We start from the raw sequence: 55,385 nt of genomic DNA, 5'->3' as shown, positions 1-55,385 counted from the left end.
TCACCGATGAACATGTCGACCGCGGCCACCAGGTAGGCGTCCAGCTCCTCCGGGCGCACCTGACGCACCTCGGGGTCGAGGTCACACATCGGGTGTTTGGCCAGCGCCATCAGCGGTTGGCGTTCGCGCACGTCACGCGCCGGACCCCAGGCCGTCTCGAGCCGCTCCCACATCGGCAGGACCAGGCTGGCCCGCCCGACCAGCGAGGAACAGCGCCGCGTGCCGCTCATCGCCTCGTCGGCAAAAGCGTTCAGGTCGGCCGGCAGCCCGCGCAACGGGATCAGGTTGGCACCGGCAAAACACAGCGACTCGTCCGCGCCGCGGCGGGTCCACAGCTCCCCGCCGATCGCGCCGGGGTCGATGCCGTGATCGGCGACGCGGGAGGCGACCATGCAGGACCCGATCGGATCTTCGTCGAATACGCGCCACACCGCGGCGGCGTCGCGCACCACGGACACCCGTCTGTCGCCGACCAGGCGAAACAGGGGCGGAGCCGACATCTGGCGAACTCTCTGTGGTGCGAACGACAGGATCAGTAAGAGAGAACTGGTCTTATCAGCTTACGGTGACAACCGGCGTCCCGCTGGCTGTTGTGCCAGGACCGTTATCACTAGCCATATCCGAAGCCAACCGCATCGCCTCTTCGATCAGTGTCTCGACGATCTGAGCTTCGGGAACGGTCTTGATCACCTCGCCGCGAACGAATATCTGGCCCTTGCCGTTTCCGGAGGCAACGCCGAGATCGGCCTCGCGGGCCTCCCCCGGACCGTTGACGACACAGCCCATCACGGCGACCCGCAGCGGCACGTCGAGCCCGTCCAGGCCCGCGGACACCGCGTTGGCCAGGGTGTAGACGTCGACCTGCGCACGGCCGCACGACGGGCAGGACACGATCTCGAGCCCGCGCGGGCGCAGGTTCAGCGATTCGAGAATCTGAATGCCGACCTTGACTTCCTCGACCGGTGGCGCCGACAGGGACACCCGGATGGTGTCGCCGATGCCGCGGGACAGCAGCGCGCCGAAGGCCACCGCCGACTTGATGGTGCCCTGGAAGGCCGGCCCGGCCTCGGTCACACCGAGGTGCAGCGGATAGTCGCACGCCGCGGCCAGCTGCTCGTAGGCGGCGACCATCACGACTGGGTCGTTGTGCTTGACGCTGATCTTGATGTCGCCGAAGCCGTGCTCCTCGAACAGCGAGGCCTCCCACAGCGCCGACTCGACCAGCGCCTCGGGGGTGGCCTTGCCATACTTCTCCATGAACCGCTTGTCCAGCGAGCCGGCGTTGACGCCGATGCGGATCGGGATGCCGGCCGCGGCGGCCGCCTTGGCGACCTCACCGACCCGGCCGTCGAACTCCTTGATGTTGCCCGGATTGACCCGCACCGCGGCACACCCGGCGTCGATCGCGGCGAAGATGTACTTCGGCTGGAAGTGGATGTCGGCGATCACCGGGATCTGGCTGTGCCGGGCGATCTCGGCCAGCGCGTCGGCATCCTCCTGACGCGGGCACGCCACCCGGACGATGTCGCAGCCCGCGGCGGTCAGCTCGGCGATCTGCTGCAGCGTCGTATTGACGTCGTGCGTCTTGGTGGTGCACATCGACTGCACCGAAATCGGGGAATCGCTGCCGACCCCGACGTCGCGAACCATCAATTGGCGCGTTCTACGCCGGGGCGCAAGCGTAGGCGCCGGTGCTTCCGGCATGCCCAGGCCAATGCCCGTCATTGGAAGAGCCTGATCGGGTTGACCAGATCGGCGGTCACGGTCAGCAGCATGTAGCCGACCACGAATACCAGGACCACATAGGTCGCCGGCATCAGCTTGAGGTAGTTGACCGGGGCGGCCGCGACCATGCCACGCGCGGACCGGACCAGGTTGCGGATCTTTTCGAAGACCGCGACGGCGATGTGGCCGCCGTCGAACGGCAGCAGCGGCAACAGGTTGATCGCGCCCAGGATCAGGTTCAGCTGGGCCAGGAAGAACCAGAACGCCACCCACAGCCCGTGGTCGACGGTGTCACCGCCGATGATGCTGGCCCCGACGACGCTCATCGGCGTCTGCGGGTCACGCTGCCCGCCACCGATCGCGTGCACCAGCGCGCCGACCTTGCCGGGGATCGCGACCAGCGCCTTGCCCACCTCGGCCGTCAGTTCGCCGGTGAAGGCGAACGTCGCGGGGATGGCGCCGAGCACGCCGTAGTGCGTGGGCGACTGTTTGACGCCACCGACGCCCATGGCGCCGACCGTTGCGGCGGCGGGCTTGCCGTCCTGTCCGTTGCCCACGTATCGCTGGGTCTGCGTGATGTCGACGTAGGCGGTGATCGGGGTGCCGTTACGTTCGACGACGACCGGGACGGTGCCGTGCAGCTTGCGGATCGCGGCGGCCATGTCGTCGAAGGTGGACACCTTGGTGTCGCCGACCTTGACCACCACGTCGCCGGGGCGGATGCCGGCCTGCGCGGCCGGCCCGGGACCGGTGCACTCGCCAAGCTTGCCCGGCGCGACTTCTGGTGCGATGCAAGCGGTTTCGCCGACAATTGCCTGGGTGGGCGGGTGCAGGTTGGGCAGCCCCCAGATCAGCGCGATCACGTAGATCAGGACCAAGCAGATGATGAAGTTCATGCCCGGGCCGGCGAACAGCACCGCGACCCGCTTCCACGTTTTCTGCTTGTACATGGCCCGGTCCGTCTCGTCGGGCGCCAGGTCCTCGACCGGGGTCATCCCGGCGATGTCGCAGAAGCCGCCCAGCGGAACGGCCTTGACGCCGTACTCGGTCTCGCCGCGCCGAGTCGACCACAGCGTGGGGCCGAAGCCGACGAAATAGCGGCGCACCTTCATCCCGGTGGCGCGCGCGACCCACATGTGGCCGCATTCGTGCAGGGCCACCGAGATCAGGATGGCCAGCGCGAACAGCACAATGCCGATTGCGAACATCATCAGCCGCTAGGACCTTTCTAAGACCATTCCCGGCACTTTGGCGGGGCTTGTAGTTGCGACCGCGCGCTGCGCTCGCTCCCGCGCCCAGCGCTGCGCGTCTAGTACCTCATCCACGTTAGCCGGTAAAACGGCCCATTGGTCGGCGGCGCTCAGCACGTCGGCGATTGTTCTGACGATGGCCGGAAAGCTGATGCGGCCGTCCAGGAAGGCCGCCGCGGCCTCCTCGTTGGCGGCGTTGTAGACCGCGGTCATGCAGCCGCCGATCTCGCCGGCCTGTCGGGCCAGCTCGACGGCCGGGAAAACTTCGCTGTCCAACGGCTCGAACTCCCAGGTAGACGCGGTGGTGAAGTCGCAATACGCGGCCGCACCGGGCACCCGCCGCGGCCAGCCCAGCGCCAGCGCGATGGGCAGCTTCATGTCCGGCGGGCTGGCCTGGGCGATCGTCGAGCCGTCGATGAACGTGACCATTGAATGAACAATCGACTGGGGGTGCACGACGACCTCGATGCGGTCGTACGCAACGTCGAACAGCAGGTGGGTTTCGATGAGCTCGAGTCCCTTGTTCACCAGCGACGCCGAGTTCAGCGTGTTCATCGGGCCCATCGACCAGGTCGGATGGGCGCCGGCCTGCTCGGGGGTGACGGCCTCGAGGTCGGCGACGGCCCAGCCGCGAAACGGGCCGCCCGACGCGGTCAGCACCAGCTTGGCGACCTCGTCGGGCTCGCCGCCGCGCAGGCACTGGGCCAGCGCGGAGTGCTCGGAGTCCACCGGCACGATCTGCCCCGGTCGCGCCGCCTTGAGGACCAGCGGACCGCCGGCGATCAGCGATTCCTTGTTGGCCAGCGCCAGTCGGGCACCCGAGTGCAGCGCCGCCAGCGTCGGTCGCAGGCCCAACGCCCCGACCAGGGCATTGAGCACGACGTCGGCCTCGGTTTCCTCGACCAGCCGGGTGACCGCGTCGGGGCCGTGAAACGCGACGTCGCCGAGCGTCGCGGCGGCTTGCTCGTCGGCGACGGCGATATTGGTCACCCCGGTCTCGGCCCGCTGGCGCGCCAAGGTGTCCGGATTTGAGCCCCCCGCCGCCAGCCCGACCACCTCGAAGCGGTCCGGGTTGGCGGCGATGACCTGCAGCGCCTGGGTACCGATGGAGCCGGTGCTGCCCAGCACGAGTACGCGGATCGGCCCATCGGCCTGCGCATCGGTCCTCGGGTTGCCCACCCACCCATTGTGCCGCCGGTAGGTCATGCGGGCTATGCCGGCTCGAGTGCGCGCTCAGGGCGTTGAGCGTGCGTCCAGGGTGCGATTTCGGCGATTTTTGCGCCCTGAACGCACACTCGACGCGGCGCCCGCATCGAACCTGGTGACTTTCGCCCCATCCGTGACCGCTGTCACTCCGAATCACCGGAGTCAACGGAGATGGCGGCCGCGGCCGCCGAAACAAAGGAATCGAAACGCAATGACGAATGTTCAGGCCAAGACAGTCGCGGCGGCCAGCCTGGCTGCGATCGCGATAGTGGGTTTCTCGGGGTGTTCGAGCAACAAACCCGCAGCTCAAAGCTCGACCAGCTCGAGCGTTGCGACCAGCAGCATGGCGGCGCCGGTGACCACGTCCGCCTCGGCCGACCCGGCGGCGGACCTGATCGGGCCCGGGTGCTCGGCATATGCCTCGCAGAACCCCAGCGGCCCCGGATCGGTTGCGGGGATGGCGCAGGATCCCGTCGCGACGGCGGCGTCGAACAACCCGATGCTGAGCACCCTGACCTCGGCGCTGTCCGGCAAGCTCAACCCACAGGTGAACCTGGTCGAGACCCTCAACAACGGCCAGTACACGGTGTTCGCTCCCACTAACGCCGCGTTCGACAAGCTTCCGGCGGCCACTCTCGACAAGCTCAAGACCGACGCCGCCCTGCTCAAAAGCATCCTGACCTACCACGTGGTGCAGGGTCAGCTGAGTCCGGCAAAAGTCGATGGCGCCCACGCGACGCTGCAGGGCGCTAACGCGACGGTGACCGGCCAAGGAAACGACCTGAAGGTGAACGACGCGGGCCTGGTGTGCGGCGGGGTGCACACCGCCAACGCGACCGTGTACATGATCGACACGGTGCTGATGCCGCCGAATCAGTAGCCTTCTGACGCGGTAATGGCTAGGCAGTCGGGCTCGTGGGCTGCCTAGCCATTCGCGTGTCGTCAGGACGGCGAAAATGCTTGGCGGCCAAACCGATCCAGCACGGTGGTGGCAACGAATACCGAGCATGTTGACGCTCGCGCTGGTTGGCCTCCTCGGCGGTCTCATCACCGGAATATCACCGTGCATCCTGCCGGTGCTTCCGGTGATCTTCTTCTCGGGAACGCAAACCTCCACCGAGCAGCCGCCGGAAACCGAAGGCGCCGTGGCGGTCAAGGCGAAGCGGACTCTGTCAGCGACGTTGCGTCCCTACCGGGTGATCGGCGGCCTGGTGCTGAGTTTCAGCGTGGTCACATTGCTGGGTTCGGCATTGTTGTCGGCGCTGCACCTGCCGCTGGACACCATCCGCTGGGTGGCCCTGGCCGCCCTGGTGGCGATCGGCGTCGGCCTGATCTCTCCCCGATTCGAACAGCTGCTGGAGCGACCGTTCTCCCGCCTCCCCCAGAAGCAAATAGTCACTCGGGGAAGAGGTTTCGGGCTAGGGCTGGCGCTGGGCGTGTTGTACGTCCCCTGTGCCGGTCCGGTCCTCGCCGCGATCGTGGTGGCCGGCGCCACTGCGACTATCGGCGTGGCGACGATAGTGCTGACCGGCGCATTCGCGCTGGGCGCCGCCCTGCCGCTGCTGTTCTTCGCGCTGGCCGGCCAACGGGTGGCCGAGCGGGTAAAGGCCTTCCGAAGCCGGCAGCGCGAGATCCGCATCGCCGCAGGCATTGTGACGATCCTGCTCGCGGTGGCGTTGGTGTTCGATCTGCCGGCCGTGCTGCAGCGGGCGATTCCCGATTACGCCGGGTCGCTGCAGCAGAAAATCGGCGGCTCCGAGCAGATACGGGAAAAGCTGAATCTCGGCGGCATCGTCACCGACCAGAACGCCCAACTGTCGAACTGCAGCAACGGCGGCACTACGCTCGAGAACTGCGGTCCCGCGCCCGATCTCAAAGGGATAACCGGCTGGCTGAACACACCCGGCGGTGCGCCGATCGCCCTGGATTCGTTGCGCGGCAAAGTCGTGCTGGTCGACTTCTGGGCGTATTCCTGCATCAATTGCCAACGCGCCATCCCCTATGTCGTCGGCTGGTACCGGGCATACCAGGACAGCGGTTTGGTGGTCCTCGGCGTGCACACCCCCGAGTACGCGTTCGAGAGGGTCCCGGACAACGTCACCAAAGGCGCGGCGGATCTGGGCATCACGTACCCGGTCGCGCTGGACAACGGCTACTCCACCTGGACGAACTACCGCAACCGGTACTGGCCGGCCGAATACCTGATCGACGCCCACGGCACCGTGCGGCACATCAAGTTCGGCGAGGGCGACTACGACGTCACCGAGGGCCTGATCAGGCAGTTGCTCACCGATGCCGATCCCGGCGTCAAGCTGCCCAAACCTGTGGACGCCGCCGACACCACCCCGAAGGCCAGGCTGACCCCGGAGACGTACTTCGCGGTCGGCAAGGTCGTCAACTACGGCGGCGCCGGCGGGTACGACGAAGGGGCGGCGACCTTCGATTACCCGCCGACCCTGGCGGCCGACAAGTTCGCCTTAAGGGGCCCGTGGTCGCTCGACTATCAGGGCGCGACGGCAGACGGCGACAACTCGGCCGTCAAACTCAACTACCACGCCAAAAACGTCTACATCGTCGTCGGCGGCACCGGGAACCTCACGGTGGTGCGCGACGGAAAAGCCGCGACGTTGCCGATCAGCGGGCCGCCGACCGCCCACCAGATTGTCGGCGGTGACCAGGTGGGATCGGGATCGCTTGAGGTGCAACCCAGCAAGGGACTCCAAGTATTTTCCTTCACCTACGGCTGAACCTCTCACGGTGATCGGTTGCTGTGTCCAATCCGGAACCCCGTTTGCTCCGAAGAACTCAGGTAGGGATTCGGCGGGAGGGGCCTCAGGGCCGTCCCGACAGTCAATTTGAGGAGTGAACGGTGACGAATATGCACAATCGAGTGGCGGCAACAAGCTTCGTGGCCGCTGGCATTCTGGGCTTGGCGGTAGCCATCTCCCCGACTGCTGCGGCGGCCGATTTGGTAGGACCGGGCTGCGCGGATTACGCGGCGGCCAACCCCAGCGGTCCCGCTTCGGTAGACGGGATGTCGCAGGTCCCGGTCGCAGTGGCGGCCTCGAACAATCCGCAACTGACAACGCTGACAGCAGCCTTGTCGGGCAAGCTCAACCCGCAGGTGAACCTGGTCGACACGCTCAACAACGGCCAGTACACGGTGTTCGCACCGACGGATGCCGCGTTCAACAAGTTGCCCGAGTCAACGATCGGCCAGCTGAAGACCGACGCGACGCTTCTCAAAAGCATACTGACCTACCACGTGGTGCAGGGTCAGTTGAGCCCAGCCAAGGTCGATGGCACACACCCCACGCTGCAGGGCGCCAGCACTACGGTGACCGGCCAAGGCAACTCCCTCAAGGTCAACAACGCCGCCGTGGTCTGCGGCGGGGTGCCCACCGCCAACGCGACGGTGTACATGATCGACACGGTGCTGATGCCTCCGTCGTAGGAGTCCGCTGCACGCCGGCCTCTGCCGGTCGGCGAACTGCTACTGCGGCGCCGAGATCAACGTCAGCGCGCTGTCCTCTCGGACTTTCCCGCGCCAGCGTCGGTCTCGGCGCCGTGGCACTTCACCTGGCGCCGGGCCGTCGATAAGCCACTGACCCGCCCACGACCAACCGACCCGTGCCAGAATGTCAGGGCAGTATCCGTCTGAATTCAGCCCAGATCCGAAGGGAATCGCCGTGGCCAGTACCGAGGTGGAGCACTACAACGGCGTCGACCCGGCCGAGGTGCCCTCCGCCGCGTGGGGGTGGAGCAAGATCAACACCCGCACCTGGCACGGCTTCGGCATCTTCGGCGTCATCTTCCTGCTGGCCATGCTGCGCGGCAATCACGTCGGGCACGTCGAGGACAACTTCCTGATCGGTTTCGCGGTCCTGGCGCTCTTCATCCTGATCCGCGACATGTGGGGCCGCCGGCGCGGCTGGATCCGCTAGCGACCGGCCAGCGCTCAGCGCCGCGCCCGTCGGTGCCAGGCGCTCAGCAGCGCGGCGCCCACCAGCGCGACCAACGCCACCAGCCACGGCCAGACGCCATGCTGATGCACCCATCCGGCCAACACACCCTGTAGCCGCCCGGCCGCCAGAATCACCGCATCCCGGGGATCCGCCGTGGTGTTCAGCAGCCGCAACTCGTAGCAGCCGTAGTAGCCGACGTACAGCCCGACCAGCACCAGCAACGCGCCGCCGATCCGGTTGACGAACGGCAGGATGCGTCGCAGCCGATCGGCCAGCGCCGTGCTCGCGGTCGCGGCGGCAACGGCGAGCACGCCGACGACCAGCGTCAGGCCCGCGACGTAGGCCAGATAGATGGACACGCCCGTGACGACCGAGCCGCTGCGCAGGCCCGCGGCGGTGACCGCCAGAAACGGCCCGATCGTGCACGACAGCGAGGCGATCGCGTAACTGATGCCGTAGCCGTACATGCCCGCCAGTCCCTTCGGCGCCCACCGCGGTCCCAGCGCCCGGGGAGTCAGCGCGGTCAGTTCCCGACCAGAGAGCAGCCAAATCCCAAGCGCGACAAGCACAACGCCGATCACGACGGTCGCGTACGGCAGGTATCGCTGCACCGTCGTGGCCGCCGAGATGGTCAGCGCACCGAACAATCCGAACACCGTCAGAAAGCCGAGCGCCATGCCGGCGGTGGCAGCCAGCGCGCGTCCCACCCCGCCCATCGGGCCGCGACGTTCTCCGGTGCGCTGGCCGCGCACCACCAGCACCAGATAGGCGGGCAGCATCGCGAACCCGCACGGGTTCACCGCGGCCACCAACCCGGCGGCGAATGCCAGACCGACGAGGCCCTGGTTCACTTCAGCGCGGCCACCCGACCGGCCAGTTCCTGCTGGGGCATCGCCGAGGTGGGGTTGTTGACGAACGTCGAACTGCCGTCCGCCCGGTAGAACACGTAGGCCGGCTGCCAGGGCACGTTGTAGCGCGCCCAGATCGAGCCGTCGGCGTCGTTGAGGTTGGTGAAGTTCAGGCCGTATTTGGAGACGAAGGCCTGCTCCGCGCCGGGGTCGGAGTGACCGGCGATGCCGACGAAGGTGACACCGGGATTGGCGGCCGCGACCTGGGCCACTCCGGGAGCTTCGGCGTTGCAGAACGGGCAGAACGGCGCCCAGAACCACAGCACCGCCGGTTTCCCCTGCAGGCTGGCACCGTTGAACGGCGCCCCGCTCAACGTGGTTCCGGTGAACTGCAGCCGGTCGTCGGCGGCCTGCGCCCGCGGTGCGGCGGCCGATATCAGGACCGCCGCGACAAGGCCCGTCATGATGGCCGCGGCAAACATCTTGAAGCGTGAGAAAAAGCGAATCGTCATGCCAAACCCCCTTTGCTGGACTGTTACCTCACAACACGGCGTAGGGCCGTGCCCGGTTCAGCGCCGCGGCTTCCCGCCTTCGGCGGCCAGCTGTCCACAGGCGGCGCTGATCTCGCGGCCCCGGGTGTCTCGGACCGTGCACGAGACGCCTTTCGCCCGGACTCGCCGGACGAATTCGCGCTCGACGTCTTTAGGGCTGGCGTCCCAATCGCTGCCCGGAGTCGGGTTGAGCGGGATCAGGTTCACATGCACCAGCGGCCCGAGCGCGCCGTGCAGTCGCTTGCCCAGCAGGTCGGCGCGCCAGGGCTGGTCGTTGACGTCGCGAATCAGCGCATACTCGATCGACACCCGCCGGCCCGTCACGTCGCCGTAGTATCGCGCGGCGTCGAGCGCCTCGCTGATCTTCCACCGGTTGTTGACCGGAACCAGCGTGTCGCGCAGCTCGTCGTCCGGAGCGTGCAGCGACAACGCCAGCGTCACGCCCAGCCGTTCGTCGGCGAGCTTGCGGATCGCCGGGGCCAGGCCGACCGTCGACACCGTCACCGAGCGGGCCGAGATGCCGAAGCCGTGCGGCGGTGCCTCGGTGATGCGCCGCACCCCGGCCACCGCCCGGGCGTAGTTGGCCAGCGGCTCCCCCATCCCCATGAACACCACGTTCGACAGCCGGTCACCGAACTCGTCGCGCAACGCCACCGCGGCGGCCCGCACCTGTTCGGTGATCTCGGCGGTCGACAGGTTGCGCGTCAATCCGCCCTGGCCGGTCGCACAGAACGGACACGCCATGCCGCAACCCGCCTGCGACGAGATGCACACGGTGTTGCGCTGCGGATAGCGCATCAGGACCGACTCGAACGTGGTGCCGGCAGGGTCGTTGACGGCCCGCCACAACGTCTTTCGCGTCTGCCCCGCGTCGCAGGTGATTTCCCGTGCGACGCTCAGCAGGTTCGGGAACATCGTCTCGGCGATCACGTCGCGCACGGCCGCCGGAAGGTCGGTCATCTGCCGCGGATCGGCGATCAACCGGCCGTAGTACTGGTGCGCGAGCTGCTTGGCCCGAAACGCCGGCAAGCCGAGCTCCTCGACGGCAGACGCCCGGCCTTCCGCGTCAAGGTCAGCGAGGTGCCGCGGCGGCTTTCCCGCCCGCGGCTCTCCGAACACCAATTGTTGGGCCATGTTCTGTCCAGTATCGGCTAGCGGCGGGCCGCCTAGGGAACCAAGGTGAGCACGATCCAGGCCGCGACGGCCGACGGCAGCACTCCGTCGAGCCGGTCCATCAGGCCGCCGTGGCCGGGGAGCAGTCGGCCCATGTCCTTGATGCCGAGGTCCCGCTTCACCTGCGACTCCACCAGGTCACCGAGCGTGCAGGTGAGCACCAGGATGAGACCCAGCAGCGCGCCGATCCACGCTGGTTTGCCCGCCAAGAGGGTCGCGGTCAGGATCGCCGCGGAAATCCCGAAGACCAGGGAGCCGGTGAATCCCTCCCAGGACTTCTTCGGGCTGATCGTCGGGACCAGCGGATGCTTGCCGAAGAGCGCCCCGACGGCATATCCACCGGTGTCGGAAGCGACGACGGTGACCATCAGACAGAACACCCGTCCCGCGCCGTCGGGGGGATAGACCAGCAGGACGCCGAAGGAGGCGAACAGCGGGACCCAGGCGGCCAGGAAGACGGTGGCTGAGGCGTCGCGCAGGTAGTTCGACGATGAGCCGGCGGGCGACGGACTGCGGCTGGGATCCGGCATGAACAAGCGCCAGACATTGCAGACCACCACGGTGGCGGCAAAGCCGGCCAGAGCGCCGGCGGCGTGGTACGGCCAGGTCAGCCAGACGGTGACCTGGCCACCGACCAGCAGCGGGATGACCGCGATGACATACCCGGCTTCGCGCAGCCGTCGCACCACCTCGTGGGTGGCAACGAGAATCGCGATGGCCACGATGAGCACCCAGAAGCGCGGAGCGAAGACCAGCGTCGCGACGAGCAGCCCGCCGATCGCCGCGCCGACCGCGATCGCCGCGGGCAGGTCGCGTCCGGCCCTCGACGTCTTCTTGCCGGGTTTCTGCAGGGTGCCCTTCGCCACCCGCGCCGGCTCGTCGGGCGGGGTGCCGGTGCCGGCATCGGAGGTTGCCACTGACTCGGTTGCTGAGCGGCCCCTAGACCTCCAGCAGCTCGCCTTCTTTGTGCTTGACCAGGTCGTCGATCTGGTTGACGTAGTGCTGGGTGGTTTTGTCCAGGTCCTTCTCGGCGCGGCCGACCTCATCCTCGCCGGCCTCCCCGTCCTTGCGAATCCGGTGCAGTTCTTCCATCGACTTGCGGCGGATGTTGCGCACCGAAACCTTCGCGTCTTCGCCCTTGCCCTTGGCCTGTTTGACCAGCTCGCGGCGGCGTTCCTCGGTCAGCTGCGGTACCGCCACCCGAATCAGGGTGCCGTCGTTGCTGGGATTCAACCCGAGGTCGGAGTTGCGAATCGCCGTCTCGATCGCGTGCAACTGGCCGGCCTCGTACGGCTTGATGACGACAAGCCGCGCCTCCGGGACGTTGATGCTGGCCAACTGGGTGATCGGCGTCGTCGTGCCGTAGTAGTCGATGACGATCCGGGAGAACATGCCCGGATTGGCGCGGCCGGTCCGGATGGTTGACAAGTCGTCACGGGCCACGGATACGGCCTTCTCCATTTTCTCTTCAGCGTCGAAGAGAGCCTCATCGATCATCTGCGCCACTCCTCTTCATCGCTGCGGTCTGCATCGTCGCAGTCGCGGATCATCTGCGTCTTCCCCTCAAGTGGTGACTAGCGTTCCGATCTTCTCACCAGCGACCGCCCGCGCGATATTGCCGCTAGTCAGCAGGTTGAACACCAGGATCGGCATGCCATTGTCCATACAGAGGCTGAACGCGGTGGCATCGGCCACCCGCAGCCCCCGGTCGATGACTTCCCGGTGGCTGATGGCGGTGAGCAACTCCGCGTCGGGATTCACCCGCGGATCCTCGGTGAACACGCCATCGACCGCCTTGGCCATCAGGACCACGTCGGCGCCGATCTCCAGCGCGCGCTGCGCGGCCGTGGTGTCCGTGGAGAAGTATGGCAGCCCCATGCCGGCGCCGAAGATGACCACGCGGCCCTTCTCCAGATGACGGACGGCCCGCAGCGGGATGTAGGGCTCGGCGACCTGGCCCATCGTGATCGCGGTCTGAACGCGGGTGTCGATGCCTTCCTTCTGCAGGAAGTCTTGCAGCGCAAGGCTGTTCATCACGGTGCCGAGCATGCCCATGTAGTCCGAGCGGGCGCGCTCCATACCGCGCTGCTGTAGTTGCGCACCCCGGAAGAAGTTGCCGCCACCGATCACGACGGCGACCTGTACGCCGTCGCGGACCACCTCGGCGATCTGGCGGGCTACCTGCGCCACCACATCGGGATCCAGCCCGACCTGGCCGCCGCCGAACATCTCGCCGCCCAGCTTGAGCAACACACGCGAATACTTGGCGCGCGGCTGGCTGCAGGGTGGTCCGTCGTCGGATGACGATGTCGGCACGCCGTTAGTGCTGGTGGGCTCGGGCTGCGTCATCAGACTCCTCGCATGACAGTGCCATCCCAGGCTTGGCGGCACGGTGACCCCCCACCCGGAACGGCAGTTCACATCCTGCCCCATCGCAGCACAATCTGGCGCCAGCGGGGTGGATTATTTGCGCGGACGGCGAGCCACGCCGCGGCCGTGAGCCGTCGGCGCAGGTCACGCCCGGATGCGACGCCGTCGCGACTTTGCTTCCGGCGTCGAATGTTTGAGCTCGCGACGGCCTGGGAATCCGCATCAACGCGGTGGGGAAATCTGCGGTCTTGAAAAGCAGGGCCGAACACGCCGTATGCCGGAAGCGATCGGTAGCCGCTCGCACGAGTGCATCAGTCGCTGATCCCTGGAACGCCCCTGAGGAGGAATTAATTCATGGCGGACAACGAAAACTCTGGACCCGCGGAAGCCGTCAAGGGCGTCGTGGAAGACGTCAAGGGCAAGGTCAAGGAGGCCGCCGGCGCGCTGGCCGGCCGCGACGACCTCACCCGCGAAGGCCAGGCCCAGCAGGACAAGGCGGAGGCCCAGCGTGACGCGGCCAAGAAGGAAGCCGAAGCCGAGGCCGCACGCGGCGCCGCGGAGGTAGCCGAGCAGCGCCAGAAGGCCAACCAATAGCTTGTTTGAAGGATGGGTCCGGCCCGTTTTGACGGGCCGGACCCGTCGACTTTCGGGGCTGTTGTGGTCCCATCCAGGGCAGAACCACCTCCAGTAACCGCCCACTTCAACGCGCAATCGCGCGACCATGAGCAAAAAAGAAGGCATAGTTAACTCCCGAATGGGGTACTCAGCGCTGCGCTGGCGGACATCTCCCTGAGGTGCCGAAGCGGTCGGGGGCGACGACAGACCCTCATGAGGTTTGGAGATGTCTTTGGATGTGCTACTGCTTTCCAATGCCGACGATTTCGCATCGGCATTACCCACTCTCGAATCGTTGACACAAACGATCCGTCGCGCGTCCCTCTCCGACCAGCTCGACAGACATCACGACAGCGCTGACGTGGCGATCATCGATGCACGCACCGACTTGGCGGCGGCCCGCAGCGCTTGCCGCGGCCTTACGGCCAGCACGCCGGCCATCGCGGTGGTGGCCGTCGTCGCCCCCGCGCACTTCGCGTCGGTGGACGTGGACTGGCGCATCGACGATGTGATGTTGCCGGCCACCGGCGTCGACGAGCTCGAGGCGCGATTGCGCCTGGCGATCAAGCGACGCCGCAGCGCGGTGGACGGCTGCTTGAAGTTTGGTGACCTCATCCTGCACCCGGCGAGTTTTACCGCATCCCTGTGCGGCCGGGATCTCAGCCTGACGGTTACCGAATTCAGATTGCTGAATTTCCTTGTGCAACATGCCGGTCGGGCGTTCAGCCGCACCCGGCTGATGCACGAGGTGTGGGGCTACGACGCCAACGGCCGCGTCCGCACCGTTGACGTTCACGTGCGACGGCTACGCGCAAAGCTGGGGCCCGAACATGAATCGATGGTCGACACCGTGCGCGGCGTGGGTTACATGGCGGTGACGCCACCGCATCCGCAGTGGATCGTCAACGACGCCGCTGCGAGCCCGGACCTCAACGGCCGCAGTCACCACTGACTCGCGTTGCGGTTCAATCACTTTCGAATCTCACCCGAACAGCGGTAGCGCACGCTTGCGGGCCAGCGCGTCCATACCCTGCTGGATGCCGTCTTGGACCTCCCGGTACTTTGCGTCGACGTAATCGTCGTCCTCGGCACGCGCGGGATCGTGATCCAGCTGCACCGCCGGCATGAACCGCGTCCTGATCTTGGCGGGCAACGGCAACTGCGGAAGCGCGGCCGGCGCGATACCCCACGGCAGCGAGACCGCCACCGGAAAGACCTTGAGCCGCAACAGTCGGTCGAGTCGCAACGCCTTGGACAGCCGGTCACCGCGGATCAGCACCGGCATCGCGTCCGCGCCGCCGACCGTGGCGATCGGCACTATCGGCACGCCGGCGCGAATCGCCATCTTCACGAAGCCTTTGCGCCCAGCCAGGTTGGCGCGGTCACGTTCGACCCAGGGCCGCAGCGAATCCACTTCTCCGCCAGGCCATAGCGCCACGTCTCGGCCCTCGGCCAGCGCGGTGGCGATGGCGTCGGGGGCGGCCGGAAGCACACCCATCGACCGGAAGTAACGACCGAAGAGCGGGATCGCCATCAACGCGTCGTGGGCGGTGCCATGCAACGTGCGGTCCGGGCCGAAGCGCCGCCACCATTGCAGGCCGACCGTCCACGCATCCCAGACGAACGGTGCGCCGGAGTGAATTCCGACCAGGAGCGCCGGGGGCTGCTCGGGGATGTTCTCCCAGCCGTCGATCTCCATCCGAAACCAGTAGTCGACCAACAGGTTCCAAGCGAACTTCTGGCGTTGCAGCGTGGATTCGTCTTGGCCGCGCAGATCCCACTGTGCGGCCCGCTGCGCCACCCAGCCGCTCAATCCACCGCGCTGAGCGTCGCGCTTTTCCTCCATCGCCTCGCGGGCCTGTTCGGCATGCTCTTGAGCTTGTTCGCGTACCGCGGCCGGGCGGTGATCTGTGTAACCCATTTCTGCCGTGTACCCCGTTGAGCCGCAGGTAATTCGGTGAATTACCCGGCGAAAAACCTGGGCAATCCGCTATCCACGCAGAACTCCCCGCGCCACGGTGTGTGGCGCGGGGAGTTCTTCAGCAACTAGGCCCCAGCCGGGGCTTAGGTGTTCGCGCGCGCGTTCGGCGCCGGGGCCGGGAGCTGACCCGGTGCCGGGGTGGTGTTCGGTGCCGCACCCGGCTCCGAGCCACCCTGAACGTTCGACGTCCAGATCAGGATGTCCTGGGTGCCCTCGTTGTAGACGACGCCGTTCGGCGGTGCGCCGGTCACGTCGAAGTACAGCGTGCCGGTCGACTCGCTGCCCTGCGGGATCGGCGCCGGGTTCAGGCTGCCCGGTGCCCCGACCTTGTCGATCACCCGGTAGTTCTGGCCGTTGGGCCCACGGGCGACGAAGTCGTTCACCATCGGGGTGACCAGCCCGCCATCCGACCGGGCCGTGACGTCCGCCTGGTACAGCGTGCCCTTCGGCGTGTAGCCCGGAATCGCCACATTGCTCGGCTGCAGGTTGCTCACCGTGTAGTTGGTGATCAGCGGCCCAGCGACGAGCTGCTGGCTGGTGCCGAAGCCCTGGATGTTGGGCGCCGCAGCCGCCGTCGCCGCGGTGAAAGCGCTGACAGCAGCAATACCGGCGGCTCCGATCACCGATTTCATAGCATTAGAAGTGAACTTCATTGCTAAATACCTCTCAGTCCAATCGTTACCATTGTTTGCCTGCGATGATTTCCCCCCGGCACGGGTTATCGCCGCACCATTGCCGCATAGCCAATCCCCGCCAGCCCCAAACATCAGGGCGCTGAAATGCAGAAACACCGTCGCTCGTCAGCACAAATCAATTCGCCACAGAATGCGCACACACCTCAAAAGATAAATTCAGCCCCAAATGCCACGGTCGAGTTCTACCACCCAGACGAAAGTTCCCCGCGCGTAAATGGCGCGGGGAACTTCGTTGCGAATTCGCGGCTCGAGCAGGCTAAACGTGACGCGTCCAGACGAGGAAATCGTCGTCGTAATCGGTGTACACCACGCCGACCGGGCGCTGACCGGTCACGTCGAAGTACAGCTCGCCGGTCCTCTGTTGGCCTTGGTCGATCGGGCTGGGATCGAGGCCGTTGGGAACCGGTCCCTTGTTGAGGACCGGGTAGACCGTGCCGTTGAAGGCCCTGGCCGCGAAGCGAGAGATCTGCGGCTGGACCGTTCCGGCATCCGACTTCGCCGTCACATCGGCTTGATAGAGCTGTCCGGCGGGCCGGAATCCCGGTAAAACCGCGTCGCTCGGCCGCAGATTGGTCACCGTGTAGTCGGTGATCAGTGGGCCATCGACGGCCTGTTCGGTCGCTCCAAAGCTCTGCACGTTGGCGCCGGCAGGGCCGGCGGTGAAGATGCTCGCCCCGGCAATCCCCGCGGCGCACAGGGCCGCTTTCACTGTCGTGGTGGTGAATGTCATTGTTACCTCCTAGCTCTCGCGTCTGGCCACTGAAGATGGCGGTACCCGTCGACGTCCGCACGCCAAACGACGCGGCGCGGTGCGAGCACCGAATTGACGCGACGTTCAAGCACGTGTTACTTGGTATTCGCCGCCGCGCCATCGCCCCTCTTTGGCCGTGCTTACGCCGACCCGCCGCGCGGATATGTCACTATCGCTGACGTGGGTGCGACAGAAGATGCTCCGCTCGGCTACCTGCTCTACCGGGTGGGAGCCGTGCTGCGACCCGAAGTTTCGGCCGTGTTGCGTCCGCTCGGCCTGACGCTCCCCGAATTCGTTTGTCTGAGAATACTTTCCATGTCGCCCGGGCTGTCCAGCGCCGAGCTGTCCCGCAGCACCAACGTCACGCCGCAGGCGATGAACACGGTGCTGCGCAGGCTGGAAGAGGTTGAGGCGGTGGAACGGCCGACGTCGGTGTCCTCCGGGCGTGCGCTGCCGGCCACCCTGACCAGTTCGGGGCGCACGCTGCTCAAACGCGCGGAAGCCGCGGTCCGCAACGCCGATGACCGCATCTTGGCCAAGCTGACCGCGACGCAGCAGCGCGAGTTCAAGCGGATGCTGGAAAAGCTTGGGTCCGACTGACGCCGGTTATCCGGCCGCTTGGATCCGGGCCCACGGCCGCGCCTGTTCGAGTTCGTAGGCCAGTTCCAGCAGCAGCGCATCCTGCCCCAGGTCGGCGGCGAACATCATGCCGACGGGCATTCCGTCCGCGGATTGGGCCAGCGGCAATGAAATCGCCGGGTCTCCGGTGACGTTCTGCAGCGGCGTGAATGCCACCCAGTCGATCAGCCGGTCCATCACCTGCTGGTACTCGGTGGGTGCCAGGTGACCGACGCGCGGCGTCGGGTCGGCGAGCGTCGGGGTGAGCAGGGCGTCATAGGTTTGGTAGAACTCGGCGCTGCGCCGCCGCATTCTGCGCAGCCGGATGATCACCGCCGGCAGCCGGTGCAGGTTGCGGCCGGTGTGGCGCTCCAGGCCCAGCGTCAAGGCGTCCAGCCGGGTGCGGTCGAAGGTGTTGCCGAACACGCGCCGCCCGGTGCGCACCTGCATCAGCGCGAGAAATCCCCAGTACAAGATGAAGTCGTCGACGAAGCTGTCCGGCACCGGGTGATGGTCGATGTGTTCGACGCGGTGGCCCAGCTCTTCGAGTACCCCGGCGGTCTTGAGGGTCAGCTCCCGCACTTCCGGGCCGCACTCGCGCCGGACCGAGCCGGTGGCCACCGCGATCCGCAACCGCTGCCGGCCGGGCCCGGTGACGTCCCCGATGGGCGCCAGCTTGGCGTTGCGCCAGATGCGTTCGGCTTCCCGATAGAACGCCGCGGTGTCGCGCACGGAGCGGCTCAGCACGCCGTTTGCGACGATGCCCACCGGCATCCGGCGCAATTCCGCGTCAAGCGGCAGCCGGCCGCGCGACGGCTTGAGACCGACAATCCCGTTGCAGGCGGCCGGAATTCGAATCGAGCCGCCACCGTCGTTGGCGTGTGCGATCGGCACCACCCCGGCAGCGACGAACGCACCCGAGCCCGACGAGGAGGCCCCGGCCGTGTAGTCGGTGTCCCAAGGGTTGCGCACCGGCCCCAGGCGGGGATGCTCGGCGGCCGCGCTGAACCCGAACTCCGACATCTGCGTCTTGCCCAGCGACGTCGGCCCGGTGGCCAGATACACCTCGGTGAACTCGCCGTCGGCGACGGCATTGCGCGGGGCCCACGCGTCGGCACCGCGCATCGTCGGCTGCCCGGCGACGTCGACGTTGTCCTTGAGGAACGTCGGGACGCCTTCGAAAAACCGGGCAGAATCACTCGCGGGATTGGCCGACGCGGTCGCCCGTGCCTGCTCGAATGCCTTGTACGCCAAGCCGTTCAGCGCAGGGTTGACCGCCTCGGTGCGAGCGATCGCCGCCTCGACCACTTCGGTTCTGCCAACCCAGCCGGCCCGGATGGCCTCGGCCACGCCGGTAGCGTCGAGATCGCCGAGGGCGTCGTCACCGAAAGCGTCCACGCGTCGCATAGCACTGACGCTAGCCGCTCGGGTCTGTCGGCTAGGCCTGGCCTACCTCGAAGCGGACGAACCGGGTCACCGTGACGCCGGCCTCGTCGAGCAGCGCCTTGACGGTCTTCTTGTTGTCGGACACCGACGGCTGCTCGAGCAGCACCGCGTCCTTGAAGAAGCCGTTCAGCCGGCCCTCGACGATCTTGGGCAGCGCCTGCTCCGGCTTGCCTTCTTCTTTCGCGGTCTCCTCGGCGATGCGCCGCTCGCTGGCCACCACGTCCTCGGGCACGTCCTCGCGCGTGAGGTAGCGCGCCTTGAGCGCGGCGATCTGCAGCGCGACGGCGTGCGCGGCCTCGGCTTCTTTGGCACCGGCGCCGGTGTATTCGACCAGCACGCCGACGGCCGGCGGCAGGTCCGCGGCACGCTTGTGCAGGTAGGTCTCCACGGTGCCGTCGAAGAAGGCGGCCCGGCGCAGCTCCAGCTTTTCGCCGATCTTGGCGGACAGGTCGGCGACGGCCTGCTCGACCGTAGTCGTCGCCCCTCCCCCAGGAATGACAGCGGCCTTGAGCGCGTCGACGTCGGTCGACTTGGATTGCGCTGCCGCGGCGACGATTTCGTCGGCCAGCTGCTGGAACTCGGCGTTCTTGGCGACGAAGTCGGTCTCGCTGTTCAGCTCGATCAGCGCGCCGTCCTTGGCCGCGACCAGACCTTCGGCCGTGGCACGCTCGGCGCGCTTACCGACGTCCTTGGCACCCTTGATCCGGAGCGCCTCAACGGCCTTGTCGAAGTCGCCGTCGCTTTCGGCCAGTGCGTTCTTGCAGTCGAGCATGCCGGCACCGGTGAGCTCACGAAGACGCTTGACGTCGGCAGCGGTGAAGTTCGCCAATGGTCAGCCTTCCTACGAGGGGTCTGTTGTTTCGGTTGCAGCTCCAGCGGCGTCGGTGGTGGCTGTGGTGGTCGCGGTCGTGGTCGCCGAAGCGAGCAGCTCCTGCTCCCACTCGGCGAGCGGCTCGGCGGACTCCACCTCGGGCTTGCCGTCGCCGCGGCCGACGCCGGCACGCGCCTGCAGGCCCTCGGCGACCGCGGAGGCGATCACCTTGGTCAGCAGCGCCGCCGAGCGGATCGCGTCGTCGTTGCCCGGGATCGGGTAGTCGACCTCGTCGGGGTCGCAGTTGGTGTCCAGGATCGCGATGATCGGGATGTTCAGCTTGCGAGCCTCCGCGACCGCGAGATGCTCCTTGTTGGTGTCGACGACCCAGATCGCCGACGGCACCTTCGCCATGTCGCGGATACCGCCGAGGCTGCGCTCCAGCTTGTTCTTCTCGCGGGTCAGCATCAAGATTTCCTTCTTGGTGCGGCCCTCGAAGCCACCGGTCTGCTCCATCGCCTCGAGCTCCTTGAGGCGCTGCAGGCGCTTGTGCACGGTGGAGAAGTTGGTGAGCATGCCGCCCAGCCAGCGCTGGTTCACGTACGGCATGCCGACGCGGGTCGCTTCGGCGGCGACGGACTCCTGCGCCTGCTTCTTGGTGCCGACGAACAGCACGCTGCCACCGTGAGCGACGGTCTCCTTGACGAACTCGTACGCCTGGTCGATGAAGGTCAGCGTCTGCTGCAGATCGATGATGTAGATGCCGTTGCGGTCGGTGAAGATGAACCGCTTCATCTTGGGATTCCAGCGACGGGTCTGATGCCCGAAGTGGGTGCCGCTGTCAAGCAGCTGTTTCATGGTCACGACGGCCATGGTGATGCCATTCCTTTATGTCGGTTGTCGCCTGGCATCGGGTGAGGCCAGGCCCTAGCGCCTGCTGCGATGCCGGACCCTGTTACGGGACCGCCCGGCATGCGCTGCGAACTCCTAGTGGAACGGGAGACGCGAGGCAGACGCGCGAAGTCAGCCCGCGAACGAGCTGCGACGAGAAGTTTACACCGACTCAGCTGGTGGTTTTTCCAGCACGTGTCCACAGTGCTGCCCGCGTACACAGATTGGGCAAACGCGGGTGGCCGTGTCGTCGACGCCACGCTGAACTCATGGGGTGCGGTGGGTGGCGCTGATCGTGGGCATGACCTTGATCAGCGCAATCCCGGCGACCGCCGACCCCGACGTTTCCCAGGTCCGGCTGGACTGGCCGCTGCGGCCGGCTCCGGCCGTCGTGCGGGCTTTCGACGCGCCGTCGCCCAACTGGAAGCCCGGGCACCGCGGCGTGGACCTGGCCGGACGCGCAGGTCAGCCGGTGTACGCCGCCGGCAGCGCGACCGTGGTGTTCGCCGGACTACTGGCGGGACGGCCGGTGGTCGCCCTGGCTCACCCCGGCGGACTGCACACCAGCTACGAGCCGGTCCGGGCCGCGGTCCGAGTCGGCCAGCAGGTGAGCGCGCGAACGGTCATCGGCGAGCTGATCGCCGGGCACCCCGGCTGCCCGGCCGGCGGGGCCTGTCTGCATTGGGGAGCGATGTGGGGGCCGTCGTCGGGCGCCGGCTACGTCGATCCGCTGGGCCTGCTGAGGTCCACCGCGGTCCGGCTCAAACCGCTCGACGGCTAGGCCCGCGGGTGGGCCTGATCGTGCACCGCCCGCAACCGCGACACCGCGACATGGGTGTAGAGCTGGGTGGTCGCCAGGCTGGAATGGCCCAGCAGCTCCTGGACGACGCGCAGGTCGGCGCCGCCTTCCAGCAGATGCGTGGCCGCGCTGTGCCGCAGCCCGTGCGGGCCCATGTCGGGCGCGCCGTCCACCGCGGCGATCGTCTGGTGTACGACAGTGCGGGCCTGGCGCACATCCAGACGTCGGCCCCGCGCGCCCAGCAGCAGCGCCGGCCCGGAATCCGCGTTGGCCAGGGCGGGACGCCCGTCCGCCAGCCACGCCCGCAGCGCGTCGGCGGCCGGCACCCCGAACGGCGCGGTGCGCTGCTTGTTGCCCTTGCCCAGGACGCGCACCACCCGGTGACCGGTGTCCACGTCGTCGATGTCCAGGCCGCACAGCTCGCTCACCCGAATCCCGGTGGCGTACAACATCTCGACGATCAACCGATCCCGCAGTGCCAGCGGATCTCCTTGCTGGGCACCGGATTTCGCGGCGGCCATGGCGTCGAGCGCCTGATCCTGACGCAGCACCGACGGCAGCGTGCGATGCGCCTTGGGCACCTGCAGCCGGGCGGCCGGGTCGACGGTCAGCAGGCCGCGCCGCACCGCCCACGCGGTGAACCCCTTGACCGCCGAGGTGCGCCGCGCCAGCGTCGTGCGCGCGGCCCCGGCCACCGCCCCGGTGGACAGCCAGGTCCGCAGCAGCGGCAGGCTCAGCGCGTCCAGCGCCACCCCGCGGTTGTCGAGGAAGGCGAACAACGAGCGCAGGTCGCCCAGATACGCCCGACGCGTGTGCGCCGACCGGCCGCACTGCAAATTCAGGTACTCGTCGAACTCGTCGAGAATCGCCTGCACTCCCCCACGGTCGCAGGCTCGGCCCACTGCCCCTTAGCCGACGCGCCGAAGCGTGTCCGGGGTGAGATCTTTCAGGGTCGGATAGCCGTCGACGGCCATGATCAGGTCCGCTTCGGCCAGCAGGCTGCGCAGCACGTGCACGATCCCGTCGACGCCGCCGAGCGCCAGACCGTAGGCGTAGGGGCGGCCCACCCCGACGGCGGTGGCGCCCATGGCCAGCGCCTTGACGATGTCGGCGCCGCTGCGGATGCCCGAGTCGAACAGCACCGGCAGCCCGTCGGCGGCCTCGATCACGCCGGGCAGGCAGTCCAGCGCGGGCAGGCCGCCGTTGGCCTGGCGCCCGCCGTGGGTGGAGCAGTAGATGCCGTCGATGCCGCCGTCCCTGGCGCGCCGGGCGTCGTCGGGATGACAGATGCCCTTGATGATCATCGGCAGGTCGGTCAGCGACCGCAGCCAGGGCAGGTCATCCCAGGTCAGGGGGTTTCCGAACGTCGTAATCCACTGCAGCACGGCGGCTTGCGGGTCCTCTTCGGGCGGGCGTTGCAGGCCGGCGCGAAAAACCGGATCGCTGGTGTAGTTGCTCAGGCAGTGCCCGCGCAGCTGGGGGAAGTTGGCCGTGCTGAGGTCGCGCGGTCGCCACCCGGGGATCCAGGTGTCGAGCGTGACGATGATGCCCTGGTAACCGGCCGCTTCGGCCCGCTGCACCAGGCTGGCGGCCAGGTCGCGATCCTTCGGCGTGTACAGCTGGAAGAAGCCGGGGGTGTCACCGAACTGCGCGGCGACCTCTTCCATCGGATCGGCGGTCAGGGTGGAAACAACCATCGGGACACCGGTGGCCGCGGCCGCGCGCGCGGTGGCCAGGTCGCCGTGGCCGTCTTGAGCACAGATGCCGATCACGCCGATCGGCGCCATGAACAACGGCGACGGCAGGGTCAGGCCGAACATCTGCACCGACAGGTCGCGCTCGGCGGCCCCGACGAACATGCGCGGGATCAGGCCCCAGTGGTCGAACGCCTCGCGGTTGGCCCGCTGGGTGCGTTCGTCGCCGGCGCCCCCGGTGACGTAGGACCACACCGACGGCGGCATCGCCTTCTCGGCGCGGGCCTCCAACTCCGCGAAAGCCATCGGCAGCGCGGGCACCACCCCGGCCAGGCCCTGGAAGTAGATCTCGTTCTGGTACGCGCCGAATGCCATGCAATAGAGAATGCCAGCCGGCCGTCAGGCTGACGAGCTTGCCGACTCCGCCCCGGATTCCAGCTGGGCCAGTTCCTTCTTCCACTGCCGGAATGTCTCTTCGGTGCGGCCGCGCCGCCAGTAGCCGGAGATCGACGATGCCCATTTCGCGTCCACCCCACGCTCTTTGCGGACGTAGGGCCGCAAATTGTGCATGACGGCCTGGGCCTCACCGTGGATGAAGACGTGCACCTGCCCGGGCAGCCACAGGGAGGTGGTGACGGCCTCGATCAGCGGCGCGAAATCGCCGGCGCGATCATCGGAGGCGAGGTCCGCGCGGGCGCCGCGATAAACCCAGTTCAGCTGCACGCCTTCCGGCGCGGTCAACTCGATTTGGTCGTCGGGGCCGGCCACTTCGATGAAGGCCTTGCCAATTGCACTGGGGGGCAACGCTTCCAGGGCGGTGGCGATGGCCGGCAGCGCAGACTCGTCTCCGGCGAGCAAATGCCAATCGGCCGCGGGGTCGGGCGTGTAGGCGCCGCCGGGACCCATCAGATAGATCACCTGACCGGGTTGGGCCGAGGCCGCCCAGGTACCCGCCACGCCGTGTTCGCCGTGCACCACGATGTCCAGCGAGATCTGGCAGGCCGCGGCGTCGACCTTGCGAACGGTGATGGTCCGAACCGACGGCCTTTTCTCGGGCGGCAGCACGGCGAAGCTGTCCTGGGTCAGGGGCTGGGGCAACGCGGCCACGTCGATGTCGTCGGCGACGAATACCAACTTGACGTAGGAGTCGGTGAAGTTGCTCGGCACGAAGGTGTCGAACTGACTGCTCCCCAGCGTCACACGCGTCATGTGCGGTGCGATTTGTTGGGTACCGACGACTTCAAAACGTTGGAGTGGTCGACCTGCCACGTGTCCTCCTGTTCAGACCCGGCCCCAGCCGACTATACGAGTCGGGACGTCGCCGCAGGTCGGCCGCTACCGCGGTGCGCAAATGCGCCGTTATCCGGGGTGATACCGCGGGTGTCCCGTTGCGCCTGCCCTGCTCGGGCGCGGGTGCGAACGATTCGCCATTGTCCGCCGTCACGCTCGGCCAGCCCGGCCACCTCGAGGATCGCCAGCGGTCCCAGCACCTGCTCGGGCATCAGCCCGGAGGAGACGGCGATCTCGTCGATCGTCGCGGCACCTCGCCCGGGCAACGCCTCGTGCACCCGACGCTCGGCCTCGCCCAGCCCGTCCAACGCCGTCGCGGGCCGGGGCTCTTCAAAGGCGAATTCGCCGATGCGGCCGACGAATTCGACGATGTCGTCGGCCCGGGTGACCAGCTCGGCGCCGTCGCGCAGCAGTGCGTGACAACCCGCCGACGCCGACGAGGTGACCGGTCCGGGCACCGCGGCCACCACCCGGCCCAACGCCCGCGCCCAGGCGGCGGTGTTCGCCGCACCGCTGCGCAGACCCGCCTCCACCACCACGACGGCCCCCGCGACTGCGGCGACCAGACGATTGCGGGTCAGAAACCGATGCCGGGCGGGGCGCAGGCCGGGCGGGTATTCGCTGAACAGCAGCCCATGCCCGGCGATGCGATGCAGCAACGCCGAATGCCCTGCCGGGTAAGGGATGTCGATGCCGCCCGCCAGCGCCGCCACGGTGATTCCCTCGCTGGCCAGCGCCGCGCGATGGGCCGCTCCGTCGATGCCGTAGGCGCCGCCCGAGACCACCGCGACATCCCGCTCGGCCAGTCCCGCCGCCAGATCGGCGGTCACCTGTTCGCCATAGGCGGTGGCCGCACGGGTGCCCACCACCGCGGCCGCGCGTTGGGCGATCTCGTCCAGACGCACCGGACCCAACGCCCACAACACCATCGGCGGCCCGCCACGAGGTTTCGATCCGACACCGCCGAAAGCCGAGAACGCGAGCAGCGGCCACTCCGGGCAGCCGGGCGTGATCAATCGCCCGCCGCGGCGGGCGAGCAACTCGAGATCTGCTGTGGCCCGGTCTATTTCTCGCCTGGCCGCGGTGTGGCGCGCCAGCTCCTCGCTGACCAGCCCGCGCCGGACACGCTCGGCCGCCTCGACCGGGCCGACGCATCCCACCAGGGCGGCGAGTTCCGGGCACGGCGGCTCGGCCACGCGCGACAGGTACGCCCAGGCCGGCCAGCTGGGATCGTCGCACACCGCGGTCATCGTTGTTGTCCCAGCTGCCGGAAGCTCAGCGCGGCGGCCACCTCGTCCAGCCCGGGCGAGGTCCGGCCGGCCAAGTCGGCCAGGCTCCATGCGACGCGCAAGGTGCGATCGAGCCCGCGGACGCTGAGCAACCCGCGCTCCACCGCGAGGCGCAGCGGACCCATGGCCTGACTGCTGGGCCGGAACTTTCGCCGCAACAGCGTTCCGCTCACTTCGGCGTTGGTGCTGAAACCGTGCGGGCGCCAGCGTGCGGCGGCCGCGTCGCGGGCCTGCGCCACCCGATCACGAACCTGCGCGGAGGATTCCCCCTCGACGGTGGCGAACGCCCCGGCCCGCACCGGATGCATCTGCACCCGCAGGTCCACCCGATCCAGCGACGGGCCCGAAAGCTTGCCCAGATAGCGGCGTTTCGTCGCGGCCGGGCAGATGCAATCCTGCGGATCGGCCGGCGCGCAGGGGCACAGGTTGGCGGCCAACACCAGCTGAAACCGGGCCGGGTAGCACGCCACCCCGTCACGGCGTGCCAGACGAATGAGGCCGTCCTCCAACGGTGTTCGCAATGCCTCCAGCGCGCTGACGCTGATCTCGGCGCATTCGTCGAGGAACAGCACACCGCGGTGCGCCCGGCTGACGGCCCCCGGGCGGGCCATCCCCGAGCCTCCGCCGACGAGTGCGGCAACGCTGGAACTGTGGTGGGGCGCCACGAACGGCGGCTGGGTGATCAGCGGCGTGTCCCCGGACAACAACCCGGCCACCGAGTGAATCGCGGTGACCTCCAGGGCCTCACTGTCGGTGAGGCTGGGCAGCAATCCCGGAAGGCGTTGCGCCAGCATTGTTTTGCCCACACCGGGTGGCCCGGTCAGCATCAGGTGATGTGCCCCCGCGGCGGCCACCTCGACCGCGAAACGTGCCTGGGCCTGCCCCACCACGTCGGCCAGATCCCCCGCCGGCTCCGGGCCGGTGGCCGTCGCGCTGATCCGCTCGTCCAACCGGGCCGACCCGTTGAGCCAGCTCTGCAGCTGCCCCAGCGTGCGAACGCCCCACACATCGATGCCGTCGACCAGGCCGGCCTCGGCCAGGTTGTCCACCGGGACGACGACCGCGGGCCACCCGTCACGTTTGGCGGCCAGCACCGCGGGCAGCACCCCGCGCACCGGCCGGATGCGGCCGTCCAGCGACAGCTCGCCCAGCAGCACCGTCTTCTCCAGCCGTTCCCACGGGTTCTTTCGCTGTGCCGACAGCACCGCCGCCGCGAGGGCGATGTCGTACACCGATCCCATTTTCGGCAGCGTCGCCGGGGACAGCGCGAGCGTGAGTCTGGCCATGGGCCAGCTGTTTCCACAGTTGGCGACCGCCGCGCGCACCCGGTCGCGCGACTCCTGCAGCGCGGCGTCGGGCAGGCCGACAAGATGGACGCCCGGCAGGCCCGAGGTGATGTCGGCCTCGATCTCCACGATGTGACCGTCCAGTCCGCGCACCGCGACCGAGAACGCACGTCCCAGCGCCATCAGCCGATTCCCTGCAGATGCGAGATCTCCGGTGTGCGCCGGCGCCCGACGCGGACCCCGATCACATCGATGCGGACCGCCGCCCAGCGCCCGTCCTGAGCGCTCAGCCAGAGCCCCGCCAGCCGGCGGAGCCGCCGAACCTTGCGGGGGGTGACCGCCTGCGCCAAACCCCCGTACCCTTCGCCGGTACGGGTCTTGACCTCGACGAACACCACCGTGCGGGTGGCGTCGTCGGCGGCGATCACGTCGAGTTCGCCGTAGCGGGAGCGCCAATTGCGGTCCACCACGCGTAACCCCATCCGCGTCAGGTATTCCACGGCGAGGGCCTCACCCATCGCTCCCAGCTCAATGCGGGTCATCGTCTTTTCGGCCTCGGCGGCCTTTGCGGTCGTCATGGGGCCAACCTGCCCGACGGGCCCGACATGGCATGCCGCGACCGACGCCGAGGAACCGGGATAACGGGCGGTTATCCCCAGTGCGGTGTCCATCCACAGCCGCGGATGGAATTGGTTTGTCGCGCAGCGGAATCGGCTAGCTGATGCGGTCCGCGCGGGTGTAGACGTTCATCGAATCCTCCCGCAGGAACGCGATCAGCGTGACCCCGGATTCCTCGGCCAGGGAGACCGCCAATGACGACGGCGCCGACACCGCGGCCAGCACGGGAATCCCCGCCAGCACGGCCTTCTGCGTGATCTCGAACGACGCCCGCCCGCTGACCAACAGCACCGAACCGACCAGCGGTATCCGCTCGTGTTCCAGCGCCCAGCCGAGCGCCTTGTCGACGGCGTTGTGCCTGCCGATGTCCTCGCGGATCACCAGCATCGTGCCGTCGGTGTCGAACAGCGCCGCGGCGTGCAGCCCACCGGTGCTGTCGAAAACCTTTTGCGCACTGCGCAGTTGACCGGGCATCGCCTTGAGCGTGGCCGGGGCGACCGTAACGGGATCCTCGCCGGGGGTGAAGCGGCTGATCACCCGGACCGCGTCCAGTGACGCCTTGCCGCATACCCCGCACGACGAGGTGGTGTAGAAGTTGCGGGTGACGTCGAGATCGGGCGGATTCACGCCGGGGGCCAGCGTCACGTCGAGCACGTTGTAGGTGTTGGCGCCGTCCTCACCGCGCCCGTCGCAGTAGCGGATGGTCTGCACGTCATCGCGGCGAACGATCACGCCCTCGGTGAGCAGAAAGCCTTGCGCAAGTTCGATATCCGAACCCGGCGTCCGCATCGTCACGGTGACCGGCGCGCCGTTGACGCGGATCTCCAGCGGCTCCTCCACGGCCAGGGTTTCGGGCCGGACGACGGCCTGACCTGCGTTGACGTGCGTCGCGCGCCGACGGGCAGTTACGTTCCGCACGGGATCGAAACTCCCGCCGAGCGCTGAAACCTCATTAAGCCAAACTACATTGGCCCGCCGCCGGACGCCCGGAAGGCCGAATTCGACGCCGAGCGGGGGCGATTGCTTTACTGTCGACGGTGGCTCAGCGGTTACCGCTGGATGAGCACTGGGCGACAGGGGTAGAACTTGCGTTGTTGGCCGATAAATTGCGGACCGAACCCGGGTCATGCCAGCGCCGGAAGTGGAGCACGACATGACAGATGAAGCACAAGGCGACGCGTCGATGCCGGGCGGGGAGACCGCCGATCCGGCGACGGTGTTCGCCGCCCTCGCCGAAATCATCTATCAGGGCTCGGACGCCAAGGAGATGTACGCGGCCATCTGCATCGCAGCGACCCTGGCGATCCGCGGCTGCGACCACGCCAGCCTGTTGATGCTCGACAACGATCGCTATGTCACCGTCGGCGCGAGCGACGCGCTCGCCCAGAAAATCGACCAGATGGAATTGGAAGCCGGCGACGGCCCCTGCCTGGACGCGATCGAGGAGGAGACTCCCCAGATCGACACCGACCTGACCACGCCGTCGCATTGGCCCAAGCTGGCGGCCAGGCTTCTGGCCGAGACCCCGGTCCGCGGCGCTATGGGGTTTCGGATCCTGGTCAACAAGCGCAAAGGAGCCGCGCTCAACCTGTTCAGCGACACCCCCAACATGTTCGACGCCGAGGCGGCCGGACGCGCGGCGGTGCTGGCCTCGTTCGCCAGCGTGGCCATCAACGCGGCAGGCAAGGGGGAAGACGCCGCCAGCCTGCGACGGGGACTGCTCAGCAACCGCGAAATCGGCAAGGCCGTCGGCATGCTGATGCTGCTGCACGACCTGACCGAGGACGAGGCGTTCGACCTGCTACGCCGGCACTCGCAGGCGCTGAACATCAAGTTGGCCGACGTCGCGCGCGAGGTCATCGAGCGGCGCGGTGGCCTGCCGTCGAACGGCGAGCAAGAGCTGCCGGCCGGCAATTAGTTATTCGGGGAGCCGCAGCTCCGGCTTCTCGACTTCTTCGATGTTGACGTCCTTGAAGGTGACCACCCGCACCTGCTTGACGAACCGGGCCGGGCGGTACATGTCCCAGACCCAGGCGTCGGACAGCCGTAGCTCGAAGTAGACCTCGCCGTCGGCGTTGCGCGGCACCATCTCGACGCTGTTGGCCAGGTAGAAGCGCCGTTCGGTTTCCACCACGTAGCTGAACTGGCCGACGATGTCCTTGTATTCGCGGTAGAGCGAGAGCTCCATCTCGGTTTCGTACTTTTCGAGATCCTCCGCACTCATCTGCCACTCATCTGCTCAGACGTCCTTTTCCCTGCCCGTTTTCCTGACTCCCCGTTCGCGACAGCTCGGTCGCCGGGTGAGAAGTCTGCATCTATCTTTCCTCACGGGCGTTCGCCACGCTCGCCCGGAGGGTCCGGTTTGCATTCGGCCACCACCCGCGTGCGGGAGCCGTCCCCGGTGGGCGAGGCCACCCGCCGGACGTTGATGAACGAATAGCGGTGCTCAGCGCAGGGCCCCAGCCGGCTCAGCGCCGAGCTGTGCGCGGGCGTGCTGTAGCCCTTGTGGTCGGCGAAGCCGTAGCCCGGGTGATCGACGTCCATCGCCACCATCAGCCGGTCGCGGCTGACCTTGGCCAGCACGCTGGCCGCGGCGATGCAGGCCGCGGCCGCGTCCCCACCGACCACCGGCAACGACGGCATCGGCAGCCCGGGCACCCGAAAGCCGTCGCTCAGCACATAGCCGGGCCGCACCGACAGGCCGGCGACCGCGCGCCGCATGCCTTCGATGTTGGCGACGTGCACCCCGCGCCGGTCGACTTCGACCGACGGGATGAACACCACGTGATAGGCCACCGCGTAGCGGCAGATCAGCGGGAACAACCTTTCCCGCACCTTCTCGGTGAGCTTCTTCGAATCATCAAGGGCAGCAAGGCTTTCCAGACGGTTTGGCCCCAGCACGCAGGCCGCCACCACCAGTGGGCCCGCGCACGCGCCGCGGCCGACTTCGTCCACTCCGGCCACCGGTCCGAGGCCGCTGCGATGCAGCGCGGATTCCAGGGTGCGAAGCCCCGTCGATTTGCGGATCACCGTCCGCGGCGGCCACGTCAGGGTCATATCCGGGCCACGACTACTGGCCTTGCTGGGGGTTCACCGAACCCACTCCACCCCATCGCGTCGGCGGCCAGACGATGAACCTGGCCTTGCCGATGACGTTGGCCACCGGCACCGTCCCCGACATCGGATCGCCGGTGCACAGAATGCCTTTGAGCGCGTCGGTCGGAGTGCTGGTGCAGTGGGCACGCGAGTCCGCCGAGTGGGTGCGGTTGTCACCCATCACCCACAACCGTCCGTCCGGGACGGTGACCGGACCGAATTCGCTGCCCAGGCACGGGTACACCGACGGGTCGGCCATCATCGTGGCCGGCTTCAGGTACGGCTCCTTGAGCGGCTTGCCGTCGACCGTCAGCCCGGTATCGGCCCGGCACTGGACGGTCTGCCCGCCGACCGCGATCACCCGCTTCACCAGATCGTTCTCGTCCGGGGGCACAAAACCGATGAACGACAACGTGTTCTGCAGCCAGCGCAGCGCGGGGTTGGGAGACCGGATCGACTTGTATCCGGTGTTCCAGTTCGGCGGGCCCTTGAACACAATCACGTCGCCGGGATGCGGCGAACCGAAGCGGAAACTGAGCTTGTCGACCATGATCCGGTCGCCCACACAACCCGAGCAGCCGTGCAGCGTGGGCTCCATGGACTCCGACGGGATCAGGTACGGACGCGCCACGAACGTCAACATGACGTAGTAGAGGACGATCGCGGTCACCGCCAGGATCGTCAGCTCGCGCAGCGCGGACTTCTTCTTGGGTTCCGGCTCATCGGAGTCCTGCGACTCAACGTCCGGTGCGGGCACGCCGGTGGGCTGGGCCGCGTCGTCGGTGGCCGCGTCCGGGACGCGAGTGGAGACCTTCGGCTCCGACCGAACAGGCTCGGACTGGGGCTCGGGCGAGTCCGTGGAATCCGTCACGAGATCAGAGTAGCCAGCGCGGGGTGGGTGACTGTAAAGCGTCTTCGAAACCGAACGAGCCTGCCGCAACGATCGCCGAGACGCGCGCGGTCAGCGCTTTTCCTTGATCTTGGCCTTCTTGCCGCGGAGTTCGCGCAGGTAGTAGAGCTTCGCGCGGCGGACATCACCACGGGTAACCACCTCGATGTGGTCGATGTTCGGCGAATGCACCGGGAAGGTCCGCTCGACGCCGACGCCGTAGCTCTCCTTGCGCACGGTGAAGGTCTCGCGGACGCCACCGCCCTGCCGGCGGAGCACCACGCCCTTGAACACCTGGATACGCTCCTTGGCGCCCTCGATGACCTTGACGTGCACGTTGATGGTGTCGCCCGGGCTGAAGGCCGGGATGTCGTCGCGCAGCGACGCCTGATCGACGAAGTCCAGCCTGTTCATGTGGAGACACTTCCTTGAGGTCGCGGCGTGCGGAAACTGCCCGCACGCAGGGGTGGTCGGCAAGCCGATTCGGGCTTTGGGTCGTATCTCGCAGCAGGCGGAAAGCGGCCCGGCCGGCCGGGTGCCGCTGGAGACAACTGGTCAATTGTGCCAGACACCCCGCGTGCATTGAAAATCACATGTAAACGCTGCGATTCATGCCGCGCCTAAGGCACCGGTGAATGGTACATATGACGAGGGTCAACACGCGCTTGTCACTACCCGAACTCAAAGACGCCCGGGCAGATTGCGGCACGGCCGCCCACACAGGTTTACGTCAGAGGACTTGGGAGAAGAACAGATGCGTGTACGCCCGCGCACCGTGCTCGCCGCCGTCGCGGCGGTGACGCTGGTGCTGGCCGGGTGTGACGAGGCACGACTCGCGGCAAAGTCCCAGGTAAAGGCGTCCAGCAACTCCTCCGCCGCGTCCGATCGCCAACCGCAACTCATTCAGCTGCTGCTGGACACCATCGACTCTCCCGGGTTGCCGGCGGCGCCGCCCAGGACCCTGGACGCACTGCCCGGCGCCGGATTGGACGGGTTGCAGGCCCGCATTCAGCAGGCCACCGACCAGGCCGCCGCCAGCGGGGCCACCCTCTCGGTGGGCATCCTGGACCGCAAGACCCATGAGCTGATCTCCAACGGCAACAGCCAGATCATCGGCACGGCATCGGTGGCCAAGCTGTTCATCGCCGACGACCTGCTGCTGGCCGAAGCCCAGGGCAAGACGACCCTGTCCCCCGACGACCGCCGGGCACTCGACCTGATGTTGCAGTCGTCCGACGACGGCGCCGCCGAGAGGTTCTGGGGTCAGGGCGGCGGCGACAACATCATCACGCAGGTGGCGGGCCGCTACGGGCTGTCGTCGACCGCTCCGCCCTCGGACGGGCGCTGGTGGAACACGACGAGCTCGCTGACCGACCTGATCCACTACTACGAGAAGCTGCTCGACGGGTCCGGCGGGCTCTCCGCGGACCGGGCCAAGATCATCGTCAACGACCTGGCCCAGTCCACCCCGACCGGGGCCGACGGGTACCCGCAGCGGTTCGGCATCCCCGACGGGCTGTTCGCGGAGCCGGTGGCGGTCAAGCAAGGCTGGATGTGCTGCATCGGCACGGAGTGGATGCATCTGTCGACCGGCGTGGTGGGCGCGGACCGCCGCTACATCGTTGTCGTCGAGTCCCTGCAGTCCTCCGACGACGCGACGGCGCGCGACACGATCACCCAGGCCGTCAAGACGATGTTCCCCAACGGCCGGATCGGGCCGACATCCTTCTAGGGCGAATCGCCGGGATCGAGGTCGGGGCGGCGCTCGCGCGTGCGCCGCAGCGAAATCTCCCGGCGCCACGCCGCGATGCGCGCGTGATCGCCGGACAGCAGCACGTCGGGGACGTCGAGCCCCCGCCAGCTCGGCGGCCGGGTGTAGCTGGGCCCCTCCAGCAGCCCGCCCAGCACGTCGGAGTGCGAATCCTCGCGATGGGACGCGGGGTTGCCCAGCACCCCGGTCAGCAGCCGGAGCACGGATTCGATCATCACGACGGCCGCCGACTCACCCCCCGGCAGCACGTAGTCGCCGATCGAGACTTCCTCGACTCGCATCCGTCGCGCGGCGTCCTCGACGACGCGGTGGTCGATGCCCTCGTAGCGGCCGCAGGCGAACACCAGATGCTGCTCGGCGCTCCAGCGCTGCGCGGTGGATTGCTTGAACAGCGCGCCGGCCGGCGTGGGAACGACCAATAACGTTTCGTCAGAACAGATTTCATCCAGCGCCTCGCCCCACACCGGCGCCTTCATCACCATTCCCGGCCCGCCGCCGTAGGGCGAGTCGTCCACCGAGTGATGCACATCGTGAGTCCACCCCCGCAGGTCGTGCACCCGCAGGTCGACCAGGCCCGACGCAATTGCCTTGCCGGGCAACGATTGCCGCAGCGGGTCCAGGTAGGCCGGAAAAATCGTCACGACGTCTATGCGCACCGGCTAACCCAGATCCAACAGGCCCTCGGGCGGATCGATTTCGACCATCCGGTCGTCCAGCGACACCGACGTGACGATCGCATTGACGAACGGCACCAGCACTTCCCGGGTTTCGCCGCCGTCACTTCGGTGCACCGCCAGCAGCTCCCCGGCCGCGGTGTGCAGCACCTCGGCGACGACGCCGAGATCGCGACCCGTCGTGGTCCGCACCCGCAGACCCTCGAGCTGGTGGTCGTAGTAGGTGTCCGGCTCGTCGATCGGCGGCAGGTCGTCGGAATCCACGACGAGCAGGCTGCCGCGTAGCGCGTCGGCGGCGTCACGGTCGTCGACGCCGGCCAACCGCACCAGCAGCCGGCCGCCGTGTTCGCGCGCGCCGGCGACCACATAGCTGCGTTCTTCACCGCGGCCGCGAGACGGCTTGGCGCGCAAGGTAATACCTGATGCGAAGCGATCGGCGGGGTCGTCGGTGTGAACTTGCACGACCACCTCGCCGGTGATGCCGTGTGCTTTCACGACGCGCCCGACGAGCAGCTCCATGGGTGCGGTGACCTACTGGTCGGTGTCCACCACGTCGACGCGGATACCGCGGCCGCCGATACCGGCGACCAGCGTGCGCAACGCGGTCGCGGTACGGCCGCCGCGACCGATCACTTTGCCCAGATCCTCGGGATGGACGTGCACCTCGACGGTGCGCCCACGCCGGCTCGTCACCAGGTCCACCCGGACATCGTCCGGGTTGTCCACGATTCCGCGAACCAGATGTTCAACAGCGTCGACGACGACCGTACTCATTGCGGCAGTCAGCTTTCGGTGGTCGGTTCGGGCTGCTCGGCGGCCTCGGCGGGCGCGTCGGCGGCCGGCGCTTCGGCGGCCGGCTCGGCCGGGGCCTCGGTTTCCGCCGGGGCTTCGGTTGCGGCCGGCGCCTCGTCGGCCTTGGCGGCCGGCTCGGCCGGGGCTTCGGTTTCGGCCGGCGCCTCGTCGGCCTTGGCGGCCTTCTTGGCCGGGGCCTTCTTCTTCGGCTTGGTGGCCTCGGTGGTCGGTCCGCCGTCGGCCTCGGCCAGCGCGGCGTTGAACAGCTCGAGCTTGCTGGGCTTGGCCGGGGCGACCTGCAGGCTGCCCTCGGCGCCGGGCAGGCCCTTGAACTTCTGCCAGTCACCGGTGATCTTCAGCAGCTTCACGACCGGCTCGGTCGGCTGCGCGCCCACCGAAAGCCAGTACTGGGCCCGCTCCGAGTTGATCTCGATCAGGCTGGGGTCTTCCTTCGGGTGGTACCGGCCGATCACCTCAATGGAGCGGCCGTCGCGGCGGTTGCGCGCGTCGGCGACGGCGATGCGGTACTGGGGGTTGCGGATCTTGCCAAGCCGAGTGAGCTTGATCTTCACAGCCATGATTAAGCGATTTCTCCTGGGTGTCACGCTGCAATTCAGCGACCGGGGCAGGATGCCCGGATCCGGTTTTGCCTCGCGTGTATGACCGCCGAACAAGCACCCCGGCAACGGGGCGGGTCGCGCGGCGGACAGCCGCCTATTGTGCCAGAACGAGGGGCTTCGGCAGAAATTCACCCGGCCGCGGGGAGCGGATCAGTCTGCTGCAGGGTAATTCACCGGCGACTTTCGGCCACGTGGGACTTCGAACTGGTTAGGATTCAGCGGGGGCGACAGTAGGGAGCCGATCGATGCAGATCCTGAATTTCAGCTGGGGCCGGCGAGGTATTGGCCCGCTAGCGGTCGCCGCCATGCTCAGCGCCCCATTAGCCCTGTTGGGGGCGCCGTCTGCGCACGCTGCGACCGGCATCGTGGGTTATGCCGAGTGCGTAGGCGGTGACACGAAGCCGCCGCCGCCGGGAGTAAACGCGGAATTCTGGTTTCCCAGCGTCCACATCATCCAGAACGATCTCGATTCCGGGATTCCCTCTGCCCAAGTGACCCAGATTCTGGTGAACATGGGAGTCAGCCCGGCCGATGCCGCTAAACGAGTGCAGTGCTATCTCGCCAACCAACCCCGCGGACAAGGGCACTGACCCCGCGCCCGGCCCACCCCGGGCGGCCGCGTTACATGATCTTCTGAAAGACCTTCGTCTCGACGCGGCGCGTCATCCGCCAGCCGCCCGGGGTGCGCACGAACTCGTCGTCGTACCAGAGCCCGCAGAACATCACCTGGTCCCCCGGTTTGCCGGAGTCGCCGGGAAAGACCATCGGGTTGAAGCAGATCACCCTCGACGTGGCCTTGTCGCCGTCGATCTGGACCGAGAAGTTCCCGAGCATGTGCGCATACACCGGAAAGCCCGGCAACACCTCGGAGAGCCATTTCTTGACCTCGGGGTAACGGCCCTCGATTCCTCCCAAGGCCGTGTAGTCGATGTAGGCGTCTTCGGTGAATACCTTGTCCAAATCGTCGAATCGCCGCTGGTCAATAGCGGTGGAATAGTCCACCATCAGCTGCTGGATCTCCAGACGGTCGGAAATTTCGGCCAGGCTCAACATGCATCGATTCAACACCCGGGGCGACGGGGGCGCCCAGGCACCCCGAGTGCTCGTCAGTTTCCTTGTGTTTCAGCCTGTTTCGCGGACACGGCGGCCGGTGTGCGGCGGAAGCTGATCGCCAACCGGTTGTAGGTGTTCATCGTCGCGATCGCGATCGTGAGGTCGACCAGTTCCTTCTCGTCGAAGTGCTCCGCTACCGCCGCATACGCGCTGTCGGGCACGCCCGTGGTCGAGACCCGAGTGACGGTTTCGGCCCACGCCAAGGCGGCGCGCTCGCGGGCGTCGAACAGTTCACCGGCTTCGTCCCACACCGGAACCAGCGCGATCTTTTCGTTCGACACCCCCAGTTCGCGCAAGTCCCGCGAGTGCATATCGATGCAGTAGGCGCAGCCGTTGATCAGTGACACGCGCAAATACACGCAGGTCAGCAGCACCGGCGTCAGGCCCGACTGACTGACGTAGAGGTGCACGCCGCCGAGTAGTTTCACACCCCGCGGGGCGACGGCTTCATAGTCGATCCGTTCCCTCACGCCATCGATTCAACACCGGCCGCCCGGTCGGCGACAGGCCGGAAAAATCGCACTACCGCGCAAAGGCGGCGAGGAGAATAATCCCTGCTATGAAAGCAGGAGTTGCCTGCTTAGCAACGACGGCGTTGGTGTGGGCCGGCTTCGGGGCACCCGGCTTCATGGACCGCTCTGCCCAGGCCGCTCCCGGGAGTTGCGCGCCGGGCAGCTCGTGTCAGCGCTGGTGCCCGGGCGACCCTGATCCGGCGGGCCGGCCCGTTCCGTGGGACCCGAACGTCTGCCACGACTTCTACTGGGATTACGCGGGTGTGCACGACACCGGCACCGGCGTCTTCTACTCGTGGTCCTCGCTGCCGTTCAAGCACCCGCCGCCGCCGGGGCCGGTGCCCACCCAGACGTCCTATCTGCCGTTGCCCACGCTGCCCTTCTGCCCGGTTCCGCCCTGGTGCCCGTGAGGCAGCAGGCGTCGGCCAGGCGCGGAAGTTACACTTTGCGCCCATGCGGAAACTGATCGCCGCAGCTGCTGTGCTGCTGACCGTCGCCGGTGTCACCGCCCCCGCCTCCTGGGCCGACGATATGCAGCCGATCGGCTCGGTTCCGATCCCCGACGGCCCGGCGCAGACCTGGATCCTGGCCGACCTGGACAGCGGTCAGGTGCTGGCCGGTCGCGACCAGTACGCGGTACATCCGCCCGCGAGCACGATCAAGGTGCTGTTGGCGCTGGTGGCGTTGGACGAGGTGAGCATGGACTCGACCGTCGTCGCCGACGTCGCCGACACCCAGGTCGAGTGCAACTGCGTCGGCATCAAGCCCGGCCGCGTCTACACCGCACGCCAACTGCTCGACGGCCTGCTGCTGGTCTCCGGCAACGACGCCGCCAACACGCTGGCGCATCTGATGGGCGGCGCCGACGCCACGGTGGCCAAGATGAACGCCAAGGCCGCTTCCCTCGGGGCGACCAGCACGCACGCCGCCACCCCGTCCGGCCTGGACGGCTTCGGCGGCTCCGGTGCCTCGAGCGCGCACGACCTGGCCGTCATCTTCCGGGCGGCGATGGCCAACCCGATGTTCGCCCACATCACGGCCGAACCGTCGGCGATGTTCCCGGGCGACTCGCCTGACGGAGGCGAACGCCTCATCACCAACCAGGACGAGCTGCTGACCCGCTATCCGGGCGCCATCGGCGGCAAGACCGGGTTCACCAACGCGGCCCGCAAGACCTTCGTCGGTGCGGCGTCGCGCGGTGGACGCCGGCTGGTGGTCGCGATGATGTACGGGATGGTCAAGCCCGGCGGACCGACGTATTGGGATCAGGCGGGCAGCCTGTTCGACTGGGGCTTCGCGCTCAACCCGTCGTCGAGCATCGGCTCGCTCTAAATCTCGTTCGGAACAAGCCCGGTTATCAGCTTGGATAGCAACGCAATTCGTTGCTCTTCGATATCGGGTTCCGGAAAAATCCCGCGCACGATCGCCGCGCCGTCGAAGACGTTCGTCATCAGCGCCACCAGCACCGGGAACGTCTCCTCGCCGATGGCCTCGGCGCCCGGCAGCGCCCGTGCGGCGTCGAGAATCTTCGCGGTGTACTGCGCCAGCACGTCGCGCAGATGGGCCTTGAGCTTCTCGTCGGTGCGCGCGGCGATCATCAGTTCGTAGAGCACCGCGTTGGTGGGACCGCCGGTGATGTCCCGCAGAATCGTCAGCGCCGCTTCCAGCGCCGGCCGGTCGGCCGGGATTTGGGCGACCTGTTTGGTGAACGACTCCACCTGCCGGCGCAGCACCTCCGACGCCGTCGCCGCCATGAAATCGCTCATCGTCTCGAAGTGACGGAACAGCGCACCCACCGACACCCCGGCCGCCTTGGTGATCACGGCCGCCGACGCCCGCGCGTAGCCGACCTCGACGATGCTGGCGATGGACGCCTCGAGGAGCCGCCCGACGGTCTCCTCGCGGCGTTGTTGCTGGGTTCTGGCCATCGGGGACCCGCTCAGACCAGTGCGGCCGAGGCCTGCGTGCGCTGACCCGCCCGCAGGTAACGGCCCGACTTCACGGTCTGCCCGTAGCCCTCGCGGAACTGTCCCGCGCGGAAGACCACGGCGCCGCCCACACCCGTCGCGACGACGGCATCGTCGTTGCGGTTGACCATGCGTCGCAGGCCGCCGTAGAAGGGGACCTCTTCCTCGTGGTAGGCCTCGACCTCGTCGTTGAGGCCGGCCGGATCGATCACCACGAAGTCAGCACGGTCGCCCTGCCGCAGCGTTCCGGCGTCGATGCCGAACCAGTCCGCCAGCTCACCGGTCAGCCGGTGCACCGCCCGTTCGGTGGTCATGAACGGCGCACCCGCCCGGTAGGCGTCGCGAGTTCGCTTGAGCAGCTTGATTCCGAAGTTGTAGAAGGCCATATTGCGCAGGTGCGCGCCGGCATCCGAGAAGCCCATGTGCACGCTCTCCTCGTTGGCCAGCGCGTTGAGCAGCTTGGGCCGGTGGTTGGCGACGATGGTGGTCCACCGCACATTGCGTTCACCGTTTTCGACGAGCACGTCTAGGAAAGCGTCGAGCGGGTGCAAGCCGCGCTCCTCGGCGATCGCGCCAAAGCTCTTACCGATCAACGACTTATCGGGGCACTCGACGATGACGGCGTCGTGGAAGTCGCGGTGCCACAACGACGGGCCCAGCTTGATGCGGTCGAACTCCTTGCGGAACTCGCGGCGGTAGGCCTCGTCGGCCAGTAACTCATTGCGCTGCAACTGGTCACGCAAGTGCAGCGCGGCGGTGCCCGCGCCGAACTCTTCGAAGACCGGCAGGTCGATGCCGTCGGAGTACAACTCGAACGGCACCGGCAGATGCTGGAACCGCACGCTCGAACCCAGCACCTTGTTCGCCAGCCGGGTCGCCGGCCCGAACACGTAGACGGCCAGCGGGTTGGACTTGGCGTCCGCCGACACCAGCAGACTCATCCGAACACCCTTGCGGCGTCCGAACATTCGGCTGCTTTCCAGGAAGAACATGATCGCCGTGGCCGCCCTGTTGACGTCGGGCGCGCTCTGCAGGATCCGGCCGCGCTTGCGCAGCACCTTGATCAGCTTGCGCCGCTCCCGCCAGGTCGCGAAGGTGGACGGCAGTGCCCGCGAGCGGAAGCGGTCGCCGTCGAGTTTGTCGATCGCCGCGTCCATGCCCGACATGCCGAGCATTCCTGCCTCGAGCGCCTCGTCGAGCAACGTCGCCATCTTGTCCAGTTCGGCGTCGGTGGGCCTGACGCTGGCGTCGGTGGCCCGGTCGAGCCCGAGCACCGTGCTGCGCAGGTCCGAATGCCCAAGCAGCGAGCCAACATTCGGCCCGAGCGGCAGCGCGTCGACGGCCGCGATGTATTCCGCGGCGTTAGTCCAGGTCCGGTTGGTTTCCAGCGCGCCGTGAACGTATTCGCGTGGCACCGCCTCGACCCGACTGAACAGGTCGGCGGCGTCGTCGGTGTCGGCGTAGACCGTCGACAGCGAGCACATGCCCAGCAACACCGTGGTGACACCGTGGCGCACCGACTCACGCAGGCCCGGGTCCAGCAGCACCTCGGCGTCGTAATGGGTGTGCACGTCGATGAAGCCCGGCACGATCCACTTGCCCACCGCGTCGATCACCTCGGGGCAGCCCGTCTCGTCGAGCGGCCGGGACGACACCGTGGCCACCACGCCGTCGCGGATACCCAGCGTGCGGGTGTGCGGCGCGCTCCCGGTTCCGTCGAACCACAAGCCGTCGCGGATGATCACGTCGTAAGTCATTGTCGCCTCCCGGTTATGTTGGAGCGAACCTATCATAGATAGTGAGCACTCGCAATCTTTTTCCAAGCCGCACTGGAATCGCAGGTCACGTGCTGCCTACGTCAGCTGCCCGGCTTCGCCGGCGCCGCGGTCGGCTTCGTGGCACTGGGCACCGCAGGTGCGGGGGTGAGCAGGCCGGTGGGTTCCGGGATCGAGACGGGGTCCGGCACATAGACGCCGGACGGGGTGTCGGCGGTGCGGGCCAGTGTCGCGGGAACCCGGACCACCGATCCGCGCTGACCACACTCGTCGGTTTGCACGACGAGATCCATTTCGCCGACGAGATCCCCCTGCAGGTTGGGCCGCAACGCCAGCGTCTGCACCGTGGTCTGCGACTTGGCTATCCCGGTCGGTCCCAGGCAGGCAAGCGGCACGGTTTCCGGCCGCGCCTGCCATTGACCATCGGTGAACTGAAAGATGACCGGACGACCGCCGGCGTTGGCCGGCTGGCTGTGGTCGTTGTTGTCCAGCAGTACCGCGGCGGCCGAGCAGTATGACGGCGTGCACGACGAACGCAGTGCCCACCAGGTCGTGACGTCGGGCGGCTGCGGGCTCGGCGTGTAGTCGAAGGTCTCCTTGGACCGCTGCGCGTCGAGGCGATAGGTGCCGTCCAGCGCGGCGGGCGGGCCGGACGCGGTGGTGGGCGGCGCAACGGCGGCCGGGGCGGGCGCGCTGGAGGGGACGCTCGCCGCGCGTGCCGCGGTCGACTCCATCTTTCGCCCGGTGATGATGCCGAACGCGAACAATCCGATCAGCAGCAGGATCGCGGCGGCGCCGACCACGATCTTGCGGGGCCGGCGCCGCGTGGGCAGGGCGCCCGGTGCCTCGGCATCGGATGCGGCCGCCCGCGCCGGTTCGGTGCCCTCGGTGTCCTCGACTACCTGGCCTTCGGGCCACCCGAAGGCCGGGTAGTCGAGGACAAGAACAGCCTCGGGACTGCGATCTCCCCGCTGGGCCACGAACAGTGCGTTGGCCGCGTCGGCGAACTCTCGGCAACTCGCAAAGCGGTCGGCCGGCCGTTTGGCGAGCGCCCGCGTGAACACCCGGTCCAGCTGCGCCAATTCCGGGCGCTGATCGCTGAGTTTGCGCGGCGCACCTTCCAGCAACTCGCGCAGCGCGGCGGACGGACTGAGGTACTCGGTCGGCGGCGCGCCCGTCAACAGGTGAAATGCCGTCGCCGCCAATGCGTACTGGTCGGCTCGCCGATCGACGTCGGCGCCCAGCAACTGCTCGGGCGCGGCGTAGCCCACCGTGCCGACCGGGACATGCGAGCCGACCACGCCGGAGTGCTCGCCCAGTGGGCGGGCTACTCCGAAGTCCGACAACAGAATCCGTTGCTCGCCGTCGGCCGGGTTGGTCAGCAGAATGTTGGCCGGCTTGACGTCGCGGTGCAGCACCCCGCGCGCCTGCGCATAGTCCAGTGCGTCGGCCACCGCGGTGATGATCGCCAGCACTTCACCGACCGGCCACACCGCCGGGAATCGGTCCTTGAGCAGCTGCGCGGCGTTGCTGCCCTCCACGTAGTCCATCGCGATCCACAGCTGTCCGTCGTAGTCGCCGCGGTCGTGCACCTCCACGATGTGCTGGTGGTACAGGCTCGACACCGCCGGGGTCTCGGACAGAAAATCCCGACGGAACTGGCGGTCCGACGACAGCGCCGGGGAAAGAACCTTCAGCGCCTGCCAGCGCGCCGAACGAGGATCCTGAACAAGGTAGACATCTCCAGTCACCCCGGATCCGAGCCTTCGAGCGACGGTGTAACCGGCAAAAACCGCGCCGCTGGCCAACGCCATCGGGTCATTCTATCCGCCGCCGCGGCGCCCCGCTGACCAGGCGGCCTGACCGCACACGGCTTGCGTCAAGGCCGAAAGATGTTGCCGCGCAGGATCACCAGGTCGGGTTGGGCCAAAACACCGGGGCCGTTGCGGGGGTCTTGCGCGTAGCAGACCAGATCCGCGGACGCCCCATGATCCAGGCCGGGACGGCCCAACCAGCGCCGGGCATCCCAGCACGCGGCGCCCAACGCCTTGGTCGCACTCATTCCGACCTTCGTGAGAGCCGCGACCTCGTCGACGATCCGGCCGTGCGCGATCATCGTGCCGGCGTCGCTTCCGGCATAGATGGGCACGCCGGCATCCACGGCCGCCGCGATCCGCTCGGGGCAGCGCGCATACAGATCGCGCATGTGCGCGGCGTAGGTCGGGTAGCGCTTCGCGGCGTCGGCGATGCCCGGGAAGTTGTCGAAAATATTGATCAGGGTGGGCACCAGCACGGTTCCGTGCTCGAGCATCAGCTCGATGGTCTCGTCGGTGAGCCCGGTGCCGTGTTCGACGCAGTCGATCCCGGCCTTGATCAGCCCCGGCATCGCCGCATCGCTGAAGACGTGGGCGGTGACGCGGGCACCGTGCGCGTGCGCGGTGTCGATCGCCGCCTTGAGCACGTCGTCGGACCACAGCGGCGCGAGATCGCCGACACCGCGGTCGATCCAGTCGCCGACCAGCTTGACCCAGCCGTCCCCGCGCTGGGCTTCGACCGCGACCGCGTCCGGCAGCTGCGATTCGTCTTCGAGTTCTTTCGAGAAGCCGGCCTGATAGCGCTTGGGCCGCGCGATGTGCCGTCCGGCCCGGATGATGCGCGGCAGGTCGTCGCGGTCGTCGAGGCTGCGGGTGTCGGTCGGCGAGCCGCAGTCGCGCAGCAGCAACGCGCCGACCTCGCGCTCGGCCTCGGCCTGTCCGATCGCTTCGTCGAGGGGGATCTCGCCGTCGTGGCCGAGCCCGACGTGACAGTGCGCGTCCACCAGCCCGGGCAGGATCCAACCGCCTCCGGTAGCCCCGAAGACGGTGTCGGCCCCGGCGACCCGTTCGGTGCTAATGCGACCGTCGACGATCCACAGTTCGACCGGGGCCTCGTCGGGGAGGCCCCGACCCCGCACGTGCATCCGCACCGCGCGGCTACTTCTTGCCCGGGAACTTCAGCTTGGACAGATCGAAGTCCGCCAGCGCGGGCGGCAGCTCGTCGAGGCCCTCAGGCATCTGGGACAGATCGGGGAATCCGGCGGGCATGCCCGGCATGCCGGGCAGGCCGGCGCCCAGCGGGTTGCGGGCCTTGGGCGGCGTCGGACCGCGGCCCCCCTTCTTGCCCTTCTTGCCCTTGGCTCCCTTGCCTTTTCGGTTGATGGACTTGCGGCCCATCCCCGGGATACCCATGCCACCCAGCATGGACGACATCATCTTGCGGGCTTCGAAGAAGCGGTCGACCAGCTGGTTGACCTCGGACACCGACACGCCCGAACCGTTGGCGATGCGCAGTCGCCGCGACGCGTTGATGATCTTGGGGTCGGCGCGCTCCTGCGGCGTCATCCCACGGATGATGGCCTGCAACCGATCGAGCTGGCGGTCGTCGACCTCGGCCAGCGCGTCCTTCATCTGCCCGGCGCCGGGCAGCATGCCCAGCAGGTTGCCGATCGGGCCCATCTTGCGGATCGCCAGCATCTGTTCGAGGAAGTCCTCGAGGGTCAGCTCGCCGGACCCGATCTTGGCCGCGGCGGCCTCGGCCTGCTCTGCGTCGAAGACCTGCTCGGCCTGTTCGATCAGGCTGAGCACGTCGCCCATGCCGAGGATGCGGCTGGCCATCCGGTCCGGGTGGAAGACGTCGAAGTCTTCCAGCTTCTCGCCGGTGGACGCGAAAAGGATTGGGACGCCGGTGACCTCGCGGACCGACAACGCGGCACCACCGCGCGCGTCACCGTCGAGCTTGGTCAACACCACGCCGGTGAAGCCGACACCCTCGCGGAACGCTTCGGCGGTGGTGACCGCGTCCTGACCGATCATCGCGTCGAGCACGAAGATCACTTCGTCGGGATCGACGGCGTCGCGGATCGCCGCGGCCTGGCTCATCAGCTCGTCGTCGATACCCAGGCGGCCGGCGGTGTCCACGATCACGACGTCGTGGTGCTTGGCGCGGGCTTCGGCCAGCCCCGCCGACGCGACGGCGACGGGGTCACCGGCAGGCCCGGCGTCCGGGCCAGAAGGCGGAGCGCCGGGATGCGGCGCGAACACCGGGACGCCGGCGCGCTGACCGACGACCTGCAGCTGGTTCACCGCGGCGGGACGTTGCAGGTCGCAGGCCACCAACAGCGGCGTGTGCCCCTGGCCGCGCAACCAGGCGGCCAGTTTCCCGGCCAGCGTGGTCTTACCGGAACCCTGCAGGCCGGCGAGCATCACCACGGTCGGCGGTGTCTTCGCGAACGCCAGTTGCCGGGTCTCGCCGCCGAGGATGCCGATCAGTTCTTCGTTGACGATCTTGACGACCTGCTGCGCCGGGTTGAGGGCACCGGATACCTCGGCACCCCGGGCGCGCTCCTTGATCCGGGCGACGAAGGCCCGCACGACGGGAAGTGAGACGTCGGCTTCCAGCAGCGCGAGACGGATTTCGCGGGTGGTGGCATCGATGTCGGCGTCGGTCAGTCGACCTTTGCCGCGCAACCCTGCTAAGGCACCGGTCAACCGGTCGGAGAGCGATTCAAACACCCCATCAGGCTACTGGAGCCCGGATGGCCGGCGTTCCGGCGCTCGCCGCTGACAACATCGCGGACCTCGGCGAGTGCGAGGGCGGCCGCACCCGCGCGGGCCGAGGGTGAAGCCTGCCGCACACTCGGCGGCCGGGACGCTTGACGGGGCCGTCGTCAACGGCAAATGTCAGCTCATGCTCGAGGTGATCGACAAGGGATCGTGCAGCCAGGACCATCCGGTGCCGTTGCTCTTCGTACACGGCGGCTGGCATGGCGCGTGGTGCTGGGACGATCACTTCCTGGACTACTTCGCCGACGCGGGCTATCGCGCGGTATCGATCAGCTTGCGCGGGCACGGCACCAGCCCCACAGCCAAGCCCTTGCCCAAGGTTTCGATCGCCGACTACCTGGATGATCTCCGGTCGGTGGCCGACGACCTCGGTGGCCGGCCGGTGCTGATCGGCCATTCCCTGGGCGGTTTCGTGATCCAGCGCTACCTCGAAGTGCACAGCGCCCCGGCCGCGGTGCTGCTGGGTTCGGTGCCGCCGACGGGTGTGCTGAGCTTGGCGATACGGGTGTGGCGGCGCCGGCCGTCGATGACCCTGGAAGCCTGGAGCGACCCGACGCTGCTGAAATTTCTAGCCACCCCGGAGCTGACCCGCGAGTACCTCTTCTGCGCCGACACGCCGGAGGCCATCGTCGAATCCTGTCGGCAACGCGCCGGAGCCGAAAGTGTTCGCGCCGCCATGACCGATCCCTTGGTCCGCCGCGTCAGGACGCGGCGGGTGAACACGCCGATCCTGGTCCTCGGCGCGCTGTACGACGGATTCGTCAGCGTCGACGAGGTGCGCGCCACGGCGCGCGCGTACGCGACCGAGCCGGAGTTCTTCGCGATGGGCCACAACATGATGCTGGAACCGGGCTGGGCCGACGTCGCCGCGCGGATAAATTCATGGCTGCAGACCCGCGATTTAGCCAGCCCTTCACGGCTTTCGGGATAACCTCACTTCGTCTCTTTCGAGTCGTTCCAACGCCGAAAAGCGTTGCCATGCTACATTTCACACCCGCCTTCACACCGGTTAGCATCGCGGGCCGGGGCCTAAGACTAGAGCGCGCGACGTGGAAACGGCGCGGCGGAGGGGAGTCGTGTCGATGCAGCCGGTCAGCGCCGCGGACGCGAGCGTTGGAATCGACACGCGACCGCTGCGAGGCTGGCAGCGCCGCGCGCTGGTGAAGTACGTGGCCGACTCGCCGCGCGACTTCCTGGCCGTGGCTACTCCCGGATCCGGAAAGACGACGTTCGCACTGCGGGTGATCTCCGAACTGCTGAGCAGTCGTGCCGTCGAGCAGATCACCGTCGTGGTGCCCACCGAGCACCTCAAGGTGCAGTGGGCGCAGGCCGCGCTGCGGTACGGCATCTTCCTGGACCCGCGATTCTCCAACACCAGTCCGCAGACCTCGCCGGAGTATCACGGCGTGATGGTCACCTACGCCCAGGTCGCGTCGCATCCGACGCTGCACCGGGTGCGCACCGAGCAGCGCAAGACGCTGGTCGTCTTCGACGAGATCCACCATGGCGGTGACGCAAAGACCTGGGGCGATGCCATCCGTGAAGCGTTCGACGACGCGACGCGCCGACTTGCCTTGACGGGCACCCCGTTTCGCAGCGACGACAGCCCCATCCCGTTCGTCACCTACGAATCCGGCGCCGACGGGATACGCCGTTCGCAGGCCGATCACACCTACGGTTATGCCGAAGCGCTCGCCGACGGGGTGGTGCGCCCGGTGGTGTTCCTCGCCTACTCCGGGCAGGCGCGCTGGCGCGACAGCGCCGGCGAAGAGCACGAGGCGCGCCTCGGTGAGCCGCTGTCGGCCGAGCAGACCGCGCGGGCGTGGCGCACCGCACTGGATCCCGCCGGCGAATGGATGCCCGCGGTGATCACCGCCGCCGATCTGCGCCTGCGTCAGCTGCGCACCCATGTGCCCGACGCCGGCGGCATGATCATCGCCTCGGACCAGACCGCGGCCCGCGCCTATGCCACCCTGCTGACGAAGCTGACCGGCGAAACGCCGACGCTGGTGCTCTCCGACGACCCCGGATCCTCGGAGCGGATCACCGAATTCGCCGAGAGCACCACACGCTGGCTGGTCGCGGTGCGGATGGTCTCCGAAGGTGTCGACGTTCCCCGGCTGTCGGTCGGGATCTACGCCACCAGCGCCTCGACGCCGCTGTTCTTCGCCCAGGCCATCGGGCGCTTCGTGCGGTCGCGGCGCCCGGGCGAGACCGCGAGCATCTTCGTGCCGTCGGTGCCCAACCTGCTGATGCTGGCCAGCGAGTTGGAAGCCGAGCGCAATCACGTGCTTGGCGAACCGCACCGCGAGTCGCTCGACGATCCCCTGCTCGCCGATCCCGCCGTCCGGGAGCAGAACGAAAAGACGGACCTGGAAAAGGGTTTCACGTCGCTGGGCGCCGATGCCGAATTGGATCAGGTCATCTTCGACGGGTCCTCGTTCGGCACCGCCGCCGCGGCGGGAAGCGACGAGGAGGCCGACTACCTGGGCATCCCGGGGTTGCTCGACGCCACCCAGATGCGGGCGCTGCTGCATCGCCGCCAGGACGAGCAGCTGCAGAAACGGGCCCACCTGCAAAAGCAGGCCGGGCAACCCGCACCGGCACCCGCGGGGCCGGGGTCCATGCACGGCCAGCTGCGCGAGCTGCGCCGCGAGCTCAACAGTCTGGTGTCGGCTGCCCATCACCGCACCGGCAAGCCGCACGGCTGGATCCACAACGAACTGCGCCGTCGCTGCGGCGGGCCGCCGATCGCCGCAGCGACCCGCGATCAGCTCAAGGACCGCATTGTGGCTCTGCGCCAACTGAATTCGGAGCTGGCGTAGTTCAGTCGGCGACGGGCTCGTCGACCACCGCGTCCGCGGAGGCGCCCAGCACCGCAAGCAATTGCTTCTCCACTTCGGCGCAGGCAGCCGTGCTCTGTTCGCCGTCCGCAGCGTCACGCGGCATGGTCACACAGAACACGTCGGCGGCCGTCGATCCGAACGTATTGACCTTCGCCCAGGCGATATCTGCTCCCGCCCGCTCGAGTGCCTGCGCCAGCAACGCGAGTAGCCCGAGCCGGTCCATGGCGCGCACCTCGACGACAAGGTGCTCGGCCGTGGCGGCGTCGAGCCACAGGATGCGGGGCGGAGCGGTGGACCGGGTCAGCGGCGCCCCCGCCTGAATCTCCCCGGCCCGGGCCATCGCCGAGTTGGCGGCATCGGTGTCGCGCTTTTCCAGCGCGCCAAGGACATCGACGTCACCGCCCAGCGCGCCGACGAACTGCTGACGCAGCAGGCCCGCTTCGGGCGGCGAACCGAACAGCGGTGACACCACGAACTCGGCGATCGCGACGCCGTCGTGAGTATTGACCGTCGCGGAATGGATCCGCAGTGAATTCAGTGCCAGCACTGCGGCGGCCTTCGACACCAGTCCCCGCGTGTCCGGTGCGACCATCACCGCGTGGAGGCGTTCGGACTGCCCCGGATTGATCTCGACGTGTACCCCGTGGCTGGCGGCCAGCGAAAGATAGTGTGGCGCGGTCGGTTCGGCTTTCGGCAGCGACTCACCCACCATCACCAACCGGCAGCGGCGCACCAGGTCCTCCACGAGCGAGGCTTTCCAGTCGCTCCACACCCCCGGCCCGGTGGCCTTCGAGTCGGCCTCGGCGAGCGCGTGCAGCAGCTCGAGCAGTTGCAGATCCCCGCCCAACGCCTCCGTCACGGACGCAATGGTTTTCGGGTCGTTGAGGTCGCTTCGGGTGGCCGTGATGGGCAGCAGCAGATGGTGGCGGACCATGCCCGCCAGTGTCTCGATGTCCCGGGGCTCCAGCCCCAGCCGCTCGCCGATGGGCGGCACCAAATCCGCCCCGAACACGCAGTGGTCGACGCCACGGCCCTTGCCGATGTCGTGCAGCAGCGCGCCGAGCGCAAGCAGGTCCGATCGTGCGACGCGAGTGCTCAGCGGCGCCGCATTGACGGCGGTCTCGGCGATGTGGCGGTCCACCGTCCACACATGCGAGACATCGCGGGGCGGAAGGTCGCGCACCGCGTCCCATTCGGGAAAGAGCCTGCTCCACAAGCCGGTACGGTCCAGCGCCTCGATCGTGGCGAGCATCGTGGGGCCGGCCAACAGCACCACCAGCAGGTCGTCCAGCGCCTCCCGCGGCCACGGTGTCGGCAAGTCGGGGACGCTGGCGGCCAGCCGGCTCAGCGTCGCTGCCCCGATGGGCAGGCCCGTGTCGGCCGACGCGGCAGCCACCCGGAGCACCAGTCCGGCATCGGTTTGGGGTTGCGCCTCGCGGGCCAGCACGATTTCGCCGTCATACTCGACCACGCCCTCGTCCAGCGGTCGCCGCTTCGGGCGTCGGACCAAGGCAGTGATGCCGCGTCGCGGCAGCGCGTTCTGCGCGGTACGCAGTCCGGTTTCGGCGTGGTACGCGATCGTGCGACCAGCGTCGGAAAGCACGCGCGCCAAGCTAAATCGATCGCCCATGTAGAGGGCGGCGCTGATCTCATCGGCGAACTGAGCCAGTAGCTGGTCGCGTCCGCGGCCCGACACCCGATGCAGTTCGGTGCGCACGTCGAGCAGCGTCAGATACGCGTCGTCGAGTGAACCGCCCGGGATCTCCGGGCGGTTCATGCCGCGGCGGTCGATCAGCTGGGCGACGCCCAGCGCGTCGAGCAATTGGACATCGCGCAGGCCGCCGCGGCCCGATTTCAGATCGGGCTCGGCGCGTTGCGCGATCCGGCCACAGCGCAACCAGCGAGCGTTGGTCATCTCGACCAGCTCGTCCATCCGAGAGCGAATTGCGGTGCGCCACTGCTTTCTTGCACCGGCGATCAACTCGTCGGACAACGCGGGATCGCCGGCGATGTGGCGAGCGTCCAATAGGCCCAGGGCGGCAATCATGTCGCCGTTGGCGACGCCGAGTGTTCCGGATACCGTGCGCACGCTGTGGTCGAGCCGAACGTTGGCGTCCCACAACGGATACCACAGCCCGTCGGCGACCCGCTGCAGCACATCGTCAGACACGTTGTCGTGCAACAGCATCAAGTCGAGATCGGAGTAAGGAAGCAGTTCGCGCCGGCCCAGGCCGCCGACGCCGACGAGCGCAAAGCCACTGGCATCGGTGATCCCGAGTTCGGCGGACTTGGCCGCCAGCCACGACTCATGCAATTCCAGCCAGGCGTGCCGCAGCTCGGCCGCGTGCAGGGTGCTGCCCTCAGACAGCAGCGTACGCCGCGCAGCGGCCAAATCGCTTGTATTAGAAGCGATTTCTGTCTGCGCGGCGTTCGCTCCAGATTCCCGGTCGGGCTCGGTCGGTTTCATAACCTCCCGGCCCGCCCGGGCTGGAACCTCAGCTTGCGGCTAGCGTCATATCGCATCGGTCCCGCGCTCACCGGTGCGCACTCGCACGATGGTCTCCACGGGGCTCACCCAGACCTTGCCGTCACCGATCTTGCCGGTACGGGCCGCCCGGACGATGCTGTCCACCACCTTGTCGACGATGGAATCGTCGACAACGACTTCAATGCGAACCTTGGGCACGAAGTCGACGGAGTACTCAGCACCCCGGTAAACCTCGGTGTGCCCTTTCTGCCGTCCGTAACCCTGGACTTCGCTGACGGTCAACCCGAGGACCCCCGCGTCCTCCAGGCTGGTCTTGACGTCATCGAGGGTGAACGGCTTCACGATTGCGGTGACCAGCTTCATGATTGCTCTGCCTCCACTTTCTCGGCCACTGCTTCGTCTCGGCCGTTAGAGCTGTCCGGCAGACTGGCATGCGGAAGAATCGAACCGGTGACTACTGCGAAATCGTAGCTGCTCTCCGCGTGCTCCGATTCATCGATACCCGCCGCCTCTGCCTCAGGACTGAGGCGCAGGCCAATCGTGTACTTGAGAATCAGAGCCAGGATGAGGGTGACGATCCCGGAGTAGAACAGAACGGCAAACGCGCCGACCGCCTGCCGCTCCAGCTGATCCCAGCCGCCGCCGTAGAACAAACCCTTGGATACGCCGGTCACGCCGTTGATCGCCACGCTCTCCGGCGCGGCCAGCAGACCCACCAGCAGCGTGCCGGCCAGACCACCGACCAGGTGTACCCCGACCACGTCCAGCGAGTCGTCGAAGCCGAGCTTGAACTTCAGCCCGACCGCCAGCGCACACAGCACGCCGGCCACCAGACCGATGATCAGCGCCCCCAGGGCATTCACCGACGAGCAGGACGGCGTGATGGCGACCAGCCCGGCGACGATGCCCGATGCCGCACCCAGCGTCGTCGCCTTGCCGTCGCGGATGCGCTCGGTGAGCAGCCAGGCCAGCATCGCCGTTGCCGTCGCGATCGTGGTGGTCATGAACGTCGCCCCGGCAGCCCCGTTGGAGCTGGTGGCCGAACCGGCGTTGAAGCCGTACCAGCCGAACCACAGTAGGCCCGCGCCGAGCATCACGAAGGGCACATTGTGCGGGCGGAACAGCGTGGTGGGCCAGCCTTTGCGCTTGCCCAGCACGATCGCCAGCATCAAGCCCGCCACACCGGAGTTGATATGGACAGCGGTGCCACCGGCGAAGTCGATCGCGTGCAGCTTGTTGGCGATCCAGCCGCCCTTCTCGGCCGCGAACCCGTCGAACGCGAAGACCCAGTGCGCAACCGGGAAGTAGACCAACGTCGCCCACAGGCCGGCGAACACCAGCCACGCGCTGAACTTGAGCCGGTCGGACACCGCTCCCGAGATCAGCGCGACCGTGATGATCGCGAACATCAGCTGGAAGGCCACGAATACGGTCGCCGGCAGGGTTCCGGCCAGCGGGATATCGGTCGCCGCAACGCCCTTGGTCGGGTCGGCGGCCACGGCGTTACCGCCGATCAGGCCCTTCAGGCCGAAGTACTCTCCCGGGTCGCCGATCAGGTTGCCCTTGTCGGTTCCGAATGAGACTGAATAGCCATATAGCACCCACAACACCGTCACCACACCCATGGCGCTGATGCTCATCATGAGCATGTTGAGCACACTCTTGGCTCGCACCATGCCGCCATAGAAGAACGCCAAACCTGGCGTCATCAACAGCACCAGCGCTGAACTCGCCAGCATCCATGCGGTATCGCCGGTATTGGGCTGGCCCATTACTGGGAAACTCACTCGCTATCACCTCCGGTCGGCCCTGAACGGGGCATCAGACATGTGCCTGATGACCTGATCCAGAACCTTGCGAGATGGTTGTTTCCGAGTTGGGGCCACCATGTTTCGGCGTCATTAACGAAACGGCCCCCGTGTAAGGGGTTTCAGCCGAGCAGGGCGTCCACGAATGCGGCGGTCTCGAACGGCGCCAAATCGTCCGGGCCTTCACCGAGGCCGACCAGTTTCACCGGCACGCCGAGTTCTTGTTGCACCCGGAAAACGATGCCGCCCTTGGCCGTTCCGTCCAGCTTGGTCAGCACCGCGCCGGTGATGTCAACGACCTCGGCGAAAACCTTCGCCTGGGCCAGGCCGTTTTGCCCGATCGTGGCGTCGAGGACCAGCAACACCTCGTCGACGGCGGCGCGCCGGGTTACCACGCGTTTGACCTTGTCGAGCTCGTCCATCAGGCCCACTTTGGTGTGCAGCCGCCCCGCGGTGTCGATCAGCACGACGTCGGCGCCCATCTTGATGCCCTTGTCGACGGCGTCGAAGGCCACCGCCGCCGGGTCGGAGCCCTCGGCTCCGCACACCACTTCGGCGCCCACCCGAGACGCCCAGGTCTGCAGCTGATCGGCGGCCGCGGCACGGAAGGTGTCGGCGGCGCCCAGCACGACACGCCGGCCGTCGGCCACCAGCACCCGCGCCAGTTTGCCGACCGTGGTGGTTTTGCCGGTGCCGTTGACGCCGACGACCAGCAGCACCGACGGGTGGTCGTCGTGCGGCAGTGCCCGGATCGAGCGATCCATCTCGGGTTTCAGCTCGTTGATCAGCACGTCGCGCAGCACCGCCCGGGCGTCGGCCTCGGTCCGGACGTTGGTGCTGGCCAGGCGGCTGCGCAGCTGCGAGACCACCGATTCGGTGACGACCGGGCCCAGGTCGGCGACCAGCAGGGTGTCCTCGACGTCCTGCCAGGAGTCTTCGTCCAGGTCGCCGCCGCCGATCAGGCCCAGCATGCTGCGCCCGAGCGCGTTCTGGGACCGGGCCAGCCGGCCGCGCAGGCGTTCCAACCGACCCTCGGTCGGTGCTATCTCCTCGATCTCGGCCGCCGCGGGAGCTTGCGGCTCAGGCACCGGGGGCGCCTCCGGTGCAGCGGTCGGCGGCGGCTCAGGCGCCGGGGGCGGCTCGGGTGCGGCGGTCGGCGGTGGCGTGACGGTCTCGGGTTCGGCCTCCGGGGCCGGCAGGTGGACGTCGGAGATCGTGCGCCGCGGCGCGTCGCGCGGGATGGTCGCGTCGTCGCCCACCGCGGGCAGCCCGGTGGTGTCGATCGTCGGCGCGCCCTGACTGAAGGTGATGCCCGACGATGCGGTGTAGCCACCGGAACGGTCCAGTGCGCTCGGCTCGGGACGGGTCAGGTTGATCCGCCGGCGGCGGTACCGGGTCAGCCCCAGGACCAGCGCAGCGATGACAACCAGGGCGGCTAGAACGCTTAGGACGGCGATGGCGATCCAAAGACCTTGCGACACGCTGACATTGTTTCAGGGCCGCACCGCGCAACCGACAGCGGCAGCCGCCGCCGCTGCTCAGCCGACGGCGCTAAGAAGAAGCAGTGGCGAGCTGCTGGACCTCTTGTCCACGCATGCGCTGCGAGATCACCGCGGTGATGCCGTCGCCCTGCATGGTGACCCCGTACAGCGCGTCGGCGACTTCCATGGTCGGCTTCTGGTGGGTGATGATCAGCAGCTGCGAACGCGCCCGCAGCAGCTCGAACAGCGAGATCAGGCGGCGCAGGTTGGTGTCGTCGAGCGCCGCCTCGACCTCGTCCATGATGTAGAACGGCGACGGGCGGGCGCGGAAGATCGCCACCAGCATCGCGACGGCGGTCAGCGCCTTCTCGCCACCGGACAGCAAAGACAGTCGGGTGATCTTCTTGCCGGGCGGACGCGCCTCCACCTCGATGCCGGTGGTGAGCATGTCGTCCGGGTTGGTCAGCCGCAGCCGGCCCTCGCCGCCGGGGAACAGCACGGTGAAGACTTCCTGGAATTCGCGCTCTACATCGACGAACGCCTCGCTGAACACCTGCAGGATGCGGGCGTCGACGTCGGCGACCACGTCGAGCAGGTCCTTGCGGGCCGCCTTGACGTCCTCGAGCTGGGTGGACAGGAAGTTGTAGCGCTCCTCGAGCGCGGCAAACTCTTCGAGCGCCAGCGGGTTGACCCGGCCCAGCTCGGCCAGTTCCCGCTCGGCGCGTTTGGCCCGCCGCTCCTGGGTGGGCCGGTCGTACGGTATCGGCGCGGGCGCGGTGACCTGCTCGCCCCGCTCGCGGGCCAGCTCGAACTCGGCCATCTCCAGCTCGGAGGGCGGCAGTGCGATCTGGGGCCCGTACTCGGCGATCAAATCCGCCGGGCTCATGCCGAACTGCTCGAGCACCATTTGTTCGAGCTGCTCGATGCGCATCGCCGCCTGGGCGTTGGCCACCTCGTCGCGGTGCAGCGAGTCGGTCAGCGTCGCCACCCGGGTGCCGAGCGTGTGCACCTCGTTGCGCACCGCCGCCATCGCCGCCGACCGCACCTCGCGTTCGGCGATCATCGCGTCGCGGATCTGCG

The 55,385-nt window shown here is 67.9% G+C and carries 57 protein-coding genes and 1 pseudogene (2 of these 58 cut by a window edge); 15 read left to right on the top strand and 43 right to left on the bottom strand.

The window, feature by feature from the left end:
* The 4 genes in view from SKC41_RS23915 to dxr are tightly spaced (at most 55 nt apart) and all read right to left on the bottom strand, a layout consistent with a single transcriptional unit that may run on beyond the window.
* Positions 1-500 carry the 5' portion of a GNAT family N-acetyltransferase gene (locus SKC41_RS23915; protein WP_330980182.1) on the bottom strand. 355 nt of this gene lie to the left of the window's left edge, so only the first 500 of its 855 coding nucleotides appear in the window; its start codon is at positions 498-500; its stop codon lies off the left edge, out of view.
* A 55-nt stretch (positions 501-555) separates the two neighbouring features.
* Complete coding sequence (ispG, locus tag SKC41_RS23910) at positions 556-1,725, bottom strand: flavodoxin-dependent (E)-4-hydroxy-3-methylbut-2-enyl-diphosphate synthase (protein ID WP_330980181.1); 1,170 nt, start codon at positions 1,723-1,725, stop codon at positions 556-558.
* Complete coding sequence (locus SKC41_RS23905) at positions 1,722-2,936, bottom strand: M50 family metallopeptidase (RefSeq protein WP_330980180.1); 1,215 nt, start codon at positions 2,934-2,936, stop codon at positions 1,722-1,724. Before SKC41_RS23905 ends, ispG begins: the two co-directional genes overlap by 4 nt.
* Positions 2,937-2,942: 6 nt before the next feature.
* Positions 2,943-4,181, bottom strand: coding sequence for a 1-deoxy-D-xylulose-5-phosphate reductoisomerase (dxr, locus tag SKC41_RS23900; RefSeq protein WP_442931772.1), 1,239 nt, complete (start codon positions 4,179-4,181; stop codon positions 2,943-2,945).
* Positions 4,182-4,392: 211 nt separating this feature from the next.
* Here dxr and SKC41_RS23895 point away from each other — a divergent pair, with 211 nt between their 5' ends.
* The 4 genes from SKC41_RS23895 to SKC41_RS23880 all read left to right on the top strand — a co-directional run bounded on the left by SKC41_RS23895 (position 4,393) and on the right by SKC41_RS23880 (position 8,125).
* Positions 4,393-5,061, top strand: coding sequence for a fasciclin domain-containing protein (locus SKC41_RS23895; RefSeq protein ID WP_330980178.1), 669 nt, complete (start codon positions 4,393-4,395; stop codon positions 5,059-5,061).
* A 127-nt stretch (positions 5,062-5,188) separates the two neighbouring features.
* Positions 5,189-6,928 carry a cytochrome c biogenesis protein DipZ gene (locus tag SKC41_RS23890; RefSeq protein ID WP_330980177.1) on the top strand — a complete coding sequence of 580 codons (1,740 nt, stop codon included), beginning with the start codon at positions 5,189-5,191 and terminating at the stop codon, positions 6,926-6,928.
* Positions 6,929-7,059: 131 nt separating this feature from the next.
* Positions 7,060-7,635, top strand: coding sequence for a fasciclin domain-containing protein (locus tag SKC41_RS23885; protein ID WP_330980590.1), 576 nt, complete (start codon positions 7,060-7,062; stop codon positions 7,633-7,635).
* Between the two features lie 235 nt (positions 7,636-7,870).
* Complete coding sequence (locus SKC41_RS23880; protein WP_330980176.1) at positions 7,871-8,125, top strand: DUF2631 domain-containing protein; 255 nt, start codon at positions 7,871-7,873, stop codon at positions 8,123-8,125.
* A gap of 14 nt (positions 8,126-8,139) precedes the next feature.
* On the opposite strand, the gene SKC41_RS23875 is transcribed toward SKC41_RS23880, so the two are convergent.
* The 6 genes from SKC41_RS23875 to pyrH all read right to left on the bottom strand — a co-directional run bounded on the left by SKC41_RS23875 (position 8,140) and on the right by pyrH (position 13,067).
* Entirely contained in the window at positions 8,140-8,997 is an 858-nt protein-coding gene (locus SKC41_RS23875) for a cytochrome c biogenesis CcdA family protein (protein WP_330980175.1), read from the bottom strand.
* Positions 8,994-9,506 carry a protein disulfide oxidoreductase gene (locus SKC41_RS23870; RefSeq protein ID WP_330980174.1) on the bottom strand — a complete coding sequence of 171 codons (513 nt, stop codon included), beginning with the start codon at positions 9,504-9,506 and terminating at the stop codon, positions 8,994-8,996. The genes SKC41_RS23875 and SKC41_RS23870 overlap by 4 nt, the downstream gene beginning before the upstream one ends.
* A gap of 57 nt (positions 9,507-9,563) precedes the next feature.
* A complete protein-coding gene (rlmN, locus tag SKC41_RS23865; RefSeq protein ID WP_330980173.1) occupies positions 9,564-10,679 on the bottom strand; it encodes a 23S rRNA (adenine(2503)-C(2))-methyltransferase RlmN in 1,116 nt (371 codons plus the stop codon).
* A gap of 32 nt (positions 10,680-10,711) precedes the next feature.
* Positions 10,712-11,635, bottom strand: coding sequence for a phosphatidate cytidylyltransferase (locus SKC41_RS23860; RefSeq protein ID WP_330980172.1), 924 nt, complete (start codon positions 11,633-11,635; stop codon positions 10,712-10,714).
* Between the two features lie 22 nt (positions 11,636-11,657).
* A complete protein-coding gene (gene frr / locus SKC41_RS23855) occupies positions 11,658-12,215 on the bottom strand; it encodes a ribosome recycling factor (protein ID WP_330980171.1) in 558 nt (185 codons plus the stop codon).
* Between the two features lie 66 nt (positions 12,216-12,281).
* On the bottom strand, positions 12,282-13,067 hold the full coding sequence (gene pyrH, locus SKC41_RS23850; protein ID WP_330980170.1) for a UMP kinase: 786 nt from the start codon (positions 13,065-13,067) through the stop codon (positions 12,282-12,284).
* Positions 13,068-13,442: 375 nt separating this feature from the next.
* Here pyrH and mbp1 point away from each other — a divergent pair, with 375 nt between their 5' ends.
* Both mbp1 and SKC41_RS23840 read left to right on the top strand, forming a co-directional pair.
* Positions 13,443-13,682: a microaggregate-binding protein 1 gene (gene mbp1, locus SKC41_RS23845; protein WP_330980169.1), complete on the top strand. Its 240-nt coding sequence runs from the start codon at positions 13,443-13,445 to the stop codon at positions 13,680-13,682.
* 247 nt (positions 13,683-13,929) lie between these two features.
* The gene (locus SKC41_RS23840) at positions 13,930-14,655 is read left to right on the top strand and encodes a response regulator transcription factor (RefSeq protein ID WP_330980168.1); all 726 of its coding nucleotides are present in this window, start codon (positions 13,930-13,932) and stop codon (positions 14,653-14,655) included.
* 30 nt (positions 14,656-14,685) lie between these two features.
* On the opposite strand, the gene SKC41_RS23835 is transcribed toward SKC41_RS23840, so the two are convergent.
* The 3 genes from SKC41_RS23835 to SKC41_RS23825 all read right to left on the bottom strand — a co-directional run bounded on the left by SKC41_RS23835 (position 14,686) and on the right by SKC41_RS23825 (position 17,109).
* Positions 14,686-15,624 carry a lysophospholipid acyltransferase family protein gene (locus SKC41_RS23835; protein WP_330980167.1) on the bottom strand — a complete coding sequence of 313 codons (939 nt, stop codon included), beginning with the start codon at positions 15,622-15,624 and terminating at the stop codon, positions 14,686-14,688.
* Positions 15,625-15,767: 143 nt separating this feature from the next.
* Positions 15,768-16,337: an MPT63 family protein gene (locus tag SKC41_RS23830; protein WP_330980166.1), complete on the bottom strand. Its 570-nt coding sequence runs from the start codon at positions 16,335-16,337 to the stop codon at positions 15,768-15,770.
* Positions 16,338-16,635: 298 nt separating this feature from the next.
* Positions 16,636-17,109, bottom strand: a complete 474-nt coding sequence (locus SKC41_RS23825) for a DUF1942 domain-containing protein (RefSeq protein ID WP_330980165.1) — start codon at positions 17,107-17,109, stop codon at positions 16,636-16,638.
* A gap of 201 nt (positions 17,110-17,310) precedes the next feature.
* On the opposite strand from SKC41_RS23825, the gene SKC41_RS23820 reads away from it, so the two are divergent.
* Entirely contained in the window at positions 17,311-17,730 is a 420-nt protein-coding gene (locus SKC41_RS23820; RefSeq protein ID WP_330980164.1) for a MarR family winged helix-turn-helix transcriptional regulator, read from the top strand.
* Positions 17,731-17,736: 6 nt separating this feature from the next.
* On the opposite strand, the gene SKC41_RS23815 is transcribed toward SKC41_RS23820, so the two are convergent.
* The 3 genes from SKC41_RS23815 to rpsB are packed head-to-tail and all read right to left on the bottom strand — an operon-like array spanning position 17,737 to position 20,878.
* Complete coding sequence (locus tag SKC41_RS23815; RefSeq protein WP_330980163.1) at positions 17,737-19,155, bottom strand: amidase; 1,419 nt, start codon at positions 19,153-19,155, stop codon at positions 17,737-17,739.
* Between the two features lie 31 nt (positions 19,156-19,186).
* Entirely contained in the window at positions 19,187-20,023 is an 837-nt protein-coding gene (gene tsf, locus SKC41_RS23810) for a translation elongation factor Ts (RefSeq protein WP_330980162.1), read from the bottom strand.
* Positions 20,024-20,035: 12 nt separating this feature from the next.
* A complete protein-coding gene (gene rpsB / locus SKC41_RS23805; RefSeq protein WP_330980161.1) occupies positions 20,036-20,878 on the bottom strand; it encodes a 30S ribosomal protein S2 in 843 nt (280 codons plus the stop codon).
* Between the two features lie 331 nt (positions 20,879-21,209).
* Here rpsB and SKC41_RS23800 point away from each other — a divergent pair.
* Positions 21,210-21,668: pseudogene (locus SKC41_RS23800) on the top strand (M23 family metallopeptidase); the annotation flags it as partial.
* Positions 21,669-21,673: 5 nt separating this feature from the next.
* On the opposite strand, the gene SKC41_RS23795 reads toward SKC41_RS23800, so the two are convergent.
* The 7 genes from SKC41_RS23795 to fdhD all read right to left on the bottom strand — a co-directional run bounded on the left by SKC41_RS23795 (position 21,674) and on the right by fdhD (position 28,790).
* Positions 21,674-22,570 (bottom strand): tyrosine recombinase XerC, encoded by an 897-nt coding sequence (locus SKC41_RS23795; protein WP_330980160.1) that lies wholly within the window; start codon positions 22,568-22,570, stop codon positions 21,674-21,676.
* A gap of 33 nt (positions 22,571-22,603) precedes the next feature.
* Positions 22,604-23,764 (bottom strand): lactate 2-monooxygenase, encoded by a 1,161-nt coding sequence (locus SKC41_RS23790; RefSeq protein ID WP_330980159.1) that lies wholly within the window; start codon positions 23,762-23,764, stop codon positions 22,604-22,606.
* Positions 23,765-23,788: 24 nt separating this feature from the next.
* Positions 23,789-24,658: a siderophore-interacting protein gene (locus tag SKC41_RS23785; RefSeq protein WP_330980158.1), complete on the bottom strand. Its 870-nt coding sequence runs from the start codon at positions 24,656-24,658 to the stop codon at positions 23,789-23,791.
* Between the two features lie 32 nt (positions 24,659-24,690).
* Positions 24,691-25,929 carry a DNA-processing protein DprA gene (gene dprA, locus SKC41_RS23780; protein ID WP_330980157.1) on the bottom strand — a complete coding sequence of 413 codons (1,239 nt, stop codon included), beginning with the start codon at positions 25,927-25,929 and terminating at the stop codon, positions 24,691-24,693.
* Positions 25,926-27,437: a YifB family Mg chelatase-like AAA ATPase gene (locus tag SKC41_RS23775; protein ID WP_330980156.1), complete on the bottom strand. Its 1,512-nt coding sequence runs from the start codon at positions 27,435-27,437 to the stop codon at positions 25,926-25,928. The genes dprA and SKC41_RS23775 overlap by 4 nt, the downstream gene beginning before the upstream one ends.
* Complete coding sequence (locus tag SKC41_RS23770) at positions 27,437-27,832, bottom strand: YraN family protein (protein WP_330980155.1); 396 nt, start codon at positions 27,830-27,832, stop codon at positions 27,437-27,439. The genes SKC41_RS23775 and SKC41_RS23770 overlap by 1 nt, the downstream gene beginning before the upstream one ends.
* A 136-nt stretch (positions 27,833-27,968) precedes the next feature.
* Positions 27,969-28,790 carry a formate dehydrogenase accessory sulfurtransferase FdhD gene (fdhD, locus tag SKC41_RS23765; RefSeq protein ID WP_330980154.1) on the bottom strand — a complete coding sequence of 274 codons (822 nt, stop codon included), beginning with the start codon at positions 28,788-28,790 and terminating at the stop codon, positions 27,969-27,971.
* A 235-nt stretch (positions 28,791-29,025) separates the two neighbouring features.
* On the opposite strand from fdhD, the gene SKC41_RS23760 reads away from it, so the two are divergent.
* Positions 29,026-29,790, top strand: coding sequence for a GAF and ANTAR domain-containing protein (locus tag SKC41_RS23760; RefSeq protein ID WP_330980153.1), 765 nt, complete (start codon positions 29,026-29,028; stop codon positions 29,788-29,790).
* Here the strand turns inward: SKC41_RS23760 and SKC41_RS23755 are convergent, their stop codons facing one another.
* From SKC41_RS23755 to rplS, 4 genes are all read right to left on the bottom strand, one after another.
* A complete protein-coding gene (locus SKC41_RS23755; RefSeq protein WP_007171389.1) occupies positions 29,791-30,096 on the bottom strand; it encodes a DUF2469 domain-containing protein in 306 nt (101 codons plus the stop codon).
* Positions 30,097-30,197: 101 nt separating this feature from the next.
* Positions 30,198-30,929 (bottom strand): ribonuclease HII, encoded by a 732-nt coding sequence (locus SKC41_RS23750; RefSeq protein WP_442931771.1) that lies wholly within the window; start codon positions 30,927-30,929, stop codon positions 30,198-30,200.
* A 13-nt stretch (positions 30,930-30,942) separates the two neighbouring features.
* Complete coding sequence (lepB, locus tag SKC41_RS23745; protein ID WP_330980152.1) at positions 30,943-31,839, bottom strand: signal peptidase I; 897 nt, start codon at positions 31,837-31,839, stop codon at positions 30,943-30,945.
* A gap of 90 nt (positions 31,840-31,929) precedes the next feature.
* A complete protein-coding gene (gene rplS / locus SKC41_RS23740; RefSeq protein WP_330980151.1) occupies positions 31,930-32,271 on the bottom strand; it encodes a 50S ribosomal protein L19 in 342 nt (113 codons plus the stop codon).
* A gap of 340 nt (positions 32,272-32,611) precedes the next feature.
* Here rplS and SKC41_RS23735 point away from each other — a divergent pair, with 340 nt between their 5' ends.
* On the top strand, positions 32,612-33,589 hold the full coding sequence (locus SKC41_RS23735) for a hypothetical protein (RefSeq protein ID WP_330980150.1): 978 nt from the start codon (positions 32,612-32,614) through the stop codon (positions 33,587-33,589).
* Here the strand turns inward: SKC41_RS23735 and trmD are convergent.
* From trmD to rpsP, 4 genes are read right to left on the bottom strand one after another with little or no spacing between them, the layout of a single operon-like run.
* Positions 33,586-34,284, bottom strand: a complete 699-nt coding sequence (gene trmD, locus SKC41_RS23730; RefSeq protein ID WP_330980149.1) for a tRNA (guanosine(37)-N1)-methyltransferase TrmD — start codon at positions 34,282-34,284, stop codon at positions 33,586-33,588. The genes SKC41_RS23735 and trmD overlap by 4 nt on opposite strands.
* A 3-nt stretch (positions 34,285-34,287) precedes the next feature.
* A complete protein-coding gene (gene rimM / locus SKC41_RS23725; protein ID WP_330980148.1) occupies positions 34,288-34,821 on the bottom strand; it encodes a ribosome maturation factor RimM in 534 nt (177 codons plus the stop codon).
* 12 nt (positions 34,822-34,833) lie between these two features.
* Positions 34,834-35,076, bottom strand: a complete 243-nt coding sequence (locus tag SKC41_RS23720) for an RNA-binding protein (protein ID WP_025736282.1) — start codon at positions 35,074-35,076, stop codon at positions 34,834-34,836.
* 8 nt (positions 35,077-35,084) lie between these two features.
* On the bottom strand, positions 35,085-35,672 hold the full coding sequence (gene rpsP / locus SKC41_RS23715; RefSeq protein ID WP_330980147.1) for a 30S ribosomal protein S16: 588 nt from the start codon (positions 35,670-35,672) through the stop codon (positions 35,085-35,087).
* A gap of 287 nt (positions 35,673-35,959) precedes the next feature.
* Here rpsP and SKC41_RS23710 point away from each other — a divergent pair, with 287 nt between their 5' ends.
* Entirely contained in the window at positions 35,960-36,304 is a 345-nt protein-coding gene (locus SKC41_RS23710; RefSeq protein ID WP_330980146.1) for a hypothetical protein, read from the top strand.
* A gap of 31 nt (positions 36,305-36,335) precedes the next feature.
* Here the strand turns inward: SKC41_RS23710 and SKC41_RS23705 are convergent, their stop codons facing one another.
* Positions 36,336-36,767, bottom strand: coding sequence for a nuclear transport factor 2 family protein (locus SKC41_RS23705; protein ID WP_330980145.1), 432 nt, complete (start codon positions 36,765-36,767; stop codon positions 36,336-36,338).
* A 53-nt stretch (positions 36,768-36,820) separates the two neighbouring features.
* Complete coding sequence (locus SKC41_RS23700; protein WP_330980144.1) at positions 36,821-37,297, bottom strand: carboxymuconolactone decarboxylase family protein; 477 nt, start codon at positions 37,295-37,297, stop codon at positions 36,821-36,823.
* A gap of 89 nt (positions 37,298-37,386) precedes the next feature.
* Here SKC41_RS23700 and SKC41_RS23695 point away from each other — a divergent pair, with 89 nt between their 5' ends.
* Complete coding sequence (locus tag SKC41_RS23695) at positions 37,387-37,749, top strand: hypothetical protein (RefSeq protein ID WP_330980143.1); 363 nt, start codon at positions 37,387-37,389, stop codon at positions 37,747-37,749.
* Between the two features lie 43 nt (positions 37,750-37,792).
* Positions 37,793-38,671, top strand: a complete 879-nt coding sequence (locus SKC41_RS23690; RefSeq protein ID WP_330980142.1) for a D-alanyl-D-alanine carboxypeptidase family protein — start codon at positions 37,793-37,795, stop codon at positions 38,669-38,671.
* On the opposite strand, the gene SKC41_RS23685 is transcribed toward SKC41_RS23690, so the two are convergent.
* The 5 genes from SKC41_RS23685 to ffh form a co-directional block, all read right to left on the bottom strand.
* Positions 38,668-39,267 carry a TetR/AcrR family transcriptional regulator gene (locus SKC41_RS23685; protein WP_330980141.1) on the bottom strand — a complete coding sequence of 200 codons (600 nt, stop codon included), beginning with the start codon at positions 39,265-39,267 and terminating at the stop codon, positions 38,668-38,670. The genes SKC41_RS23690 and SKC41_RS23685 overlap by 4 nt on opposite strands.
* An 11-nt stretch (positions 39,268-39,278) precedes the next feature.
* A complete protein-coding gene (locus tag SKC41_RS23680) occupies positions 39,279-41,099 on the bottom strand; it encodes an N-acyl-D-amino-acid deacylase family protein (protein WP_330980140.1) in 1,821 nt (606 codons plus the stop codon).
* A gap of 65 nt (positions 41,100-41,164) precedes the next feature.
* Complete coding sequence (locus SKC41_RS23675; protein ID WP_330980139.1) at positions 41,165-42,895, bottom strand: serine/threonine-protein kinase; 1,731 nt, start codon at positions 42,893-42,895, stop codon at positions 41,165-41,167.
* 65 nt (positions 42,896-42,960) lie between these two features.
* The gene (locus tag SKC41_RS23670) at positions 42,961-44,040 is read right to left on the bottom strand and encodes a metal-dependent hydrolase family protein (RefSeq protein WP_330980589.1); all 1,080 of its coding nucleotides are present in this window, start codon (positions 44,038-44,040) and stop codon (positions 42,961-42,963) included.
* Between the two features lie 13 nt (positions 44,041-44,053).
* Positions 44,054-45,631, bottom strand: coding sequence for a signal recognition particle protein (ffh, locus tag SKC41_RS23665; RefSeq protein WP_330980138.1), 1,578 nt, complete (start codon positions 45,629-45,631; stop codon positions 44,054-44,056).
* Between the two features lie 175 nt (positions 45,632-45,806).
* On the opposite strand from ffh, the gene SKC41_RS23660 reads away from it, so the two are divergent.
* Together SKC41_RS23660 and SKC41_RS23655 are read left to right on the top strand one after the other, a co-directional pair.
* Positions 45,807-46,613 carry an alpha/beta hydrolase gene (locus SKC41_RS23660; protein WP_330980588.1) on the top strand — a complete coding sequence of 269 codons (807 nt, stop codon included), beginning with the start codon at positions 45,807-45,809 and terminating at the stop codon, positions 46,611-46,613.
* Between the two features lie 151 nt (positions 46,614-46,764).
* Positions 46,765-48,507 carry a DEAD/DEAH box helicase gene (locus SKC41_RS23655; protein ID WP_330980137.1) on the top strand — a complete coding sequence of 581 codons (1,743 nt, stop codon included), beginning with the start codon at positions 46,765-46,767 and terminating at the stop codon, positions 48,505-48,507.
* A gap of 1 nt (position 48,508) precedes the next feature.
* Here the strand turns inward: SKC41_RS23655 and SKC41_RS23650 are convergent, their stop codons facing one another.
* The 5 genes from SKC41_RS23650 to smc all read right to left on the bottom strand — a co-directional run.
* Positions 48,509-50,995, bottom strand: coding sequence for a [protein-PII] uridylyltransferase (locus SKC41_RS23650; RefSeq protein WP_330980136.1), 2,487 nt, complete (start codon positions 50,993-50,995; stop codon positions 48,509-48,511).
* Between the two features lie 45 nt (positions 50,996-51,040).
* Complete coding sequence (gene glnB, locus SKC41_RS23645) at positions 51,041-51,379, bottom strand: nitrogen regulatory protein P-II (RefSeq protein ID WP_044510728.1); 339 nt, start codon at positions 51,377-51,379, stop codon at positions 51,041-51,043.
* Positions 51,376-52,788, bottom strand: a complete 1,413-nt coding sequence (locus SKC41_RS23640) for an ammonium transporter (RefSeq protein WP_330980587.1) — start codon at positions 52,786-52,788, stop codon at positions 51,376-51,378. Before SKC41_RS23640 ends, glnB begins: the two co-directional genes overlap by 4 nt.
* 158 nt (positions 52,789-52,946) lie before the next feature.
* Positions 52,947-54,305, bottom strand: a complete 1,359-nt coding sequence (ftsY, locus tag SKC41_RS23635) for a signal recognition particle-docking protein FtsY (RefSeq protein WP_330980135.1) — start codon at positions 54,303-54,305, stop codon at positions 52,947-52,949.
* A gap of 70 nt (positions 54,306-54,375) precedes the next feature.
* On the bottom strand, positions 54,376-55,385 hold the end of the coding sequence (gene smc / locus SKC41_RS23630) for a chromosome segregation protein SMC (protein WP_330980134.1). 2,593 nt of this gene lie beyond the right edge of the window; the window shows 1,010 of its 3,603 coding nt (coding positions 2,594-3,603); its start codon lies off the right edge, out of view; the stop codon is at positions 54,376-54,378.

It is taken from the genome of Mycobacterium sp. 050128, assembly GCF_036409155.1.
GTDB lineage: Bacteria > Actinomycetota > Actinomycetes > Mycobacteriales > Mycobacteriaceae > Mycobacterium.
Note: the sequence above shows the minus strand (reverse complement) of the source record. Positions and strands in the feature narration are given on the sequence as shown.

What these genes read in the sequence shown, in the direction of transcription:
- dprA (WP_330980157.1), bottom strand. Translation starts at nt 25,929, where the DNA reads ATGACCGCGGTGTGCGACGATCCCAGCTGGCCGGCCTGGGCGTACCTG.
- SKC41_RS23825 (WP_330980165.1), bottom strand. Translation starts at nt 17,109, where the DNA reads ATGACATTCACCACCACGACAGTGAAAGCGGCCCTGTGCGCCGCGGGG.
- SKC41_RS23735 (WP_330980150.1), top strand. Translation starts at nt 32,612, where the DNA reads ATGCGTGTACGCCCGCGCACCGTGCTCGCCGCCGTCGCGGCGGTGACG.
- dxr (WP_442931772.1), bottom strand. Translation starts at nt 4,181, where the DNA reads ATGACCTACCGGCGGCACAATGGGTGGGTGGGCAACCCGAGGACCGAT.
- rimM (WP_330980148.1), bottom strand. Translation starts at nt 34,821, where the DNA reads ATGGAGCTGCTCGTCGGGCGCGTCGTGAAAGCACACGGCATCACCGGC.
- frr (WP_330980171.1), bottom strand. Translation starts at nt 12,215, where the DNA reads ATGATCGATGAGGCTCTCTTCGACGCTGAAGAGAAAATGGAGAAGGCC.
- SKC41_RS23840 (WP_330980168.1), top strand. Translation starts at nt 13,930, where the DNA reads ATGTCTTTGGATGTGCTACTGCTTTCCAATGCCGACGATTTCGCATCG.
- SKC41_RS23890 (WP_330980177.1), top strand. Translation starts at nt 5,189, where the DNA reads ATGTTGACGCTCGCGCTGGTTGGCCTCCTCGGCGGTCTCATCACCGGA.
- rpsP (WP_330980147.1), bottom strand. Translation starts at nt 35,672, where the DNA reads ATGGCTGTGAAGATCAAGCTCACTCGGCTTGGCAAGATCCGCAACCCC.
- SKC41_RS23655 (WP_330980137.1), top strand. Translation starts at nt 46,765, where the DNA reads ATGCAGCCGGTCAGCGCCGCGGACGCGAGCGTTGGAATCGACACGCGA.
- SKC41_RS23815 (WP_330980163.1), bottom strand. Translation starts at nt 19,155, where the DNA reads ATGCGACGCGTGGACGCTTTCGGTGACGACGCCCTCGGCGATCTCGAC.
- SKC41_RS23760 (WP_330980153.1), top strand. Translation starts at nt 29,026, where the DNA reads ATGACAGATGAAGCACAAGGCGACGCGTCGATGCCGGGCGGGGAGACC.
- SKC41_RS23895 (WP_330980178.1), top strand. Translation starts at nt 4,393, where the DNA reads ATGACGAATGTTCAGGCCAAGACAGTCGCGGCGGCCAGCCTGGCTGCG.
- SKC41_RS23905 (WP_330980180.1), bottom strand. Translation starts at nt 2,936, where the DNA reads ATGATGTTCGCAATCGGCATTGTGCTGTTCGCGCTGGCCATCCTGATC.
- rplS (WP_330980151.1), bottom strand. Translation starts at nt 32,271, where the DNA reads ATGAACAGGCTGGACTTCGTCGATCAGGCGTCGCTGCGCGACGACATC.
- rpsB (WP_330980161.1), bottom strand. Translation starts at nt 20,878, where the DNA reads ATGGCCGTCGTGACCATGAAACAGCTGCTTGACAGCGGCACCCACTTC.
- SKC41_RS23870 (WP_330980174.1), bottom strand. Translation starts at nt 9,506, where the DNA reads ATGACGATTCGCTTTTTCTCACGCTTCAAGATGTTTGCCGCGGCCATC.
- SKC41_RS23835 (WP_330980167.1), bottom strand. Translation starts at nt 15,624, where the DNA reads ATGGGTTACACAGATCACCGCCCGGCCGCGGTACGCGAACAAGCTCAA.
- SKC41_RS23705 (WP_330980145.1), bottom strand. Translation starts at nt 36,767, where the DNA reads ATGTTGAGCCTGGCCGAAATTTCCGACCGTCTGGAGATCCAGCAGCTG.
- SKC41_RS23720 (WP_025736282.1), bottom strand. Translation starts at nt 35,076, where the DNA reads ATGAGTACGGTCGTCGTCGACGCTGTTGAACATCTGGTTCGCGGAATC.
- SKC41_RS23640 (WP_330980587.1), bottom strand. Translation starts at nt 52,788, where the DNA reads ATGGGCCAGCCCAATACCGGCGATACCGCATGGATGCTGGCGAGTTCA.
- SKC41_RS23885 (WP_330980590.1), top strand. Translation starts at nt 7,060, where the DNA reads ATGCACAATCGAGTGGCGGCAACAAGCTTCGTGGCCGCTGGCATTCTG.
- SKC41_RS23710 (WP_330980146.1), top strand. Translation starts at nt 35,960, where the DNA reads ATGCAGATCCTGAATTTCAGCTGGGGCCGGCGAGGTATTGGCCCGCTA.
- SKC41_RS23695 (WP_330980143.1), top strand. Translation starts at nt 37,387, where the DNA reads ATGAAAGCAGGAGTTGCCTGCTTAGCAACGACGGCGTTGGTGTGGGCC.
- SKC41_RS23680 (WP_330980140.1), bottom strand. Translation starts at nt 41,099, where the DNA reads ATGATAGGTTCGCTCCAACATAACCGGGAGGCGACAATGACTTACGAC.
- SKC41_RS23690 (WP_330980142.1), top strand. Translation starts at nt 37,793, where the DNA reads ATGCGGAAACTGATCGCCGCAGCTGCTGTGCTGCTGACCGTCGCCGGT.
- mbp1 (WP_330980169.1), top strand. Translation starts at nt 13,443, where the DNA reads ATGGCGGACAACGAAAACTCTGGACCCGCGGAAGCCGTCAAGGGCGTC.
- SKC41_RS23660 (WP_330980588.1), top strand. Translation starts at nt 45,807, where the DNA reads ATGCTCGAGGTGATCGACAAGGGATCGTGCAGCCAGGACCATCCGGTG.
- SKC41_RS23775 (WP_330980156.1), bottom strand. Translation starts at nt 27,437, where the DNA reads ATGGCGCTGGGACGTGCGTTCTCGGTCGCGGTGCGCGGACTGGACGGT.
- SKC41_RS23685 (WP_330980141.1), bottom strand. Translation starts at nt 39,267, where the DNA reads ATGGCCAGAACCCAGCAACAACGCCGCGAGGAGACCGTCGGGCGGCTC.
- pyrH (WP_330980170.1), bottom strand. Translation starts at nt 13,067, where the DNA reads ATGACGCAGCCCGAGCCCACCAGCACTAACGGCGTGCCGACATCGTCA.
- SKC41_RS23675 (WP_330980139.1), bottom strand. Translation starts at nt 42,895, where the DNA reads ATGGCGTTGGCCAGCGGCGCGGTTTTTGCCGGTTACACCGTCGCTCGA.
- glnB (WP_044510728.1), bottom strand. Translation starts at nt 51,379, where the DNA reads ATGAAGCTGGTCACCGCAATCGTGAAGCCGTTCACCCTCGATGACGTC.
- ispG (WP_330980181.1), bottom strand. Translation starts at nt 1,725, where the DNA reads ATGACGGGCATTGGCCTGGGCATGCCGGAAGCACCGGCGCCTACGCTT.
- SKC41_RS23755 (WP_007171389.1), bottom strand. Translation starts at nt 30,096, where the DNA reads ATGAGTGCGGAGGATCTCGAAAAGTACGAAACCGAGATGGAGCTCTCG.
- SKC41_RS23750 (WP_442931771.1), bottom strand. Translation starts at nt 30,929, where the DNA reads ATGACCCTGACGTGGCCGCCGCGGACGGTGATCCGCAAATCGACGGGG.
- SKC41_RS23830 (WP_330980166.1), bottom strand. Translation starts at nt 16,337, where the DNA reads ATGAAGTTCACTTCTAATGCTATGAAATCGGTGATCGGAGCCGCCGGT.
- rlmN (WP_330980173.1), bottom strand. Translation starts at nt 10,679, where the DNA reads ATGGCCCAACAATTGGTGTTCGGAGAGCCGCGGGCGGGAAAGCCGCCG.
- SKC41_RS23650 (WP_330980136.1), bottom strand. Translation starts at nt 50,995, where the DNA reads ATGAAACCGACCGAGCCCGACCGGGAATCTGGAGCGAACGCCGCGCAG.
- SKC41_RS23670 (WP_330980589.1), bottom strand. Translation starts at nt 44,040, where the DNA reads ATGCACGTGCGGGGTCGGGGCCTCCCCGACGAGGCCCCGGTCGAACTG.
- SKC41_RS23790 (WP_330980159.1), bottom strand. Translation starts at nt 23,764, where the DNA reads ATGGCATTCGGCGCGTACCAGAACGAGATCTACTTCCAGGGCCTGGCC.
- SKC41_RS23770 (WP_330980155.1), bottom strand. Translation starts at nt 27,832, where the DNA reads ATGACGACCGCAAAGGCCGCCGAGGCCGAAAAGACGATGACCCGCATT.